The 57,671-nt window shown below is 60.1% G+C and carries 45 protein-coding genes and 1 pseudogene (1 of these 46 running past the window's edge); 19 read left to right on the forward strand and 27 right to left on the reverse strand.

Features of this window, described 5'->3' with window-relative positions:
* Positions 1–238: 238 nt before the first annotated feature.
* The 8 genes from H8S56_RS19535 to H8S56_RS19570 all read right to left on the reverse strand — a co-directional run bounded on the left by H8S56_RS19535 (position 239) and on the right by H8S56_RS19570 (position 9,185).
* The gene (locus H8S56_RS19535) at positions 239–1,615 is read right to left on the reverse strand and encodes an LLM class flavin-dependent oxidoreductase (RefSeq protein ID WP_187519552.1); all 1,377 of its coding nucleotides are present in this window, start codon (positions 1,613–1,615) and stop codon (positions 239–241) included.
* Complete coding sequence (locus H8S56_RS19540) at positions 1,615–2,820, reverse strand: SfnB family sulfur acquisition oxidoreductase (protein WP_187519553.1); 1,206 nt, start codon at positions 2,818–2,820, stop codon at positions 1,615–1,617. Before H8S56_RS19540 ends, H8S56_RS19535 begins: the two co-directional genes overlap by 1 nt.
* Before the next feature lie 25 nt (positions 2,821–2,845).
* Positions 2,846–4,111: an SfnB family sulfur acquisition oxidoreductase gene (locus H8S56_RS19545; RefSeq protein ID WP_187519554.1), complete on the reverse strand. Its 1,266-nt coding sequence runs from the start codon at positions 4,109–4,111 to the stop codon at positions 2,846–2,848.
* Positions 4,112–4,471: 360 nt separating this feature from the next.
* Positions 4,472–5,197 (reverse strand): hypothetical protein, encoded by a 726-nt coding sequence (locus H8S56_RS19550; RefSeq protein WP_187519555.1) that lies wholly within the window; start codon positions 5,195–5,197, stop codon positions 4,472–4,474.
* 573 nt (positions 5,198–5,770) lie between these two features.
* A complete protein-coding gene (gene tcyN / locus H8S56_RS19555) occupies positions 5,771–6,514 on the reverse strand; it encodes an L-cystine ABC transporter ATP-binding protein TcyN (protein WP_024685472.1) in 744 nt (247 codons plus the stop codon).
* Positions 6,515–6,517: 3 nt separating this feature from the next.
* A complete protein-coding gene (gene tcyL, locus H8S56_RS19560) occupies positions 6,518–7,186 on the reverse strand; it encodes a cystine ABC transporter permease (RefSeq protein ID WP_024685471.1) in 669 nt (222 codons plus the stop codon).
* Positions 7,183–7,983 (reverse strand): cystine ABC transporter substrate-binding protein, encoded by an 801-nt coding sequence (tcyJ, locus tag H8S56_RS19565; RefSeq protein WP_024685470.1) that lies wholly within the window; start codon positions 7,981–7,983, stop codon positions 7,183–7,185. The genes tcyL and tcyJ overlap by 4 nt, the downstream gene beginning before the upstream one ends.
* Before the next feature lie 203 nt (positions 7,984–8,186).
* On the reverse strand, positions 8,187–9,185 hold the full coding sequence (locus H8S56_RS19570) for a D-cysteine desulfhydrase (RefSeq protein WP_187519556.1): 999 nt from the start codon (positions 9,183–9,185) through the stop codon (positions 8,187–8,189).
* A gap of 197 nt (positions 9,186–9,382) precedes the next feature.
* On the opposite strand from H8S56_RS19570, the gene epsC reads away from it, so the two are divergent.
* The 4 genes and pseudogenes from epsC (at position 9,383) to mgrA (ending at position 14,425) form a co-directional block, all read left to right on the forward strand.
* Complete coding sequence (gene epsC / locus H8S56_RS19575; protein WP_024685468.1) at positions 9,383–10,339, forward strand: serine O-acetyltransferase EpsC; 957 nt, start codon at positions 9,383–9,385, stop codon at positions 10,337–10,339.
* Positions 10,340–11,018: 679 nt separating this feature from the next.
* Entirely contained in the window at positions 11,019–12,974 is a 1,956-nt protein-coding gene (gene betT / locus H8S56_RS19580; RefSeq protein ID WP_167525047.1) for a choline transporter BetT, read from the forward strand.
* A gap of 144 nt (positions 12,975–13,118) precedes the next feature.
* Positions 13,119–13,361, forward strand: a pseudogene (locus tag H8S56_RS19585) (aliphatic sulfonate ABC transporter substrate-binding protein); the annotation flags it as partial.
* Positions 13,362–13,387: 26 nt separating this feature from the next.
* Entirely contained in the window at positions 13,388–14,425 is a 1,038-nt protein-coding gene (mgrA, locus tag H8S56_RS19590) for an L-glyceraldehyde 3-phosphate reductase (protein WP_187519557.1), read from the forward strand.
* A gap of 208 nt (positions 14,426–14,633) precedes the next feature.
* On the opposite strand, the gene ntrC is transcribed toward mgrA, so the two are convergent.
* The 7 genes from ntrC to glnA all read right to left on the reverse strand — a co-directional run bounded on the left by ntrC (position 14,634) and on the right by glnA (position 21,512).
* A complete protein-coding gene (ntrC, locus tag H8S56_RS19595) occupies positions 14,634–16,070 on the reverse strand; it encodes a nitrogen regulation protein NR(I) (RefSeq protein WP_024686097.1) in 1,437 nt (478 codons plus the stop codon).
* Positions 16,067–17,152 carry a nitrogen regulation protein NR(II) gene (glnL, locus tag H8S56_RS19600; protein ID WP_024686098.1) on the reverse strand — a complete coding sequence of 362 codons (1,086 nt, stop codon included), beginning with the start codon at positions 17,150–17,152 and terminating at the stop codon, positions 16,067–16,069. Before glnL ends, ntrC begins: the two co-directional genes overlap by 4 nt.
* A 460-nt stretch (positions 17,153–17,612) precedes the next feature.
* Positions 17,613–18,239 (reverse strand): DUF4124 domain-containing protein, encoded by a 627-nt coding sequence (locus tag H8S56_RS19605; protein WP_080265988.1) that lies wholly within the window; start codon positions 18,237–18,239, stop codon positions 17,613–17,615.
* Positions 18,236–18,766 carry a DUF4124 domain-containing protein gene (locus H8S56_RS19610; RefSeq protein ID WP_050586116.1) on the reverse strand — a complete coding sequence of 177 codons (531 nt, stop codon included), beginning with the start codon at positions 18,764–18,766 and terminating at the stop codon, positions 18,236–18,238. Before H8S56_RS19610 ends, H8S56_RS19605 begins: the two co-directional genes overlap by 4 nt.
* Positions 18,767–18,835: 69 nt before the next feature.
* Entirely contained in the window at positions 18,836–19,393 is a 558-nt protein-coding gene (locus H8S56_RS19615) for a chorismate mutase (protein WP_024685746.1), read from the reverse strand.
* Positions 19,394–19,501: 108 nt separating this feature from the next.
* Complete coding sequence (locus H8S56_RS19620) at positions 19,502–19,921, reverse strand: cupin domain-containing protein (RefSeq protein ID WP_024685745.1); 420 nt, start codon at positions 19,919–19,921, stop codon at positions 19,502–19,504.
* 184 nt (positions 19,922–20,105) lie between these two features.
* The gene (gene glnA / locus H8S56_RS19625; RefSeq protein WP_024685744.1) at positions 20,106–21,512 is read right to left on the reverse strand and encodes a glutamate--ammonia ligase; all 1,407 of its coding nucleotides are present in this window, start codon (positions 21,510–21,512) and stop codon (positions 20,106–20,108) included.
* Between the two features lie 334 nt (positions 21,513–21,846).
* Here glnA and thiI point away from each other — a divergent pair, with 334 nt between their 5' ends.
* Both thiI and typA read left to right on the forward strand, forming a co-directional pair.
* Positions 21,847–23,301, forward strand: a complete 1,455-nt coding sequence (gene thiI, locus H8S56_RS19630; RefSeq protein ID WP_024685743.1) for a tRNA uracil 4-sulfurtransferase ThiI — start codon at positions 21,847–21,849, stop codon at positions 23,299–23,301.
* Positions 23,302–23,444: 143 nt separating this feature from the next.
* Entirely contained in the window at positions 23,445–25,265 is a 1,821-nt protein-coding gene (gene typA / locus H8S56_RS19635) for a translational GTPase TypA (RefSeq protein ID WP_024685742.1), read from the forward strand.
* A 145-nt stretch (positions 25,266–25,410) separates the two neighbouring features.
* On the opposite strand, the gene H8S56_RS19640 is transcribed toward typA, so the two are convergent.
* Together H8S56_RS19640 and H8S56_RS19645 are read right to left on the reverse strand one after the other, a co-directional pair.
* Positions 25,411–25,866, reverse strand: coding sequence for a YkgJ family cysteine cluster protein (locus H8S56_RS19640; RefSeq protein ID WP_024685741.1), 456 nt, complete (start codon positions 25,864–25,866; stop codon positions 25,411–25,413).
* A 647-nt stretch (positions 25,867–26,513) separates the two neighbouring features.
* Positions 26,514–28,955 carry a penicillin-binding protein 1A gene (locus H8S56_RS19645; protein ID WP_408003837.1) on the reverse strand — a complete coding sequence of 814 codons (2,442 nt, stop codon included), beginning with the start codon at positions 28,953–28,955 and terminating at the stop codon, positions 26,514–26,516.
* A gap of 209 nt (positions 28,956–29,164) precedes the next feature.
* On the opposite strand from H8S56_RS19645, the gene H8S56_RS19650 reads away from it, so the two are divergent.
* From H8S56_RS19650 to hemE, 12 genes are all read left to right on the forward strand, one after another.
* A complete protein-coding gene (locus H8S56_RS19650; protein WP_024689062.1) occupies positions 29,165–30,229 on the forward strand; it encodes a pilus assembly protein PilM in 1,065 nt (354 codons plus the stop codon).
* The gene (locus H8S56_RS19655) at positions 30,229–30,801 is read left to right on the forward strand and encodes a PilN domain-containing protein (protein WP_024689063.1); all 573 of its coding nucleotides are present in this window, start codon (positions 30,229–30,231) and stop codon (positions 30,799–30,801) included. The genes H8S56_RS19650 and H8S56_RS19655 overlap by 1 nt, the downstream gene beginning before the upstream one ends.
* Positions 30,798–31,421: a type 4a pilus biogenesis protein PilO gene (pilO, locus tag H8S56_RS19660; RefSeq protein ID WP_024696158.1), complete on the forward strand. Its 624-nt coding sequence runs from the start codon at positions 30,798–30,800 to the stop codon at positions 31,419–31,421. The genes H8S56_RS19655 and pilO overlap by 4 nt, the downstream gene beginning before the upstream one ends.
* Positions 31,418–31,945, forward strand: coding sequence for a pilus assembly protein PilP (locus H8S56_RS19665; RefSeq protein WP_024689065.1), 528 nt, complete (start codon positions 31,418–31,420; stop codon positions 31,943–31,945). The genes pilO and H8S56_RS19665 overlap by 4 nt, the downstream gene beginning before the upstream one ends.
* A 47-nt stretch (positions 31,946–31,992) precedes the next feature.
* On the forward strand, positions 31,993–34,092 hold the full coding sequence (gene pilQ, locus H8S56_RS19670) for a type IV pilus secretin PilQ (protein ID WP_024689066.1): 2,100 nt from the start codon (positions 31,993–31,995) through the stop codon (positions 34,090–34,092).
* A gap of 4 nt (positions 34,093–34,096) precedes the next feature.
* Entirely contained in the window at positions 34,097–34,615 is a 519-nt protein-coding gene (gene aroK, locus H8S56_RS19675) for a shikimate kinase AroK (RefSeq protein ID WP_004882714.1), read from the forward strand.
* A gap of 126 nt (positions 34,616–34,741) precedes the next feature.
* Positions 34,742–35,845 carry a 3-dehydroquinate synthase gene (gene aroB / locus H8S56_RS19680; RefSeq protein WP_024689067.1) on the forward strand — a complete coding sequence of 368 codons (1,104 nt, stop codon included), beginning with the start codon at positions 34,742–34,744 and terminating at the stop codon, positions 35,843–35,845.
* Between the two features lie 10 nt (positions 35,846–35,855).
* Entirely contained in the window at positions 35,856–37,481 is a 1,626-nt protein-coding gene (locus tag H8S56_RS19685; protein WP_187519559.1) for an SPOR domain-containing protein, read from the forward strand.
* A 359-nt stretch (positions 37,482–37,840) separates the two neighbouring features.
* Positions 37,841–42,286, forward strand: a complete 4,446-nt coding sequence (gltB, locus tag H8S56_RS19690; protein WP_187519560.1) for a glutamate synthase large subunit — start codon at positions 37,841–37,843, stop codon at positions 42,284–42,286.
* A 121-nt stretch (positions 42,287–42,407) separates the two neighbouring features.
* A complete protein-coding gene (locus H8S56_RS19695) occupies positions 42,408–43,826 on the forward strand; it encodes an FAD-dependent oxidoreductase (RefSeq protein ID WP_024689070.1) in 1,419 nt (472 codons plus the stop codon).
* Between the two features lie 365 nt (positions 43,827–44,191).
* Positions 44,192–44,953 (forward strand): S1 family peptidase, encoded by a 762-nt coding sequence (locus H8S56_RS19700; RefSeq protein ID WP_235986824.1) that lies wholly within the window; start codon positions 44,192–44,194, stop codon positions 44,951–44,953.
* A gap of 166 nt (positions 44,954–45,119) precedes the next feature.
* Positions 45,120–46,187 carry a uroporphyrinogen decarboxylase gene (gene hemE / locus H8S56_RS19705; RefSeq protein WP_024689071.1) on the forward strand — a complete coding sequence of 356 codons (1,068 nt, stop codon included), beginning with the start codon at positions 45,120–45,122 and terminating at the stop codon, positions 46,185–46,187.
* A 53-nt stretch (positions 46,188–46,240) separates the two neighbouring features.
* Here hemE and H8S56_RS19710 read toward each other — a convergent pair whose 3' ends face one another.
* A complete protein-coding gene (locus H8S56_RS19710; protein ID WP_214654163.1) occupies positions 46,241–47,467 on the reverse strand; it encodes an MFS transporter in 1,227 nt (408 codons plus the stop codon).
* A 158-nt stretch (positions 47,468–47,625) separates the two neighbouring features.
* On the opposite strand from H8S56_RS19710, the gene H8S56_RS19715 reads away from it, so the two are divergent.
* The gene (locus H8S56_RS19715) at positions 47,626–48,510 is read left to right on the forward strand and encodes a LysR family transcriptional regulator (protein ID WP_187519563.1); all 885 of its coding nucleotides are present in this window, start codon (positions 47,626–47,628) and stop codon (positions 48,508–48,510) included.
* Between the two features lie 338 nt (positions 48,511–48,848).
* On the opposite strand, the gene H8S56_RS19720 is transcribed toward H8S56_RS19715, so the two are convergent.
* The 9 genes in view from H8S56_RS19720 to H8S56_RS19760 are tightly spaced (each overlapping or abutting the next) and all read right to left on the reverse strand, a layout consistent with a single transcriptional unit that may run on beyond the window.
* Positions 48,849–50,075: a beta-ketoacyl-ACP synthase gene (locus H8S56_RS19720; protein WP_187519564.1), complete on the reverse strand. Its 1,227-nt coding sequence runs from the start codon at positions 50,073–50,075 to the stop codon at positions 48,849–48,851.
* Complete coding sequence (gene fabG, locus H8S56_RS19725; RefSeq protein WP_187519565.1) at positions 50,075–50,803, reverse strand: 3-oxoacyl-ACP reductase FabG; 729 nt, start codon at positions 50,801–50,803, stop codon at positions 50,075–50,077. Before fabG ends, H8S56_RS19720 begins: the two co-directional genes overlap by 1 nt.
* Positions 50,800–51,255 (reverse strand): ApeP family dehydratase, encoded by a 456-nt coding sequence (locus H8S56_RS19730; protein WP_024688451.1) that lies wholly within the window; start codon positions 51,253–51,255, stop codon positions 50,800–50,802. Before H8S56_RS19730 ends, fabG begins: the two co-directional genes overlap by 4 nt.
* Complete coding sequence (locus tag H8S56_RS19735; protein ID WP_187519566.1) at positions 51,252–52,448, reverse strand: beta-ketoacyl-[acyl-carrier-protein] synthase family protein; 1,197 nt, start codon at positions 52,446–52,448, stop codon at positions 51,252–51,254. The genes H8S56_RS19730 and H8S56_RS19735 overlap by 4 nt, the downstream gene beginning before the upstream one ends.
* Positions 52,445–52,930 (reverse strand): hypothetical protein, encoded by a 486-nt coding sequence (locus H8S56_RS19740; RefSeq protein ID WP_024688453.1) that lies wholly within the window; start codon positions 52,928–52,930, stop codon positions 52,445–52,447. Before H8S56_RS19740 ends, H8S56_RS19735 begins: the two co-directional genes overlap by 4 nt.
* Entirely contained in the window at positions 52,927–53,661 is a 735-nt protein-coding gene (locus tag H8S56_RS19745; RefSeq protein WP_187519567.1) for a class I SAM-dependent methyltransferase, read from the reverse strand. The genes H8S56_RS19740 and H8S56_RS19745 overlap by 4 nt, the downstream gene beginning before the upstream one ends.
* Positions 53,658–54,905 (reverse strand): NAD(P)/FAD-dependent oxidoreductase, encoded by a 1,248-nt coding sequence (locus H8S56_RS19750; protein WP_187519568.1) that lies wholly within the window; start codon positions 54,903–54,905, stop codon positions 53,658–53,660. The genes H8S56_RS19745 and H8S56_RS19750 overlap by 4 nt, the downstream gene beginning before the upstream one ends.
* Positions 54,892–56,064 (reverse strand): cation:proton antiporter, encoded by a 1,173-nt coding sequence (locus tag H8S56_RS19755; protein ID WP_187519569.1) that lies wholly within the window; start codon positions 56,062–56,064, stop codon positions 54,892–54,894. The genes H8S56_RS19750 and H8S56_RS19755 overlap by 14 nt, the downstream gene beginning before the upstream one ends.
* On the reverse strand, positions 56,061–57,671 hold the 3' portion of the coding sequence (locus H8S56_RS19760; protein WP_187519570.1) for an MMPL family transporter. It continues 738 nt past the right edge of the window; 1,611 of the gene's 2,349 nt are visible here — the last part of the coding sequence; its start codon lies beyond the right edge, outside the window; the stop codon is at positions 56,061–56,063. The genes H8S56_RS19755 and H8S56_RS19760 overlap by 4 nt, the downstream gene beginning before the upstream one ends.

Consider the following 57,671-nt stretch of genomic DNA (forward strand, 5'->3'; position numbering starts at 1 on the left):
TCCCACAGGTTGTGGCTATTCGGTACAACCCATGTTTCTTCCACAGGTTTTAGCTATTCGGTACAACCTGTATTGCTCTCACGGGTTTTGCATTTGTTCGGGCGGATCGTGTGTATTGATCGGCTGGATAAACCCGATTTTTTGTGGGAGGCGGTTTGCCGGCGAGGCGGTTTGCCAAGCGCCACATCAGTGACTGAACCGACCCTGTCGCCGGCAAGCCGCCTCCCACAGGTTGTATCTACTGAGTACAACCTCTGTTCCCCTGCCGATACCCTGCGCCCGCGTGCTGCGGCGGGAGGCGGTCGGTGCCTTGGGGGAACAGTTTCTTGCGCAGGCTGCCGTCTTCGTACGCGGTCTTGTACGACCCTCGGCGTTGCAGCTCGGGGATCACCAGATCGATGAAGTCTTCGTAGCTTTCCGGGGTGACGATGCGGGTCAGGTTGAAGCCGTCCAGGCCGGTTTCGGCGATCCACGATTCCAGCTCGTCGGCGACCTGTTCAGGCGAGCCGATCACCGTGATGTAGCGGCCGCCCAGTGCGTGCTGATCGAGCAGCTTCTGGCGGGTCCAGTCATTATTTTTCAGGTTCCTGGTCGCCGACTGAATCGCGTTGCTCTTCACGTATTGAATGGGCTCATCCAGTTCGTACTGCGCGAAATCAATCCCGGTAGACGCCGCAAAGTGCGCCACACCTGCTTCGGCGCTGGCGTGACGGCGATACTCGGCGTATTTGTCCTGTGCCAGCGCCTGGGTCGCAGCGACGATCACGTTCAGGCCCATGAACACTTTGATGTCGTCAGGGTTGCGCCCGGCCTGCACAGCGCTGGCGCGCACCTTGTCCACCTGCTCGCGGGTCGAGGCCTTGTTCTGTCCGCTGATGAATACGCACTCGGCGTTCTGCCCGGCGAACTGCAAACCGCGCTCAGAACTGCCCGCCTGAAACAGCACCGGCGTGCGCTGTGGCGAGGGCTCACACAAGTGGTAGCCCTCGACCTGATAGAACTCGCCTGCGTGCCGCACTTTGTGAACCTTGCCAGGCTGGGCGTAGATGCGTTGCTCGCGATCATTGATCACCGCATCGTCCTCCCAACTCCCTTCCCAGAGCTTGTAGAGCACCTCCAGGTACTCGTCGGCCTGGTCGTAGCGTCGGTCGTGTTCCACCTGCTCGCTCAGGCCCATGGCCCGGGCTGCGCTGTCCAGGTAACCGGTCACGATGTTCCAGCCGACCCGGCCACGGCTCAGATGATCGAGCGTGGACATGCGTCGGGCGAACAGATAAGGCGCGTCGTACGTCAGGTTGGCGGTCAGGCCGAACCCCAGGTGTTTGGTGACACCTGCCATGGCCGAGACCAGCAGCAGCGGGTCGTTGACCGGCAACTGAATCGCTTCCTTGAGCGTGACGTCCACCGAGTTCTGATAGATGTCGTACACCCCGACGATATCGGCGATGAACAGCCCGTCGAACAGGCCGCGTTCCAGCAGCTTCGCCAGATCGGTCCAGTATTCCAGGCGGTTGAACTGTGTGGACGTATCTCGCGGGTGCGTCCACAGGCCATGGTTGATATGGCCGATGCAGTTCATGTTGAAGGCGTTGAGCAGGATCTTCTTGCGCGCCATCAGATCGTCCCCCGCAAAGGAGGGTGGGTGTCGTTGAGGTAATAGTTGCCGATGGCGTGAAATTTCCAGCGCACCGGATCGTGCAGCGTGTGTACGCGCGCATTGCGCCAGTGGCGATCCAGGCCATGTTCGGCGAGCGTCGATTGACTGCCCGCCAGTTCGAACAGCGTGCTGCCTGCCGCCAGGGAAATCTCGGTGCTGATGGCACGTGCCTCGGCCACGGCGATGGACGCGGCGGCCACGGTGTCGGCGTTGCTGTCAGCCTGAGCGCTATCCAGATACTCGCCAGCGCGTTCCAGCAAGGCCTCGGCGGCGTGCAGGCGAATGCTGAGCCTGCCGAAGCTGTGCAGGGTCAGCGGATCGTCCACGGCCTTTTCGATGCCTGAATCGATCCACGGTCGGGTGCGCGTGCGAACGAAGGTCAGCGCGTCTTCGAAGGCTGCGCGGGCGATGCCGGTGTCGATAGCCGCGTGGAGAATCTGCGCCAACGGGCCGACCGTGGTCGGGCGCTCGAAGGCGCTCTGGAAGGGCACCACGTCCTGTGGGTCTACGTACACGTTGTTGAACACCACCGAGCCGCTGCCCGTAGTGCGCTGGCCGAAACCGCTCCAGTCGTCGATGACTGTCAGGCCCGCGCTGTCGTGCGGCACGAACGCCAGTTGCTGAACCCCGTCGTCGTCGATCACCGAGGTCGGAATGCGCTGCGCATACAGCGCGCCGGTCGCGTAGAACTTGCGCCCGTTGATGCGATAGCCGCTGCCTTCACGCTTGAGGCGTGTGGTGCGGTCGTGTGCTGTTTTGGTGCCCAGTTCGGCCAGTGCATTGCCGAAACGCTGACCCGCCAGCGCTTCGGCATATAGGCGCTTTTGCTGCTGCGGGCTGCCGTTCACGCGCAGCACCTCAAGGGCATAGAAGTGGTTCTGTGGAATCTGCCCCAGGGAGCCATCGGCTTCGGAGATCAGGGCAATGACCTTGGCCAGGGTCACTGAAGATACGCCCGCGCCGCCGAAGGCTTTCGGCACGCTGATGCCCCAGAGCCCGGACTGACTGAACAGCGCCAGTTCGGCATGTGGCAAGCGTCGCTCGCGGTCACGCACGGCGCTTTCGGTCTTGAAGTATTCGGCCAGTTCGCGGGCGACCTGCAGAGCCTGGGCGTCATGGGTGATCAGCGCTGCGTGGTCGCGCGCCTGTGGATTGAAACTCATGAAAGGTGTGCTCCAGTGGTCTGGTTCAGATCCAGGAATGGCGGGCGGGCAGGGTGCCGTTCAAATGCCAGGTGCCGACGGCGTGGTATTTCCAGCGCACCGGATCGTGCAGCGTGTGGACACGTGCGTTGCGCCAGTGACGATCAAGGTTGAATTCGGCCAGCGTCGCTCGGCTGCCTGCCAGCTCGAACAGCTTTTCGCTGGCCTGCAACGAGACTTCGGTGGTCAGCACCTTGGCGCGCGCCACGGCAATGGACGCCAGGGCGGCAGACTGTTCGTCGATGGGCGCGGCGCTGACCTCGTCCAGAATCTGTCCTGCCTTGCGCAACAAGGCCTCAGCCGCGTGCAGTTCGAGTTTGAGCTTGCCGATATCGGCGATCACATACAGATCGTCGCTGGCACGCTCGACCTTGGCGTCGATCCACGGCCTGGAGCGATCCCGGACAAAGGCGATGGCATCGTCGATCGCGCCGCGTGCGATGCCTGCATCGATGGCGGCCTGAATCAGCTGCGATACGGCACCCTGAATGTTGGGCGTCAAAGACAGGCGCCAGTTGGCGACCACGTGCTCGGCCTCGACCGGTACGCTATCGAGCAGTACGGTGCCGCTGGCCGTGGTGCGTTGGCCAAAGCCTGACCAGTCATTGACGATGCGCAGGCCCGGCGTGCCGCGTTTGACGAACGCCATGACCTGGCGGCCTTCGTCGTCCAGTGCCTTGACGGCGACCCAGTGGGCGAAGAGCGCGCCGGTGGAGTAAAACTTCTGGCCGCTGATCGCGAAGTGGTCATCGTTGGCGGTGATTCGGGCTTTAAGGTCCAGGGTGTTTTTGGTGCCGCGCTCAGGCCCGGCATTACCGATGCGCCAGCCGTCCAGCACGCTTTTGAATAGCGCTTTCTTCTGCTGTTCGCTGGCGGTGCCTTGCAGCAAATGAAGGATGCCGAACTGATTCTGCGGGATTTGTCCGAGTGCAGGATCGGCCGCCGAGATGATCCGGAACACCTCGGCAACCGTGACGAACGATACCTGTGGGCCGCCATAAGCCCGCGGGACGGAAATGCTGCCCAGCCCGCTGTGCGTGAACTGTTCGATTTCCTGCCAGGGCAACAAGCGCTCCTGATCACGCCTGGATGCTTGAGCCTTTGCTGCCGCAGCCAGTGCATGGGCGGCAGCAATCGCTTGGGCATCATTGTGCAATACCTTGGCAGGCAACAAGCGGGGGGCAACGTCATGCTCTTGTGGAGCCTGCGCAACCCGTGTGTCATCCACAAGGGGTAGTGTGAAAGTGACCATCGAAACCTCGTAGCAATAGACCGCATGGGGTGCGGCTGAATACATCACGATGTCCGGTGGTCCGGTGTATATACCCTAAGCTTGTATAAAGAATTTTAAAACGTTCATTTTGGAATAAGCATAGATTGGCAATGACGGGTCGTAAAACGCGTGCCTGTCGTTACGCTCATTGGCTTCCACTCCACTCATTTGATGGGCCACGGGTTATAAACCCACGGTAACTTTGCGCGGTACGCTAAAACAATCCGGATTAATTCATGAGGTATTAATTAATTATTGAGTGCCAAAGAACGTTCTGCGCTGCATTCGCCGTTCAGTGGTTTTTGTCGTTATGTCAGTTGTGGGAAAACGGTCGGGTTGTCATGGCGCGATGACGCCCAAGGGCGGAATAGTTAGTTCGCGTGGCGGTGCCCACAGTGAGTTGTTCCCGACTCGGTCGATCACGCAATACGTGACTTCAAGTTGTTGGTCGCCGGCTTCCATGATCAGCGCTGGCGGAACGACCAGGTCGATCGCTTCGCCGATATCTTCCTGGGTCAGAGGCGGCAGGTCCATGCGTAGATCGCCCCAGCGCACGGTAATTTCGTCATGGGCCGCCATGTTCATGTAGGGCTCGATAGCCATTGGCAATCCGCCATCCAGATGCCTTTTGGTCAGGCCGCGACGCAGCACCGACGGTGCCACGTAAAGCGGCGCCAGGCCCTGATTTTCCTCCGCGTTGGGGCTGAGCAGGCGTCCCCCGGGTGGATTGAGTTTTACCCACAGCTTGCGGCACGCCGACGTCACGGGCAGTCCGCCCACTTTCATGACCCTGTAGTAAGTACGCGCCTTGCCGTTCTGTAGAAAGCTTTCAGGTACACGTAGGACGATATCCGTTCCAACGTCAGGCGGGGTTAGAATTTTTGACGCAACGTAACAGCCATCCCAGAACAGTTCGATCAGGTCGCCTTCGTCCATGTCGTCATAGGCAGTGATGTGCACGTTGAGGCTGGACGCTGCCCTGACGCCGACGCCATGCCGGCTGGCCTGCGGTACACAAGGGGCCGAGAGCTTTGCGCAGTCGTTTTTGAAAGAGGTCTGGTTCATGTCGGGTACTCCAGAATAGGGGAGGTTCAAGTAAGAATTCGTCACACGGTGTCATGTTTAATTAAAATAAGACTCAAAACAGGCAGGTGGATAAGTACCGCAAAATTCCAAGGTATGGCAAACATTACAAAGTGTCGAAATTGGAGGCTTGAAAGTTTGTCAGGTACTCAAGTGCCTTGTTTCAGGCGAGCTAATTAGCTTTGCTCGCGTGTGTCAATATACGGCTGCTGTTGAGTCGCTGTTTTCTGAAAAATTAGATGCTTCCTACAAATGATATTCGGAACCGTTTACTTGGCCGGCATCAACTGTCCTACCACAAGAAATCGATAAAGCGATGCTGTGCTCATGCTGAGCAGGTTCAGGCGAACGGGCTTATCGGAAGGCGTATTAATCGGTGCGCAGCGTCGCTATCAATGTGACGGAACGTCGTTTTCACCGTTTTATTATTTAGATCGGTTGGCGAAGTAGAGGACGTGAATCAGCGAATATCCTGATTGATCAATCCTTTTTGAAATGTAAAACAAAAAAAGGCAGCACCCGGAAGGTGCTGCCTTTTGGAAGCAGGTCGTAGGATCAGGCCCTGATTCGTTCCAGAAATTGCCGCGTCCGTTCCTCTTTGGGGTTGGCAAACAGTGCCTTGGCTTCGCCTTGCTCCACGATCACGCCCTTATCGATGAAGATCACGCGATTGGCAACCTCGCGTGCAAAGCTCATCTCATGGGTGACGATGACCATGGTGCGGTTCTCTTCAGCGAGCGCCTTTATGGTGGTCAGCACTTCGCCCACCAGTTCCGGGTCGAGTGCCGAGGTGGGTTCGTCGAACAGAATCACCTGGGGCTCCATGGCCAGCGCTCTGGCAATCGCCACACGCTGTTGCTGGCCACCAGAAAGCCTGCGAGGGTAAGCGTCTTCCTTGCCCGCCAGTCCCACTTTGGCCAACAGCTTTCGACCCAGTGCCAGTGCGCTTTCGCGAGCTACTTTCTTGACCACTACCGGGCCTTCGATGACGTTCTCAAGCGCGGTGCGGTGTGGAAACAGATTGAAGTTCTGAAACACAAACCCGACCTGCTGACGCAACTGGCGGATAAGGCCCTGTTGCTGATTCATGGAGCGAGTGCCGTCGATGGTGATGTCGCCAACCGTGATACTGCCGCTGGTCGGGGTTTCCAGCAGATTCAGGCACCGCAGCAAGGTCGTCTTGCCTGAGCCGCTTGGCCCGATGATGGCCACGACTTCTCCGGCTTCGATACGCAGATCGATGCCCTTGAGCACGGCATTGCCCTTGAATTCCTTGGTGAGTTTTTCAACCACGATCATGCTTCAGGACTCCAGGTCATGCCGGTTGACCCGCGCTTCCAGCTTGTTCTGCAGGTGCGAGAGCGCCGTGGCAAGGATCCAGTAGATCAGTGCGGCGGCCAGGTACATGGTGAAAATTTCAAAGGTACGGGCCGTGATCAACTGCGCCTGACGGAACAGCTCTGGCACCTGAATGGTGGCGGCCAGCGCCGTGTCCTTGACCAGCGAAATGAAGCTGTTGCCCAGTGGCGGCAAGGCCGTGCGGGCCGCTTGCGGCAGGATCGCACGGCGCATGGTCTGCCAGCGGGTCATGCCGATACTGGCAGCGGCTTCCCACTGACCGCGTTCTACCGAACCAATGGCCGCACGCAGGATTTCGCAGGCATAAGCGCCCATGTTCAGCGAAAAGCCGATCAGCGCTGCCGTCAGGGGATCCAGTTCGATGCCCAGTTCCGGCAGGCCGTAATAGATCATGAACAGCTGCACCAGCAGGGGCGTGCCACGGAAAAACGATACGTAGATACGCGCAATCCAGCTCAGTGGCTTGAAGCGCGACAGACGCATCAGTGCCAGACCGAAGCCCAGCAGCAAACCAAAGAACATACCGCCCAGGCTCAGGAAGACCGTGTAGTACGCGCCCTTGAGCAGAAAGGGCGCGGAATCCAGCGCGAGCTTTAGGCTCTCTTCAATCATTTGGTCACGTCAGCCTTGAAGTACTTTTGCGACAGCTTGGCCAGTGTGCCGTCGGCACGCAGGTTGTCGATGGCCTTGTTGATCGCCGCCAGCAGTTCCGGCTCGCCCTTGCGCAGCGCGACGCCCGATTCCTGGCGGGAGAAGGGTTCACCGGTCACTGCCAGGGTGTCTTTGGTCTTGGCGACCAGTTCCAGTGCGGCCAGGCGATCCACCAGAATCGCGTCGATACGGCCGATACGCAGGTCCTGATATTTGGTCGGATCATCGTCGTAAGTCTTGACGATTGCGGTCGGCACATTGGCCTTTAGCCATTGCTCGTAGTTGGTGCCCAGACCCACGCCGACTTTCTTGCCGCTCAGGTCCTGCGCGGTCTTGATGCTGTCTTTGGTCTTTTCCTTGTTGATCAGCGCCTGAATACCGGAAATGGTGTAGGGCTCAGAAAAGTCGTACTTCTTCTTGCGCTCGTCGGAGATGGTGACCTGGTTGATGACGACGTCCAGGCGCTTGGACTCCAGCGACGCGAGAATGCCATCCCATTTGGTCGGCTGAATCTTGGCCTTCACACCCAGCTCTTTGGCCAGCGCTTCGGAGAACTCGACCTCAAAGCCTGTCAGCTTGCCGTTCTCGTCCACGAAACTGAACGGCGGATACGTGCCCTCCAGGCCTACATTCAGGGTGCCGCTGTCCTTGATTTTCTGCAGTTGCTCGCCAGCCATGGCGTGTCCAGCAATACCGGTTCCGAGCATCAGGCTCAGGGCCGAGAAGAGAAACGTGCGACGAATGGCGGAAATGTTCATGCGAGCCTCTTGTTGTGTAAGTGCCGGGTTATTTTCAGACCAGGCGGACGCGACGGGGTGCTGTGAATTCAGCTTTTTTTCAGTGAGTTACGCCGGAAGCTGTGCTGCCGGGCGCCACTATAAGGCCATCCAGTTATGAACAAAAATAACTAAAAAAGCGCGTTGCTTTCTTTTTCGGCATAACCCTAACGCTTGTCATGCCCTCAATGGGCAAACACATCCGGGTAGGCAAACAGCGCGGGTGCGCCGCCGGTGTGCAGGAAGATCAGCGGGCCGTCGTTGAAGCGCTGCCGACCGATACCGTCCAGCAAACCTGCCATCGCCTTGCCGGTGTAGACGGGGTCTAGCAGCAGACCTTCGTGACCCGCCACAAGTTTGATTGCAGAGAGTGTGCCAGCATTTGGTTCGCCATAGCGCGGAGCGAAGTACTCGTCCCACAGTTCGACCTTGAAACGCTGTGGCAGCGGGATTTCCAGCAGCTCGGCCGTGCGTTCTGCCAGGCCTTGAACCTTGGGCAATTGCGCTTCTTCGCTGCGTGAAACGGTCACACCGATGACCGGCAGGTCCGGCAGCTCGCTGGCCAGGGCCAGCGCCAGACCGCTGTGGGTGCCAGCGCTTCCCGAGGCCAGTACGACGGCGGCGAAGTCGATGCCGGTCTGCTTGATCTGCTCGGCTAGTTCCAGCCCTGCGCGTACGTAACCCAGTGCGCCGACCGGGTTTGAGCCGCCGATGGGCACCAGATAAGGTTTCTTGCCGCTACTGCGCAGACGAGCGGCCAGCGCGTGCAGTTGCTCATCGGCGTTATCGAGGTTTTCCACCAGTTCTACTTTGGCGTCGAACAGCTCCAGCAGCAGGCGATTGCCGTTGTGCAGGTAGTTGGCATCGTCGGTGCCGATAGGGTTTTCCAGCAGGGCCACGCAGCCCAGACCCAGACGAGCGGCCAGTGCGGCGGTTTGACGTACGTGATTGGACTGGATCGCGCCCGCCGTGATCAGGGTGTCCGCCCCCTGTGCCAGCGCGTCGGCGGCCAGGTATTCCAGCTTGCGGACCTTGTTGCCGCCCAGCGCCAGGGTCGTGGTGTCATCGCGTTTGACGTAGATGTCGCGGCCTGCCCAGCTCGACAAACGGTCGAGTTTTTCCAGAGCCGTGGGGGCGTTGATCAGGTCCAGGCGGTTGAAGCGGGCCAGCTGATTTTTGATCATGGTGGTAGTAAGCCGTTCAGAGAATGAGCGGACTATAGGCAGACGTTTCCTGCACGGCAACCCATCGGGGTTTATGCTCCACTCAGCCGTTTCGCACAAAAATTGTTATTTTTTCCACTTGAATGTTTGCCGTAGAGTGATATCAGCAGCGACCGGTAGTGTCGGGTCGCCATCGTCAAGACCAAGGAGAGTTCAGCGTGAGCGATATTCCAGAAGCATCCGCCGACGGCCGTTCCAGCCATTGGCAGTTGCAGCGTATCGTCAGCCAGTTGCGCACCGCGCGTGAGGACTGGCGTACGCGCAACCGACGCGTGAGCGGTGAGCATGGCGGTCGTGAGCTGCCGTCGCGTGCGGCCATGGGCGAGATTCTCGAAGCCTTGAGCGGCGCGCTGTTTCCGATGCGTCTCGGGCCGGTTGACCTGCGTGAAGAGAGCGAGGACTTCTACGTCGGCCATACGCTGGACGTGGCGCTCAATGCGCTGCTGGCGCAGGCGCGGCTTGAACTGCGTTACGTGGCCCATCAACAGGGCAAGGCGCTGGCGGGGATCGACGAGCATGCGCTGGTGCTGATTCAGGATTTCGCCACGGCTCTGCCGGGCATTCGTCAGTTGCTCGACACCGACGTGCTGGCGGCTTACCACGGCGACCCGGCGGCGCGCAGTGTCGACGAGGTGCTGTTGTGCTATCCGGGCATTCTGGCGGTGATTCACCATCGACTGGCGCATCACTTGTACCGCGCAGGCTTGCCACTGCTGGCGCGCATCAGTTCCGAGCTGGCGCACTCGGCAACCGGCATCGACATTCACCCCGGCGCGCAGATCGGCCCGAGCTTTTTCATTGATCACGGCACTGGCGTGGTGATCGGTGAGACCGCCATCATCGGTGAGCGGGTGCGGATCTATCAGGCCGTAACCCTGGGCGCCAAGCGCTTCCCCGCCGATGAAGACGGCCAGTTGCAGAAGGGCCATGCGCGGCATCCGATCGTGGAAGACGACGTGGTGATCTACGCCGGTGCGACCATTCTGGGCCGCATCACCATCGGCCAGGGCTCGACCATCGGCGGCAACGTCTGGCTGACCCGCAGCGTCCCGGCTGGCTGCAACCTGACCCAGGCCAACCTGCTGCAGCAACAGGATGACGGGACGCAGAAGTAATCGATGGTGTCGCGCCGATCAGCGTCGCACTGGGGGATCGTGCCCGGCGCTGGTCTATGGCGTCAGCGCCGGCCTTTTCGCGAGCAAGCTCGCTCCCACTTGTCGTACCAAGGAGCGAACACGTGTGACTGAACGGACTTTGGGAGCGGACTTGTCCGCGAAGGGGCCCGTACATTCACTGAAGATGTGGTGCCTGATCCTCTGCCTTCGCGAGCAAGCTCGCTCCCACTTGTTGTACCGAAGAGCGAACATGTGTGACTGAACAGACTGTGGGAGCGGACTTGTCCGCGAAGGGGCCCGTACATTCACTGAAGATGTGGTGCCTGATCCTCTGCCTTCGCGGGCAAGCTCGCTCACTCTTCAGTGTTTTTATGCGAGACAGTCAGCGGAAAAGATGAAGCAGATCCTCACTGTTAATTCATCGCCTCGCACCCGGGAACGATCCCCACGCGCGCACGTCATACCCAAGCCTGAGCAAGCATTCACAGCCCCGCGATTCGTGTTTGCGGGCGTTTTCATGCTTAAATTGAACGTTCATTCAAGTTAAACCGGTGGTTCGCTGCCCGCTCACAACAGGAGGCTAACCCTTGCCGTATGCGTTTTTTGTAGTGGTTTCAATCAGTCCGGAGGCATGCAGCCGATGAGTACTCCGAGTACGCAACCCAGCGGTACGGTCCGCATGAACGCTCCAGTGTTTTACTTCGCTGCGAGCTTTATCCTGATATTCGGCGTCATTGTGATCGCCTTCCCCCAAGCCTCCGGTGCATGGCTGCTGGCGGCACAGAACTGGGCGGCCAACACGGTCGGCTGGTACTACATGCTGGCCATGACGCTGTATCTGCTCTTCGTGGTGGTCACCGCCGTATCTGGCTACGGCAAGATCAAGCTCGGTGCCGACCACGACGAGCCCGAATTCAGCTATCTGTCTTGGGCCGGGATGCTGTTCGCGGCGGGCATCAGTATTACGCTGTTTTTCTTCTGCGTATCAGAACCCCTGACGCACCTTTTGCAACCGCCGCAGGGCGAAGGCGGCACCACCGAGGCGGCGCGGCAGGGCATGCAGTTGCTCTTTCTGCACTGGGGCCTGCATGGCTGGGGCGTGTTTGCCTTTGTCGGCATGGCGCTGGCTTATTTCGCCTATCGCCACAACCTGCCACTGGCGCTGCGTTCGGCGCTGTATCCGCTGATCGGCAAGCGGATCAACGGTCCCATCGGTTATGCGGTGGACGGCTTCGGCATCATCGCGACCATCTTTGGCCTTGGGGCCGACATGGGCTTCGGGGTGCTGCACCTGAATTCGGGTCTGGACTACCTGTTTGGCGTTGCTCATACGCACTGGATTCAGGTCGGCCTGATCACGTTGATGATGGGCGCTGCGATTCTGGTCGCCATCGCGGGCGTGGACAAAGGCGTGCGCGTCATGTCCGACATCAACATGCTGCTGGCCTGTGCGCTGCTGCTGTTCGTGCTGTTCGCCGGTCCCACCCAACACTTGCTCAACACGCTGGTGCAGAACATCGGTGACTACCTGGGCGCGCTGCCGACCAAGAGTTTTGATGTGTACGCCTACGATAAGCCGAGCGACTGGCTGGGCGGCTGGACCGTGTTCTACTGGGCCTGGTGGATTGCCTGGTCGCCGTTCGTGGGGCTGTTCATCGCGCGTATTTCCCGTGGCCGCACCATCCGCGAATTCGTCTTCGGCGTGCTGCTGATCCCGCTGGGCTTCACCCTGGCCTGGATGTCGATCTTCGGCAACAGCGCCATCGATCAGGTACTCAACCACGGCATGACCGCGCTGGGCCAGTCAGCCATCGACGATCCTTCGATGACCCTGTACCTGCTGCTGGAAACCTATCCGTGGAGCCGGACTGTGATTGCCGTGACGGTGTTCATCAGCTTCGTGTTCTTTGTCACCTCTGCTGACTCGGGCACCGTGGTGCTGTCGACACTGTCGGCCAAGGGCGGCAACCCGGACGAAGACGGCCCGAAATGGCTGCGTGTGTTCTGGGGCGTGGCAACAGCGCTGATCACCAGCGGGCTGCTGTTCTCGGGCAGTATCGATGCGTTGAAATCAGCGGTGGTGCTGACTTCGCTGCCGTTCTCGCTGATCCTGCTGTTGATGATGTGGGGGCTGCACAAGGCGTTCTTCATGGAGTCCCAGCGTCAGATCGCGCAGTTGTACTCGCTGGCTCCGGTGTCGGGCTCACGACGTGGCGGCTGGCGTCAGCGCTTGAGCCAGGCCGTGCATTATCCGTCGCGAGATGAGGTGTATCGCTTCCTCGATCAGACCGTACGCCCGGCCATTGAGGATGTGACGGCGGTGTTCATGGAGAAAGGCTTGAACGTGGTCAACGTGCCCGATCCGTCCAACGACTCGGTGACGCTGGAAATCGGCCATGGCGAGGAGCGTCCGTTCATCTACCAGGTGCAGATGAAAGGCTTCTTCACCCCCTCGTTCGCCCGTGGCGGCATGGGTTCCAAACAACTGAACAACCGCCGCTACTACCGCGCCGAGGTTCACTTGAGTGAAGGCAGTCAGGATTACGACCTGGTCGGCTACACCAAGGAACAAGTGATCAACGACGTGCTCGACCAGTACGAGCGGCATATGCAGTTCCTGCATATGGTGCGTTGATCAGGTGGACCTTAATGTGAGGCGCAGCGTCACGGGCTCAATCCCCACGTGCGTGGGGACGATCAGATACGGCAGTCGCCGACTGAATGCTTGGGGGCGCTGAACAAAGCCGGGCTGACCTTCAAGGGTGTCCAGCCGATCTACCTGACGGCTGCCGATCCCCTGAGCCGCTCGCAGCGCGCCGAGAGCATCCAGATTCTGGCGCGCAGCATGGGCTTGTCCGAAGCGGTGATCACTCAGTATCTTGATCATCGCGCTACATCGCCGAGCCTGCCCATCACGCCGGAAATCGTGCGTGCGCAGCAGGCGACCGCTGATCTGTTTTACGACAACCACCTGGTGCCCAAGCGGGTCGATATCCAGCAGGCCGTGTGGAACAGGCCTTGAGTGTCCCCCTGACAAGAGAGGATTCAATGACGTATATCGCTGCCGAACATCGCTACAACGACATGCCTTATCGCCGTACCGGCCGCAGTGGGCTGGTCCTGCCGGCGCTGTCGCTGGGCCTGTGGCACAACTTCGGTGACAGCACACCTATCGACACCCAGCGCGCCATGCTGCGCACGGCGTTCGATCTGGGCATCAACCATTTCGACCTGGCCAACAACTATGGCCCGCCCTATGGCAGCGCCGAGATCAACTTCGGCCGTCTGCTGCGCGAAGACTTCAAGCAGTACCGCGACGAGCTGATCATCTCTAGCAAGGCGGGCTGGGACATGTGGCCGGGGCCTTATGGGCAGGGCGGTGGTTCGCGCAAATACGTGCTGGCCAGCCTCGACCAAAGCCTGCAGCGCATGGGGCTGGATTACGTTGATATTTTCTATTCGCACCGCTTTGACCCGGATACGCCGCTGGAAGAAACCGCCAGCGCACTGGCCGCTGCTGTGCAGCAGGGCAAGGCGCTGTACATCGGCATCTCGTCCTATTCCGGTGCCAAGACCCGGGAAATGGCCGCGCTGCTCAAAGAGTGGAAAGTGCCGTTGCTGATTCACCAGCCGGCCTACAACCTGCTCAATCGCTGGGTCGAGAAAGACCTGCTCGATGCGACGGAAGAGCTGGGCGCGGGTGTGATTGCCTTTACGGCGCTGGCCCAAGGGTTGCTGTCGGACAAGTACCTTAATGGCGTGCCCAAGGATGCGCGGGTCAATCGTCCGGGCGGCGGTTCGTTGCAGGCCTCGCACCTGTCCGAGCAGAACATTGCCCACGTGCGTGCGTTGAATGAAATCGCCCAGCGTCGCGGCCAGAGCCTGGCGCAAATGGCCCTGGCCTGGACACTGCGCGACCCACGCGTGACGTCAGCGCTGATTGGTGCCAGCCGTCCCGAGCAAATCATCGAGAACGTCGGTGCCCTGAAAAACCTGTCGTTCAGTCAAGACGAACTGACCGAGATCGACAGCTTTGCGGTGGAAGGCGGTATCAACCTGTGGGAGAAACCTTCGCTGGCTGAGTGATTTGAGCTGGATCTTTCCCACGCTCTGCACAAATCCCGTTGGGCGAATATAAAGCCCGTGGGACGCGGCTTGCCGGCGATACGTTTTTCAGTCACCCCGTGAGTGACTGGCCTGACGCTATCGCCGGCAAGGTTTGCATTTATCCAGTAAGCCTTGCGTATGACGCCGAGCGTACTGTGTGGGCACGATCGGCGTTCAGACAGGTCGGTCAGCCTTCCTCACCCTCGTCGTCATCCCCACCATCGACCTTCATGCCCAGCTCCTTGATCTTGCGGGTCAAGGTGTTGCGGCCCCAGCCCAGCAGCACGGCGGCGTCGCGGCGGCGGCCGGCGGTGTGCTTGAGGGCGGTTTCGATCATGATGCGTTCGAACGTCGGCACAGCGCTGTCCAGCAGGCTGGACTGACCGCGCGACAGGGCCTGATCTGCCCACTGACGCAGGGCCTGTTCCCAGTTGGTGACCGGCGCGGCGTCCTGCGGCAGGCTGAGCAGTTCAGGCGGCAGGTCGCTGATGTGCACTTCACGACCCGAGGCCATGACCGTGATCCAGCGGCAGGTGTTTTCCAGCTGACGCACGTTGCCCGGCCAGGGCAGGTGCTTGAGGTATTCCTCGGTCTCGGCCTTCAGCAGTTTCGGCTCGACCGCCAGCTCTTGTGCCGCACGGCTCAGGAAGTGGCGGGCCAGGGTCGGGATGTCTTCGCGACGGTCCGACATGCGCGGGATGTGAATGCGGATCACGTTCAGGCGGTGGAACAAGTCCTCACGGAACTTGCCGGCCTGCACGAGGGTTTCCAGATTCTGGTGGGTCGCGGCGATGATGCGCACATCGACCTTGACCGGCGTGTGACCGCCGACCCGATAGAACTCGCCGTCTGCCAGCACTCGCAGCAGACGGGTCTGGGTATCGGCAGGCATGTCGCCGATTTCATCAAGAAACAGCGTACCGCCATCAGCCTGTTCGAAACGACCACGACGCAGGTTGGCTGCGCCGGTAAACGCGCCTTTCTCGTGGCCGAAGAGTTCGGACTCCATCAAGTCCTTGGGGATCGCCGCCATGTTCAGCGCAATGAACGGCGAGGCCGAACGCGGGCTATGGCGATGCAGGGCGTGGGCAACCAGCTCTTTACCGGTGCCTGATTCACCATTGATCAACACGGTGATGTTGGAGTGGCTCAAACGCCCGATGGCGCGAAACACTTCCTGCATCGCGGGCGCTTCGCCGATGATTTCAGGTGTGCGGGTCAGGGTCGGCGCGACATCCAGACCTTGCTGTTCCTGAGCGTGCTGGTTGGCACGCTTGACCAGCGAGACGGCTTCATCGACATCGAACGGCTTGGGCAGGTACTCGAACGCGCCGCCCTGATACGACGCCACGGCGCTGTCCAGGTCCGAATGAGCGGTCATGATGATGACCGGCAGGCGCGGGTGCTGTTCGCGAATGCGCGCCAGCAGGTCCAGGCCGCTGGCACCCGGCATGCGGATGTCGGAAATGATCACGTCCGGTTGCTGACGCGCCAGGCGACTCATCACCCCATCGGCGCTGTCGAAGCTTTGTGTGGTCATGCCTTCCTGCTGCAAGGCCTTTTCCAGTACCCAGCGAATGGAACGATCGTCGTCTACGATCCAGACAGTTTCACTACGGCTCATGTCGAAGCTGCTCCTTGTTCCAGCGGCAGGAAGATCGAAAATGTGGTGTGGCCGGGATGGCTGTCACACTCGATCAGGCCCTGGTGCTGGCTGATGATGTTCTGGGTAATGGCCAGACCAAGCCCTGTGCCATCCGGGCGGCCACTGACCATGGGGTAGAAAATGGTTTCCTGAAGCTCGGCCGGAATGCCCGGACCGTTGTCGATGATTTCGATCTTGCTCACCAGCCTGTGGCGCACGTGGCCGATGGTGAACTGCCGCATGGCGCGGGTGCGCATGGTGATGCGGCCCAGGCGCAATTCGTTCTGGCCGCTGATGGCCTGCATGGCGTTGCGCACGATATTGAGCACGGCCTGAATCATCTGCTCGCGGTCGATCAATACATCCGGAATGCTCGGGTCATAGTCGCGCACCAGTGTGATGCATCCCTGGCTCTCGGCTTCGACCAGGCTGCACACCCGTTCGAGCACTTCATGCACGTTGGTCATGGCCAGCGAAGGCAGTTTGTTGGAGCCCAGCATGCGGTCCACGAGGTTACGCAACCGGTCGGCTTCCTCGATGATGACGTTGGTGTAGTCCTTGAGGCTTTCTTCGGGCAGTTCGCGCGCCAGCAGCTGTGCGGCGCCACGAATCCCGCCCAGCGGATTCTTTATTTCATGGGCCAGGCCACGTACCAGCATCTTGGTGGTTTCCTGCTTGGACAACTGAGCCTCCTCCTTGGTGATGCGCAACAGGCGATCACGAGGGTGGACTTCAAGCAGCAGCAGGGTTTCGCCTTTGCTGAGGATCGGCGTCACGGCGTAGTCGACGGTCAGGGTCTGGCCGGTCAGCGCGGTAAGCATTGCTTCACGTTTGGTAAACGGGTGCGCCTGTTCGACAGCCTGACGAAGGGAACTCAGTGCTTCGGCCGACTCGGTGAACAGTTCGCTGATGAATTGCCCATGGCTGCGCTGCCCGCTGATGGCGAGCAGCATCTCGGCTGCCGGGTTCATGTACTCAAGGCGCAGGTCGGCGTTGAGCAGAATGGTTGCAGTGGTCAGGTTGTCCAGTAACAGTCTGTGCAGCGCGTCGCTGATAGTCATGAATCGTGTTGACCTCTTTTGGCACATGGCAATCGCGCTATGCAGGTGCTTGTCGGCGTAAGCAAAGCCACCATTACGGTGCGTGACGGGGTGCTATGCCTGAGAAGTTGCAAAAACCAAACCAAGGCTCCGAAAAGAAGCGCTTTCTCTGCAAAACAGCTGCTTTTTCCGAAATCGTGCCCGCATACGGCGCTGACTCAGGGGCACTTCTGAACCAAAGTGGGCTGTATTGTTGCGCGGATGCACAACATGCGCACCAAAAAGGTGCTTTGACACAGGCCATCTCTTTTCAAGTACCTGACTGCTGGAAAATGCCGGGGTCTGCCTCTGTGCGGAGGGCGCGGGAGCTTTTGCAGATCGCGTTTTTATATACCGCATGCGCAGGCCTTGCTGCAGGTTCCCGGCAGATCGCCGGCAAGCCGCCTCCCGCGGTGTGTGATGTTCAGTGGCGAGGACGGTTTCAGAAGAACGGCAGAATGCTGCTTTCGGGCTTGGGTTTGTCCTTGAGCGGGCATTCCAGGCGAACGCCGTACTCTTCAGGTTTGCACGGGTTGGTGGCGCGCTTTTGAGCCAGCGTGACGCGCTGCAGGTGAAAGGGCTGGTTGGGCGTCTTTTCCAGAACTCGCCCCATCGTGTCGAAAATCTCGACAGACAGCTGATGGGTGCCTCGGTCGATGTTGCTCAGCGGGAAGACGGGGCTGCGGCCAGGCTGGCCGACAGGTACGCCGTCCAGCAGCAGGCGATAGCTGTGACCGGGTTGCAGAACCGGGTCGCTGCTAACGGTCACGATCAGGTCGCCGCTGGGGCTGCTGATCGTGGCGTCAGGCTCGGGCACCAGCACCCGCAATAACTGATACTGAAAGACCGCAGGCGGTTTGCTCTCTGCAGGCTTGGCTTTAAGCGTTCGGGTCGGCGGGGTGCCAGTCATGTTATTGCTGGGCGGGATGTCGACACGCTTGGCGTTCTTGCGCGGCTGGTCGGTGAACACCCGATTGCCGTTTGCGTCGATGTAGGTGTAGACGTCTGCCAGTGCTGGCAGTGCGAGCAGCAGTGACAGCGTTATCAGCAGCAGGCTGCGCATCTTCATGGCTTGCCGAGGTGGACGCGTTGCACGGTCAGGGTAATGGTCTGGCTTTGCTGAATGATGCGCTCGCCGTCCTTCACCACCACCGCGAAGCTGTGCTCGCCGCGATCAATGTTCATCACCTGAAAACGGGGCAGGTTGGTGGCTTGCCCATACAGGTTGCCGTCCAGCAACAGTTGCAGGCGATGGTTCTGTTGCAGGCGCGGCTGGATTTTCACCCCAATGATGAAAGAGCCGTTGTTGGCACGTAACGCTTCATCGGTGGGCAGGTCGGTCAGCTCCAGCGTGCTGTAGGCATCCTGGGGTTGTGACGGGGCACTGGTCGGTTGCGGCGCGGTGTTCATGATCGGTCTGGCAGGGGCCTGTGTCTCGACGCTGTTGAGTGGCGGTAATTCCACGACCTCGGTCTTGATGCCATTGGGTGGTTGATTGCTGAAGGCCGTGTTGCCATTCGCATCGGTGTACTTATAGATCTGCGCCATCGCAGGCAGGCTGATCAATAGGAACAGGCAAATGAGGCTTTGACGCATGAGGCTCTCGACAGCAAAGGGCAAAGGTCACCAGCATAGAACACTTCGCCCTGTGTCGTGCAGGCGGGCTTACAGTTTCGTGGTGCACAGGTCTGCCGTGGCCAGCACCAGGGCCTGATCGTGAATCGGGTCAACCTGATAGCGCTTGAGCCCGGCATCCAGTAGCAACTGGCAGTTGCCCGACGCGCGAACCGGCTGGAAGCCTGCGTAGGCTTGCAGCAGTTCGGTCTGCAATCGGTCCAGTTTCGGGCGGATGTCGTCGACCAGGCTCTGGCGCGCTGTGTCGGGTGCTCGCCCGGCAGCATGCCACTGGGCAAGCAGTGCGTTCTGCACCGACTTGTTGGCTTCTATCTGGGCGCGGAACAGCCGCTCCACGTCATCCGGGTTCAGCTTGAACTCGACCGCACGCGCCTGGGCGGCACTGATGACCTGTTGCTCGCGAGGCGGATCTTCGACCGCCTTGCCACTGTCCCACTTGCTCAAGGCAACCTGATCGGCAAGGGTCAGGCGCTCACTGATTGCATGGAGCAGCGGCTCCAGAGCGGAAGGTTTCTGCTCAGCCGCGAAAGTGAGCCCGGAGGACATGCAGGTCAGAGTCAGCAATGAAGTGGCCAGGAGCATGCGCATGGTGACGTCCGTCTTGAAGGGGGGCGTAAAGTAAACGACATGTTCCTGGTCACGACCAGCGCTGGAGGGTGAACAAAAGTTCATGCGCCGCCAGCCATCAATTGATTTTCAGGGCTGTTGCGACAGAGGAGCCTGCGGCGTTCCCGCGTAGAACACGATCAGTTCGACTGGCTTTTTGCCGGTCTTGCCACGGTGCGGTATGCCGACCATCTCTGCCAGCGTGTCGCCTTTTTTCAGGACGATCTGTTTGCCGCTGTCCCGGGCCTCTACCGTGAGCTCCCCGGAAACCACATACGCGGCGTTCGGGATGGGGTGGGTGTGCCAGTTCAGGTGGGTTCTGGCAGGTATGTTGATTTTCAGAATCGTCAGTTCGGGCTGGCCCTGAGGATAGGCCGCATAGGGCGTGCCGTCCCAGGAAGCGGTGCTTTTGAGCAGGACTCGGGACTCGACGGCCTGCGCTTTAGGGTTGGCTATGGCATGGCCGGCCAGCAGCAGGCAGGCGGCTGCGACGAAGAGCTTGATATGCATATCGGAATAACCTCGGGGCTGGGATTTTCAGCCTCCAAGAGTGCCATCCGGATTTTTTTGCAGTCGGTAGACGTTTACCGCACGCTCATGAAAGTTTCTGGTAGCCGCAAACGAAAAGACCTCCCGAAGGAGGTCTTTCGTGTTGCGCCATCAACGTCAGCTCATCAACGCTGGCGCGACGGGATTAGCAGCTGTAGTACAGCTCGTATTCCAGTGGGTGTACGAAGGTGCGTACCTTGATTTCTTCTTCGCTTTTCAGCTCGATGTAAGCATCGATGAAGTCGTCGCTGAATACGCCGCCCTTGGTCAGGAACGCGCGGCCCTTGTCCAGCTCTTCCAGGGCTTCTTTCAGGCTGCCGCAAACTTGTGGGATCTCTTTGGCCTCTTCAGGCGGCAGGTCATACAGGTTCTTGTCAGCTGCGTCGCCAGGGTGGATCTTGTTCTGGATGCCGTCCAGGCCAGCCATCAACAGTGCAGCGAACGCCAGGTACGGGTTGGCTGCCGGGTCCGGGAAACGTGCTTCGATACGACGGCCACGTGGGCTGGAGACGTAAGGAATACGGATGGAAGCGGAGCGGTTACGTGCCGAGTAGGCCAGCATGACCGGTGCTTCGAAACCTGGGACCAGACGCTTGTAGGAGTTGGTCGACGGGTTGGTGAAGCCGTTCAGTGCCTTACCGTGCTTGATGATACCGCCGATGAAGAACAGGGCAGTGTCGGACAGGCCGGCATAGCCTTCGCCTGCGAAGGTGTTCTTGCCATCTTTGGCGATGGACATGTGGACGTGCATACCCGAACCGTTGTCGCCATACAGAGGCTTCGGCATGAAGGTAGCGGTACGGCCATAGGCATCGGCAACGTTGTGTACGCAGTATTTCAGGGTCTGAACTTCGTCAGCCTTCTTGACCAGCGTGTTGAACTTCACGCCGATTTCGTTCTGGCCAGCGGTGGCAACTTCGTGGTGGTGAACTTCCACGATCTGGCCCATTTCTTCCAGGGCGTTGCACATTGCGGTACGGATTTCGTGGTCGTGGTCGACCGGTGGAACCGGGAAGTAACCACCCTTGACGCCAGGACGGTGGCCTTTGTTGCCGCCTTCGATGTCGCCGTCGGTCATCCAGGAAGCCTGTTCAGAGAAAATCTTGAACATGGAACCGGAGATGTCGGACTTGAATTTCACTTCGTCGAAGACGAAGAACTCTGGCTCAGGACCTACGAATACGGTGTCACCGATACCGGTGGACTTCAGGTATTCCTCTGCACGGTGAGCGATGGCGCGCGGGTCGCGATCGTAGCCCTGCATGGTCGAAGGTTCGATGATGTCGCAGACCAGGATGATGGTCGGCTCTTCGGTGAACGGGTCCAGAACGGCGGTTTCGTCGTCCGGCAGCAGGATCATGTCGGAGGCTTCGATACCTTTCCAGCCAGCAATGGAGGAACCGTCGAACATTTTGCCGACTTCAAAGAAGTCATCTTCCAGCGCATCGCGCGCAGGCATCGTGACGTGCTGCTGCTTGCCCTTGGTGTCTGTGAAGCGCAGATCAATCCACTTAACGTCATGATCTTTGATGAGTTGAACCGACTTCGACATGGTGTCCTCCGGGTGGCTAGGGACCGCCTTATGGTTTTGGGCCCCTTAAATTTGGGTGATGCCGGCGCGAATACTCTGCCAAGGCAACCTGCCTCACAAGGGAGCAATTTGCATGCCAGTGCCCTGTGTTGGGTTTTTTGCCTCAAACAGGGGCTTTCAGGGCGTGAAAAAAGGTTTATCGCGGAAAATGCGCACCGTTATAGCGCTACGAAATAGTGCGGCGACTCTTTTTGGTGCATTCAAGATTGGCTGTACGATAACTGGTTAAACCTTGAGCAATTTCCGCTATAATCCGCGCCCCCCTTTTTTGGTCGGCACCTCACGCACCGTTTCCATGAAACTAATCGTTAAAGTTTTCCCAGAAATCACCATCAAAAGCCCGCCGGTGCGCAAGAAGTTTATCCGGCAACTGGGCAAGAACATTCGTACCGTGCTCCGGGAACTGGACGCGGACATTGTGGTGGGTGGCGTATGGGACAACCTTGAGGTGGAGACCCGGCTGACCGACCCCAAAGTGCTGCAGGCCATTACCGAGCGCCTGAGCTGCATGCCGGGCATCGCCAACTTCCTGCAGGTGGCCGAGTACCCGCTGGGCGACCTGGATGACATCGTTGCCAAATGCAAAACGCACTACGCCGACTTGCTGCCGGGCAAGATGTTTGCAGTGCGCTGCAGGCGTGCCGGGCGACACGATTTCAGCTCCATGGATGTCGAGAAATACGTCGGCAGTCAGTTGCGTCAGCAGTGCGGTGCGGCCGGAATCGAGCTGAAAAAGCCCGATCTGGTGGTCAGAATGGAAATTCGCGACCAACGGTTGTTTGTCGTGCATGACCAGCATAAAGGCCTTGGCGGCTATCCGCTCGGCGCGCTGGAGCAGACCCTGGTATTGATGTCCGGCGGTTTCGATTCCACCGTTGCGGCCTACCAGATCATGCGCCGCGGGCTTATGGCGCACTTCTGCTTCTTCAATCTGGGCGGTCGTGCCCACGAACTGGGCGTGATGGAAGTCGCTCATTTTATCTGGAAGAAGTACGGCAGCTCCCAGCGCGTGCTGTTTGTGAGCGTGCCTTTCGAGGAAGTTCTCGGAGAAATTCTGCAGAAAGTCGATAACAGTCATATGGGTGTAGTTTTGAAGCGTATGATGTTACGCGCCGCTTCATCCGTGGCGGATCGTCTGGAGATCGATGTGCTGGTAACCGGCGAGGCGATCTCACAGGTGTCCAGCCAGACGTTGCCCAACCTGTCGCTGATCGATTCGGCGACCGACAAGCTGGTGTTGCGGCCACTGGTTGCCAGCCACAAACAGGACATCGTGGACCTGGCGACTGAAATCGGCACTGCCGACTTCGCCCGGCACATGCCTGAGTATTGCGGGGTGATCTCGGTCAACCCCAAGACCAACGCCAAGCGGAATCGCGTTGAGTACGAAGAAAAACAGTTCGACATGGCGATTCTCGAGCAGGCGCTCGAGCGCGCAAAGCTGGTTTCGATCGATCGGGTCATCGACGATCTGAGCCGCAATGTCGATATAGAAGAAGTCAGCCAGGCGCTGGCCGGTCAGGTCGTCATCGACATCCGTCACCCGGATGCCCAGGAAGACCAGCCGCTGCAGGTGCCGGGCATTGAAGTACAAACGCTGCCGTTCTATGCACTGAACAGCCGTTTCAAGGCACTGGATAACACGCGCCAGTACCTGTTGTATTGCGACAAAGGCGTCATGAGTCGCCTGCATGCTCACCATTTGCTCAGTGAGGGGCATGCCAATGTGCGCGTTTATCGACCGAGCTAAGTGCCCGGGGCTGTTTGCCTGTGGCTTGCGTCACCGGCCCCCCGACACCAGTCGCCAAGCCGTAACGGCTTTTGCCGACTAGTAACTGTTAATCGCCGGCGTTAAACCGTCAGCAGACCGAATCCTCTGATCGAGATACACAAGTGATCGAAAATCTACGCAACATCGCCATCATCGCCCACGTTGACCATGGTAAGACCACCCTGGTAGACAAACTCCTGCGTCAATCCGGCACTCTGGAGCGCAACGAGCTCAACGACGAGCGCGTGATGGACTCCAACGACCAGGAAAAAGAGCGTGGTATTACCATTCTCGCGAAAAACACCGCGATCAACTGGAACGGCTACCACATCAACATCGTGGACACCCCGGGCCACGCCGACTTCGGTGGTGAAGTAGAGCGCGTGATGTCGATGGTCGACTCCGTGCTGCTGCTGGTCGACGCTCAGGACGGCCCTATGCCGCAGACCCGTTTCGTGACCAAGAAGGCTTTCGAAGCCGGCCTGCGTCCAATCGTGGTCATCAACAAGGTTGACCGTCCAGGCGCGCGTCCGGACTGGGTTCTGGACCAGATCTTCGACCTGTTCGACAACCTGGGCGCTACCGAAGAGCAACTGGACTTCCAGGTCGTCTACGCCTCGGCCATCAACGGCATCGCAGGTCTGGACCACAACGAAATGGCCGAAGACATGACCCCGCTGTACCAAGCGGTCGTCGATCACGTGCCTGCGCCGAAAGTTGACCGTGACGGTCCTTTCCAGATGCAGATTTCGGCACTGGACTACAACAGCTTCCTGGGCGTGATCGGTGTTGGCCGCATCGCTCGCGGTCGCGTCAAGCCGAACACCCCGGTTGTGGCGATCAGCGCTGACGGCAAGCGTCGCAACGGTCGTATCCTCAAGCTGATGGGTCACCACGGTCTGCACCGCATCGACGTCGAAGAAGCAGCTGCCGGCGACATCGTCTGCATCAGCGGCTTCGAAGAGCTGTTCATCTCCGACACCCTGTGCGACCCGACCGTCGTTGAAGCGATGAAGCCGCTGACCGTTGACGAGCCAACCGTTTCCATGACCTTCCAGGTCAACGACTCGCCATTCTGCGGTAAAGAAGGCAAGTTCGTGACGTCCCGTAACATCAAGGACCGTCTGGACAAGGAGCTGCTGTACAACGTTGCACTGCGCGTTGAAGAAGGCGACTCGGCTGACAAGTTCAAAGTATCCGGCCGTGGTGAGCTGCACCTCTCGGTACTGATCGAAACCATGCGTCGCGAAGGCTTCGAGCTGGCCCTGGGCCGTCCTGAAGTGATCATTCGTGAAGTCGACGGCGTCAAGCAAGAACCGTACGAAAACGTGACCATCGACATCCCTGAAGAATCGCAGGGCAAGGTCATGGAAGAGATGGGTCTGCGTAAAGGCGACCTGAGCAACATGGTGCCGGATGGCAAAGGCCGTGTGCGTCTGGAATACAACATCCCTGCTCGTGGTCTGATCGGTTTCCGTAACCAGTTCCTGACCCTGACCAACGGTGCTGGCATCCTGACCTCGATCTTCGATCGCTACGACACCGTGAAGTCGGGCCACATGTCCGGCCGTCAGAACGGCGTTCTGGTTTCGGTTGAAACCGGCAAGGCTTTGACCTACTCCCTGGAAACCCTGCAGGCGCGTGGCAAGCTGTTCGTTGAACACGGTCAGGAAATCTACAACGGCCAGATCGTTGGTCAGAACAGCCGTGACAACGACCTGGGCGTCAACCCTACCAAGGGCAAGAAGCTCGACAACATGCGTGCTTCGGGTAAAGACGAGACCATCGCTCTGGTTCCACCGGTCAAGTTCACCCTGGAACAGGCTCTGGAATACATCCAGGAAGACGAGCTGTGCGAAGTGACGCCGAAGTCCATCCGTCTTCGCAAGAAGATCCTGGACGAAAGCGAGCGTACCCGCGCTGCCAAGAAAGCCAAGGCTTGATACTTAGCCCTCGCTGAATGAAAACGCCCCCGGTCGAAAGGCCGGGGGCGTTTTTGTTTGTGTGGCTTTTATAAAGGCTTGATCGTGCTGACGTTCATTGCGCGTGCATGCTGCCGGGGCGCTCCGCGCCCCTTCAGCCGATCAATCAGAACTTGGGGACAGGCGCGCTGGTGGCGTTCTTCAGCGAGCCGCTTTCAGGGCGTACGACGGCTTTTGGCTTGTAGGCGCAATAGCCAGGGCGTGGGCCGATCTTGGGATGGTTGCGGCACGTGTCCGGGCGCTTCTCATAGATCGTGCACAGACGGCTCTTGCGATCCAGGTACAGGCAGTCGTTATTGCTCATGCGCTGCAAGGTGAAGATCTCGGACTTCTGGTTGTAGCGCTCGACGATCCCTTCCTTCTGCAACCGCTTGGCGATGTTCTTCGCAGGCTCACCGCGCTCGAAGTCATCGACGATGCCGATGCGGATCAGGTCCTTGATCTTCACTTCGACCGGCAGCGTGCAGCAGCTGGAGACACAGCCTCCACACATGTGGCTGGAGTACTTGGCCCAGGTATCGATGCGATCGAGTTCTGCGGCGGCGATCAAGGTGGGTTTCATTTGAGTTCAGACTTCCGGGTGAATCGGGCGCGCGATCATACCGGGCTCGAAGGTTTTTCAGTAAGTAAAAATTGTCGAGGCGACTGTCGGTCGTGCAGATATGTCTCACGGGTGGCAATCCCGGTGGGAGTGAGCTTGCTCACGAAGAGGCCGGCACATCCGCTGAAACAGGGTCGTTTGAACCATGGCTTTCGCGGACAAGTCCGCTCCCACGGAGTGTGCAGTTCACATCCCGGTGGGAGTGAGCTTGCTCACGAAGAGGCCGGCACATCCGCTGAAGCAGGGGCGTTTGAACGATGGCTTTCGCGGACAAGTCCGCTCCCACGGAGTGATCTGCACCCCAAAAGTTGGACACCCATCTGACTTCTTGGGGGCAGATCAGAGTGAAAACCGGTCCCGTCAGCCAGTGGGAGCGGACTTGTCCGCGAAGGCGTCAGTACATTCAGCCAAAGTGTGGAGCCTGAAACTCAGTCTTCGCGGACAAGTCCGCTCCCACGGAGTGCGCAGTTCACATCCCGGTGGGAGTGAGCCTGCTCACGAAGAGGCCGGTACATCCGCTGAAACAGGGGCGGCTGAACCATGGCTTTCGCGGACAAGTCCGCTCCCGCGGAGTGAGCAGTTCAATGCCCCGTGGGAGGCGGCTTGCCTCAGAACAAGTCGATCGGTGCCGACTCATCCGCTGGCAGCGGGCTGCCCGGCGCGCTGCCGCCGCCCAGTTCGTTGACGCTCGGCGGCGTGTCTTCGCTCTTGAACAGTTCGAAGAACGCATTTGGTGTACTCGGCGTTGCCGCGCGGCCGCTGACCGGGTCGACGCGCAAGCTGAGGATGCCATCCGGCTCTGCCTGCTGATGCGGCGGCTTGTCTTTCAGTGCGGCGCTCATGTAGTCCATCCAGATCGGCAGCGAGACCGTGCCGCCGAACTCGTGACGTCCCAGGCTTTCCGGCTGATCGAAACCGCTCCACACCGTGGTCACGTAATCTGCGTTGTAGCCGGAGAACCACGCATCCTTGGATTCGTTGGTCGTACCGGTCTTGCCTGCAATGTCAGGTCGGTTCATGGACAGTGCGCGACGCCCTGTACCGCGCTTGATCACGTCCTGCAGCATGCTGTTCAGGATGAACGTCGTGCGGCTGTCGACGATTCGCTCGGCCACGGCGGGTGCCTGAGGTTCGGCAGGTGCGTTCGAGGCGTTGGTCGTCAGGTCGGGGCTGTCGTGTACCGCAAAGGTCGACGTATCAGGCGCGGTCTTCACATCATGGGCCGGTACGCTGGGCGGGTTGGCCGCAAACAGGGTCTGGCCGTCGCGGTTCTCGATGGTCTGGATCAGGTAAGGGCTGACCTTGTAGCCGCCGTTGGCAAAGGCGCTCCAGCCCGTGGCGATTTCCATCGGGGTCAGCGTTGCGGTGCCCAGAGCCAGCGACAGGTTGCGCGGCAGGTCCTGCTTGGCGAAGCCGAAGCGGGTGATGTAGTCGATCGTGCTGTCCACGCCCAGTGCCTGCAGCAGGCGGATCGAAACCAGGTTGCGCGACTTGTACAGCGCTTCGCGCAGACGGATGGGGCCGAGGAACGTGTTGGTGTCGTTCTTCGGACGCCAGACCTTGTCCAGGTATTCATCGACGAACACGATAGGCGCGTCGTTCACCAGGCTCGACGCGGTGTAGCCGTTATCGAGTGCAGCACTATAAATGAATGGCTTGAAGCTCGAACCCGGCTGACGCTTGGCCTGCATGGCACGGTTGTAGTTGCTCTGCTCGAACGCGAAGCCGCCGACCAGTGCGCGAATGGCACCATTCTGCGGATCCAGTGACACCAGTGCGCTTTGCGCGACGGGAATTTGACTGAATTTGAGCGAGCCGTCGTCCTGGCGCAGCAGGCGAACCAGATCACCGACCTTGACTACATCGCCTGGCTGCTTCGGATTGGCGCCCAGGCTGTTGGTGTTCAGGTACGGGCGCGCCCACTTCATGGTGCTCCAGTCGACCGTTTCTTCTTTCTCGCCATTGCGCGTCAGCACGCGCAAGCCGGCCTTGTCGACCTGGGTCACGATGGCAGGCTCAAGGCCGTTGATCGTGCGTTGCCTGGTCAGTTCCTGAGCCCAGTTGGCGCGGGTCATGCCGGGGAAGCGGCTTTCCGGGCCGCGGTAGCCGTGGCGCTGATCGTAGTCGATCAGGCCGCGCTGGACGGCCTTGTTGGCGTCTTCCTGCAGGCCGCTTGGAACGGTCGTAGTAACGCGGAAACCCTCGGTGTAGGCGTCGCTGCCGTAACGACCGACCATTTCGGCGCGGGCCATTTCAGCGATATAAGGGGCGTTAACTTCAGGTGTCGGAACGTGATAGCTGGCGTTGAGTGGTTCGCTCAGAGCGGCCTGATAGGCAGTCTGGTCGATCTTGCCCAGACGGTACATGCGGCCCAGGATCCAGTCGCGGCGTTCCTTGGCGCGGGCCGGGTTGGCCAATGGGTTGAAACGTGACGGCGCCTTGGGTAAACCGGCAATCATGGCCATTTGCGCAAGACTTACATCGCGAATCGATTTGCCGTAGTAGACTTGCGCCGCCGCCTCGATGCCATAGGCCCGGTTGCCCAGATAGATCTTGTTCACGTACAGCTCAAGAATCTCGTCCTTGGTGAGTTGGCGCTCGATTTGCAAGGCGAGAAGAATCTCGGTGGTTTTGCGTGAAAAGCTTCTTTCGCTGGTCAGGAAAAAGTTTTTCGCGACCTGCATCGTGATGGTACTGCCGCCTGATTGAATGTGGCCGCTCTTCACCAGTTGTGTGGCGGCGCGCATCAGGCTGCTGGGATCGACGCCGTAGTGATTGGCGAAATTGTCGTCTTCGGCCGATAACAGTGCGTTGATGAAGTTGGGCGGGATCTCGGCGAAGCGAATAGGGGTGCGGCGCATCTCGCCAAACTCGGCGATCAGCTTGCCGTCGCTGCTGTAAACGCGCAGGGGAATTTGCAGTTGGATGCTTCGCAGCGCCTCAACGGATGGCAGAGTGGGACTCAGATAAAGGAACGCGCCACTCAGGCCGAGCAGCAGCGAGCAGAATACCGCGACGAGAGACCACCAGAAAAACTTCAGCAGGCGTATCAAGGCTTTTGGATTTCCAGAAAAAATAATAGGTTAAGCGCAGGCATTTACAAATGAACACGCCTTGAAGCTTTCTCAAACGAAAAAAACGCTGGGCATTATAAGCATTTTTCGTCCCCAAGCGTGATTTGCGCTACTGTCAAGGCTGCCGACAGTGACGTCGACCCGAAATAACTCCGTAAGTGACGGAAACTCATAGGAATCAGGTTGTGTTCGAACTCTTCAGTAAGAAGGCCAACACCCTTCTAGGGATCGATATTAGCTCCACCTCGGTAAAACTCCTTGAATTGAGTCGCTCCGGAAATCGCTACAAAGTCGAGTCTTACGCCGTCGAGCCGCTGCCTGCCAATGCCGTGGTCGAGAAGAACATTGCCGAGCTCGAAGGGGTCGGCCAGGCGCTGTCACGGGTTATCGTGAAGGCCAAGACCAGCGCCAGAATCGTGGCGGTGGCCGTGGCAGGTTCCGCGGTCATCACCAAGACCATCGAGATGGATGCCGGCCTGTCGGACGACGACATGGAGAACCAGCTCAAGCTCGAAGCCGACCAATACATTCCCTATCCGCTGGAAGAAGTCGCCATCGATTTCGAGGTGCAGGGCTATTCGGTGCGCAACCCCGAGCGTGTCGAGGTGCTGCTGGCGGCCTGTCGCAAGGAGAACGTCGAAGTTCGCGAGGCCGCGCTGGCATTGGCCGGGCTGACCGCGCGCGTCGTCGACGTCGAGGCTTATGCGCTGGAACGTTCGTTCGGCCTGCTGGCGACGCAATTGGGCAATGGCCATGACGAGCTGACCGTCGCTGTCGTCGACATCGGCGCGACCATGACCACCCTGAGCGTACTGCACCACGGCCGCATCATTTATACCCGCGAGCAACTGTTTGGCGGGCGACAGCTGACGGATGAGATCCAGCGGCGCTATGGCCTTTCGATGGAAGAAGCCGGCCTTGCGAAAAAGCAGGGCGGCCTGCCTGACGATTACGTCAGCGAGGTGCTGGAACCTTTCAAGGATGCATTGGTGCAACAGGTCTCGCGTTCCCTGCAGTTCTTCTTCGCGGCAGGTCAGTACAACTCTGTGGATCACATCATGCTGGCAGGCGGCACGGCTTCGATTTCAGGGCTTGAACATTTGATTCAGCGTCGTCTTGGCACGCCGACCCAGGTAGCCAACCCGTTTGCTGACATGGCACTGAGTTCCAAGGTCAATGCCGGTGCGCTGGCCAGCGATGCACCAGCCTTGATGATCGCGTGCGGTCTGGCTTTGAGGAGCTTTGACTGATGGCACGGATCAACTTACTGCCCTGGCGTGAAGAATTACGCGAAGAACGAAAGAAGCGTTTCCTGACCGCACTGGTCGGCGTGCTTGTGATCTCTGTCGGGATTCTGTTCCTGATTGATCGTTTCGTCAGCGCAGCCATCGACCAGCAGTTGGCGCGCAATGCCTTTTTGCAGAAAGAGGTTGCGCTGGTCGACACCCGCATCAAGGAGATCGGCGATCTGAAAGCGCGTCGCAAACAGCTGCTGGAGCGTATGAAAATCATCCAGGACCTGCAGGGCAACCGTCCCGTCACAGGTCGGGTGTTCGACCAGCTGGCTCGTACGCTGCCCGATGGCGTGTATTTCTCAGAAGTCAAAATGACCGACAAAATGATCGCCATCACCGGCGCTGCCGAATCCAACAACCGTGTCTCGGACCTCATGCGCAACCTTGAAGCCTCCGACTGGCTGGAGGCACCGAGCCTGACTGAAGTGAAGGCCACTACGGCTGGCGCTGTCGATCAGGCGAACGTCTTTCAGCTGACCGTGCGCCAGACCCAGCCTCAGGCTGCTGCCGAAGGAGCCAGGCCATGAGCATGACCGAATGGCTGGAAGGGCTTCGCAAGGTCGACATCAACGAGCTTGACCTGAGCAACATGGGTTCATGGCCAGCTGCGGTGAAGGCCATTTCAGGCATGCTGGTTGCGGTGTTGATCTTCGCACTGGGCTATTTCCTGTTTATTCAGGACCTGGAAGCCCAACTGACGGGTGCGCAGGCAAGCGAAGCTTCGCTCAAGGAGCAGTTCACCACCAAGGCGTTCCAGGCTGCGAACCTTGAGCCCTACAAGAAACAGATGGAAGAGATGGAAAACACCTTCGGTGCCCTGCTGCGGCAACTGCCCAGCGACACCGAAGTGCCGGGCCTGCTCGAAGACATCACGCGAACCGGGCTGGGAAGCGGCCTGGAGTTCGAGGAAATCAAGCTGTTGCCCGAAGCCGTCCAGCAGTTCTATATCGAATTGCCGATACAGATCACCGTGGTGGGTGGTTATCACGATCTTGCGACCTTCGTCAGCGGCGTGGCCAGCCTGCCGCGGATCGTGACGCTGCATGATTTCGACATCAAACCGGTTGATCCCAAGGTGTCCGGCAAGCTGCGCATGAGCATCCTGGCCAAGACCTACCGCTACAACGATGAAGGGCTGAAGAAATGAGGGTGGCGCGTATGTTGTGCGTCAGTGCGGCCCTGACAGGGCTGGCCGGCTGTGGCGGTGACAAGGATTTTGCCGATCTGAGCGAGTTCGTGGCTCAGGCCCAGGCGCGTCCCAGCGGCACCATCGAGGCGTTGCCCAAGTTTCGGGCGTATGAAGCGTTCACCTATAACGCGGCGAGCCTGCGCAGTCCGTTTCAGCCAGCCATCAAGCTGGATATGCTCAACCGTCAGAAGGGTTCGCGGCTGGTCGCGCCGGATCTGAACCGGGTCAGGCAGTTCCTTGAAGGATTCAATATCGAAGCGTTCGAGATGGTCGGGACCATCGGTAACGAGTCGGGTACGTTCGCCTTGCTGCGCGGAGCCGGAGGGGTTCACCGGGTCAAGGTGGGAGATTACATAGGTCGTAATAACGGCCGGATTGTGTCGGTCAGCGATGCGCAGGTCGATGTGATTGAAATTGTTCCTGATGGAGAGGGGGCCTGGCTTGAAAGGCCGCGCAGTATTTCCCTCAAAGAACGCTCATGAAGTGGGCAAGGCCAAGCATGCAAAGCACCGCACAACGGAAATTGATCATGACCCGGATTCTCTCGATTATCGGCGTGTCGTTATGGATAGCGATGATGTCGCCGGTTCTCCAGGCGGCCAACCTCAAGACCCTGGACGTTGCTGCGCTGCCGGGTGACCGGATCGAGCTCAAGCTTGCATTCGATTCGCCGGTGCCAGCCCCGCGTGGCTACACGACCGAGCAGCCGGCGCGCATTGCGCTGGACCTGCCAGGCGTGACCAGTCAGCTTGCAACCAAAAGCCGTGATCTGGGTGCGGGCAACGCACGCAGCGTGGTCGTGGTTCAGGCACAGGATCGTACGCGGGTCATCATCAACCTGACGTCGCTGTCGCCGTACAGCTCGCGGGTCGAAGGCAATAATCTGTTCGTGGTGATCGGTCAGGGCGCCGCTGCCGCCCAGGCCTCGCAGCCCAGTACCGCCAAGGGCGCTGTCAGGGTTGCAGTACCACCGCCCACGCCAGCTTCTGCGCGGCCTTATGTGCCTGCCGGTGCGCGGGCCATTCGCAACGTCGACTTCCAGCGCGGTGAGCTGGGCGAAGGCAATGTGATCATCGACTTGAGTAACGCCAGCATCGCGCCGGACATTCAGGAGCAGGGCGGCAAGATCCGTGTGGACTTTGCCAAGACCCAGTTGCCCGATCCACTGCGTGTGCGCCTGGACGTCAAGGATTTCGCCACCCCGGTGCAGTTCGTGAGCGCCACCGCCTCGGGCGACAAGGCGAGCATCTCCATCGAGCCGTCCGGTGCGTTCGACTATTCGGCCTTCCAGACCGAAAACAAGCTGACCATCAGTGTGCGTCCATTGACCAATGAGGACGTGGACCGACGTGCCGCCGACAAGCCGGTGTATACCGGCGAAAAGCTGTCACTCAACTTTCAGGACATCGACGTGCGTTCGGTGCTGCAGTTGATCGCCGATTTCACCAACCTCAATCTGGTTGCCAGTGACACGGTTCAGGGCGGCATCACCCTGCGACTGCAGAACGTGCCGTGGGATCAGGCGCTGGACCTGGTGCTCAAGACCAAAGGGCTGGACAAGCGCAAGGTCGGTAGCGTGTTGCTGGTCGCGCCCGCCGACGAGATTGCCGCCCGTGAGCGTCAGGAGCTGGAATCGCTCAAGCAGATTGCCGAGCTGGCACCGCTACGCCGCGAACTGCTGCAGGTCAACTACGCCAAGGCAGGCGACATCGCCAAGCTGTTTCAGTCGGTCACCAGTGCCGAGTCCAAGACCGACGAGCGCGGTTCCATCACCGTGGATGAGCGTACCAACAACATCATTGCCTACCAGACTCAGGACCGTCTGGACGAGTTGCGCCGCATTGTGTCGCAACTCGACATTCCGGTACGTCAGGTCATGATCGAGGCGCGCATCGTCGAGGCCAACGTCGACTATGACAAGCAGATCGGCGTGCGCTGGGGCGGTCGGACCGATCGGTCTCGCAAGTGGAGCATTGGCGGTCTCGATGATAACGGCGATGAAGCAGGCAATACGGGGAACGACCTGACCGCGAATATTCCTTTCGTGGATCTGGGGGCACCCGATGCCACGGCTGGCGTTGGCATCGGCTTTCTGACCAATAACGCACTGCTTGACCTTGAACTCAGTGCGATGGAAAAAACCGGTAACGGCGAAATCGTCTCCCAGCCCAAGGTCGTGACCTCTGACAAGGAAACCGCCAAGATCCTCAAGGGCACGGAGATTCCGTATCAGGAATCCAGCTCGAGCGGTGCCACGACCGTGAGCTTCAAGGAAGCTTCCCTGTCGCTGGAAGTCACCCCGCAGATCACCCCGGACAACCGCATCATCATGGAGGTCAAGGTCACCAAGGATGAGCCCGACTACCTCAATGCCGTGCTGGGTGTGCCGCCGATCAAGAAAAACGAGGTCAACGCCAAGGTGCTGATTTCCGACGGCGAGACGATCGTGATTGGTGGTGTGTTCTCCAATACGCAAAGTAAAGTTGTAGAGAAAGTGCCATTTCTCGGTGATGTGCCGTATCTTGGCCGCCTTTTCAGGCGCGACGTGGTATCAGAGGCAAAATCCGAGCTGTTGGTATTTCTGACACCGCGTATCATGAACAACCAGGCGATTGCTGTGAGTCGTTGATTCTGTGCGAAATTTAATACTTGTGGGGCCGATGGGTGCTGGCAAGAGCACCATCGGCCGTTTGCTTGCCAAAGAGTTGCGACTGCCGTTCAAGGATTCCGACAAGGAAATCGAGCTGCGTACGGGCGCCAATATTCCCTGGATTTTCGACAAGGAAGGCGAGCCGGGCTTTCGCGACCGTGAGCAGGCCATGATTGCCGAACTGTGCGAGGCCGACGGCGTTGTCCTGGCAACGGGCGGCGGTGCAGTCATGCGCAGCGAAAATCGTCAGGCGCTGCATGCAGGCGGGCGCGTGGTGTACCTGCACGCCTCCGTCGAACAGCAAGTGGGTCGTACGGCGCGTGATCGCAATCGTCCGTTGCTGCGCACGGCAGACCCGGCCCGGGTGCTGGGTGAATTGCTGGCGATTCGTGACCCGTTGTATAGGGAGATCGCCGATCTGGTGGTCGAAACCGATGAACGGCCGCCCCGTATGGTGGTTCTGGATATTCTGGCGCGTCTGGCCGAGCTTCCTCCCCGTTAAAGCGCGGCCAAAAATGCGCTATCCTCGGCGACCATTAAAAACAGTGATGGTGCAGGCTCCCGGAGCATGGCTGTCCTGACGCACGCAAGCGTGCAACCGCCCAACCCGTAATCAATGTGGGGACACATGCAGACACTTAAGGTCGAGCTTGGTGAACGTAGCTATCCGATCCATATCGGCGAAGGCCTTCTGGATCGGCTTGAGCTGCTGGCCCCGCACATCGTCGGGCGTCAGGTGGCAATCGTGTCCAACACGACAGTGGCGCCTCTCTATCTGGAGCGACTGACCCGCACGCTGGCGGGTTACAACGTGCTGCCGATCGTGCTGCCCGATGGCGAGGCATTCAAGAACTGGGAAACCCTGCAGACCATTTTCGACGGCCTGCTGACGGCTCGTCATGATCGTCGTACTACCGTGATCGCGCTGGGCGGCGGTGTGATCGGCGACATGGCCGGGTTTGCGGCCGCGTGTTACCAGCGCGGCGTGAACTTCATTCAGATCCCGACCACCCTGTTGTCACAGGTGGATTCGTCGGTGGGGGGCAAGACCGGTATCAACCACCCGCTGGGCAAGAACATGGTGGGCGCGTTCTACCAGCCAGGTGTCGTGCTGATCGACACCACGTCGCTCAATACCCTGCCTGCGCGTGAGCTGTCCGCCGGGCTTGCCGAAGTCATCAAATACGGACTGATCTGCGATGAGCCATTCCTGACCTGGCTCGAAGAGCATGTCGACGCCTTGCGCGGGCTCGATCAGGCTGCGCTGACCACGGCTATCGAGCGCTCCTGCGCGGCCAAGGCGCTGGTGGTGGGGGCCGATGAGCGCGAGTCGGGTATCAGGGCGACCTTGAACCTGGGTCACACATTCGGTCACGCCATCGAGACGCATATGGGCTATGGTGTCTGGCTGCACGGCGAAGCGGTTGCTGCCGGTACGGTCATGGCGCTGGAAATGTCTTCACGCCTGGGCTGGATCAGTACGCAGGAACGCGACCGAGGCATCCGGCTGTTTCAGCGGGCCGGACTGCCCGTGGTGCCACCACAGGACATGACCGAGGCGCATTTCCTCGAGCATATGGCTATCGACAAGAAAGTCATCGACGGACGCCTGCGGCTGGTGCTGCTGCGTCGGATGGGTGAAGCGGTTATCACGGACGATTATCCAAAAGAAGTATTACAGGCCACCCTGGTTGCGGATTACCGCGCCCTGGTGGATCAGCTTAGAGGTTAACGGAATACCCATGACTAGTTTGCACGCCGACGAGGCCTTCCTCGGCCATTACCAGTTGAGTCATGACCCCTTTGCAGCGCGGGTACCTGGCTTCAAATTTTTCCCTGCCCAGCGCAAACCCGTGCTGGGACAGTTGCACCACCTGGCGCGTTACAGCCAGTTGCTGCTGGCAGTCACCGGGCCTCAGGGCAGCGGCAAGACCCTGCTGCGCCAGGCGTTGGTGGCAAGCACCAACAAACAATCGGTTCAGAGCGTGGTCGTTTCCGCACGCGGCGCCAGTGATGCAGCCGGTGTGCTGCAGCAGGTTGCCCAGGCGCTGATTGTTGCCCAGGCCGAAATGCAGCCGATCCTGTCGCAGGTCGTTCAGCTCGGGCTGACCGGTCAGGAAGTGTATTTGCTGGTTGACGATGCGGAACAACTTGGCGATTCGGCGCTCGAAGCGTTGCTGGGGCTTGCTGCGGGTACGCCGGAAGGGCGTCCGCATGTGTTCCTGTTTGGCGAGCCATCGCTGCTCGACCGTCTCGATCAGCTGTGTGCCGACATGCAGGGTGACGTCGAAGGCGAACGCTTTCACGTCATCGAGCTGCAACCTTATACGGAAGAAGAAACCCGGGAATATCTGGCTCAGCGTCTGGAGGGTGCAGGGCAGGGAATCGCATTGTTTACTGCCGACCAGATCACCGATATCCATGAACAGTCCGATGGCTGGCCTGGGGCGATCAACCAGGTGGCCCGCGATTCAATGATCGAGGCGATGATCGCAAGTCGTTCTGCGGTCAAGCGTCCAAGTGTGGGGTTCAACATGCCGAAAAAACACGTATTGGCTCTGGGTGCCGTCGTTATCGTAGCCGTGGCAGCAGCTGTGCTGATCCCGGGTCGTGGCGACAAGACCGGCACACCGGCCAATGCCCCTGCTTCTGCCCAGGCACAACTGCCTCTGGGTCAGGGCACGCCATCTGCTCAGCAGTCGAACAATGGTGGTCCGGCCATCGAGTTCGCGGGCAATTCACAGCCAATGCCGTTGCCGCTGGTCGGTAACTCGCAGCCTGTCATGCGCGGCCCGCTGGCCGAGGCAGCAGGCTCGGGTGATACAGACGAAGACGCAGTGCCGATGGGTTCGCCTGCTCAGCCTGCAACCGTGACCACCACTGCGCCGCCTGCTGGCGTTCCTGCTGGCCAGGCTGCGCCGCAGACGCCGCGTTCGTCCATTCCAGCACCAACACCGGCAGTGCCTGCCGCGCCGGTCGCCAAGCCTGCACCTGCGCCGACTCAGGTGGCCACCGCCAAGCCAGCGCCAGCTGCTGCCGCCAAGCCTGCCGAAAAACCGGCTGCTGCCAAGCCTGCGGCCGGTGGTAACTGGTACAGCGGTCAGGCTCCAGGCCACTACGTGGTGCAGATCCTCGGCACCAGCTCCGAAGCCACCGCTCAGGCCTACGTTGCGGAGCAGGGCGGCGAATACCGTTACTTCAAGAAAACCCTGCAGGGCAAGCCGCTGTATGTGGTGACTTACGGTAATTTTTCTGACCGTGCTGCCGCCCTGGCAGCCATCAAGGTATTGCCAGCCAAGGTTCAGGCTGGTAAACCTTGGCCTCGTACTGTCGCCAGCATCCAACAAGAGCTTGGCGCCACTCGCTGAAGTCGCAGCGGCCCTATCCGGGCCGCTCACCCGGCAAACCTGACTTTACCCGCTTGAGCGCGCCGCCTTTTCGGGGCGCGCCTTGTGGCGTCTGCGTTACAAACGCTCCGCAGTCTCAGTCGCTTCAGTCAGATTCTTCAAGAAATACTTTGACTACCACAGCGACCCGCTTTAAAACTTTCATAATTGCGACATTGATTATCCACCAATCGTCGTTAAATTTGTGAGCCCCAGTATCGCTGTGTACAATGACCTCCGTTTTGCCTGTCCGAAGCTGGCGTACGTTCGGCGTGTCAGGTAATTGGTTGAATTAAAAGGAAATTTGCCTCGCATAGAGGCAGCCTGGTGAGAAAGTGTCTATGAAAGCAGGTCTGTACCAACCAGATGAATTCAAGGATAACTGTGGTTTCGGCCTGATCGCACATATGCAAGGCGAGCCCAGTCATCACCTGTTGCAGACGGCTATCCAAGCCCTGACCTGCATGACCCACCGCGGCGGTATCAACGCCGACGGCAAGACCGGTGACGGTTGTGGTCTGTTGATTCAGAAGCCCGACGGCTTCCTGCGCGCGATGGCCAAGGATCACTTCGGCGTCGATTTGCCCCGCCAATATGCCGTGGGCATGGTGTTCCTCAATCAGGACGACGCCAGGGCCGATGCGGCCCGTGAAAACATGAACCGCGAAATCCTGGCCGAAGGCCTGGATCTGGTGGGCTGGCGTCAGGTGCCGATCGACACCAGCGTGCTGGGCCGTCTCGCGCTTGAGCGCCTGCCGAAGATCGAGCAGGTCTACATCGGCGGTGAAGGCCTGAGCGATCAGGAATTCGCGATCAAGCTGTTCAGCGCCCGCCGTCGCTCGTCGGTTGCCAACGCGGCGGACACCGACCATTACATCTGCAGCTTTTCGCACAAGACCATTATTTATAAAGGTCTGATGATGCCGGCCGACCTCACGGCCTTCTTCCCGGACCTGAGCGACGAGCGCCTGCAAACCGCAATCTGCGTGTTCCACCAGCGCTTCTCGACCAACACCCTGCCGAAATGGCCGCTGGCTCAGCCTTTCCGCTTCCTCGCCCACAACGGCGAGATCAACACCATTACCGGTAACCGCAACTGGGCCCAGGCGCGCCGCACCAAGTTCACCAACGACCTGATGGAACTGGACGAGCTGGGGCCGCTGGTCAACCGTGTCGGTTCCGACTCATCGAGCATGGACAACATGCTGGAGCTGATGGTGACTGGCGGCATCGACCTGTTCCGTGGCGTGCGCATGATCATTCCGCCTGCGTGGCAGAACGTTGAAACCATGGACCCGGACCTGCGGGCGTTCTATGAGTACAACTCCATGCACATGGAGCCGTGGGACGGCCCGGCCGGTGTCGTGATGACCGAAGGTCGCCACGCAGTCTGCCTGCTCGACCGTAACGGCCTGCGCCCGGCGCGCTGGGTCACCACCAAGAACGGTTACATCACCCTGGCTTCGGAAATCGGCGTCTGGGACTACAAGCCTGAAGATGTTATCGCCAAGGGCCGCGTCGGTCCGGGCCAGATTTTCGCGGTCGATACCGAGACCGGCCAGATCCTCGACACCGACGCCATCGACAACCGCCTCAAGTCGCGTCATCCGTACAAGCAGTGGCTGCGCAAGAACGCTTTGCGTATCCAGGCGACCATGGAAGACAACGACCACGGTTCGGCTTTCTATAACAGCGACCAGCTCAAGCAGTACATGAAGATGTACCAGGTCACGTTCGAAGAGCGTGATCAGGTGCTGCGTCCGCTGGGCGAGCAGGGTCAGGAAGCCGTGGGTTCGATGGGTGACGACACGCCGATGGCCGTGCTGTCGCGTCGCGTACGTTCGCCTTACGACTACTTCCGTCAGCAGTTCGCGCAGGTCACCAACCCGCCGATCGACCCGCTGCGCGAAGCCATCGTCATGTCGCTGGAAATCTGCCTCGGTGCCGAGCGCAACATTTTCCAGGAGTCGCCTGAGCACGCTTCGCGCGTGATCCTCAGCTCGCCAGTCATTTCTCCGGCCAAGTGGCGCTCGCTGATGAACCTGGAGCGTCCGGGTTTCGAGCGCTACATTATCGACCTGAACTACGACGAGCAGATGGGCCTTGAAGCCGCTGTGCGCAACGTCGCTGACCAGGCCGAAGAAGCCGTGCGTTCCGGTCATACCCTGATCGTGCTGAGCGATCGCCACATTGCACCGGGTAAGCTGCCGGTCCACGCCTCGCTGGCGGTTGGCGCGGTTCACCACCGCCTGACCGAGCAGGGTCTGCGTTGCGACAGCAACATTCTGGTTGAGACCGCGACCGCCCGTGATCCGCATCACTTCGCGGTGCTGATCGGTTTCGGTGCCTCGGCGGTCTATCCGTTCCTGGCCTACGAAGTGCTGGGCGACCTGATCCGCACGGGCGAAGTGCTGGGCGATCTGTACGAAGTCTTCAAGAACTACCGCAAAGGCATCACCAAGGGCCTGCTCAAGATCCTGTCCAAGATGGGCATCTCGACCGTTGCTTCCTACCGTGGTGCGCAGCTGTTCGAAGCCATCGGCCTGTCTGAGGAAGTCTGCAACACCAGCTTCCGTGGCGTGCCGAGCCGTCTCAAAGGCGCACGTTTCGTCGACCTGGAAGCCGAGCAGAAAGCCCTGGCTGCCGAAGCCTGGAGCCCGCGCAAGCCGATCCAGCAAGGCGGTCTGCTCAAGTTCGTGTTCGGTGGCGAATACCACGCCTACAACCCGGACGTGGTCAGCACTCTGCAAGCAGCTGTACAGCAGGGCGACTACAGCAAATTCAAGGAATACACCTCGCTGGTGGACAAGCGTCCGGTGTCGATGATTCGCGACCTGCTGCAGGTCAAGACCCTCGACCAGCCGCTGAACATCGACGACATCGAGCCGCTGTCCGAGATCCTCAAGCGCTTCGACTCCGCGGGTATCTCGCTGGGCGCACTGTCGCCGGAAGCGCATGAAGCACTGGCCGAGGCCATGAACCGTCTGGGAGCTCGCTCCAACTCCGGTGAGGGCGGCGAAGACCCGGCGCGCTACGGCACCATCCGCAGCTCCAAGATCAAGCAGATCGCGACCGGTCGTTTCGGTGTAACTCCGGAATACCTGGTCAACGCCGACGTGCTGCAGATCAAGGTCGCCCAAGGCGCCAAGCCTGGCGAAGGCGGGCAATTGCCCGGTGGCAAGGTCAACGGTCTGATCGCCAAGCTGCGCTACGCAGTGCCGGGCGTGACCCTGATTTCGCCGCCGCCGCACCATGACATCTATTCCATCGAAGACTTGTCGCAGCTGATTTTCGACCTCAAGCAGGTCAACCCGGCGGCGCTGGTCTCGGTCAAGCTGGTGGCTGAGGCGGGCGTCGGAACGATTGCGGCCGGTGTCGCCAAGGCCTACGCTGACCTGATCACCATTTCCGGCTATGACGGCGGCACCGGTGCTTCTCCGCTGACCTCGATCAAATACGCGGGCGCGCCGTGGGAACTGGGCCTGGCTGAAACGCACCAGACCCTGCGCGGCAACGACCTGCGCGGCAAGGTCCGTGTGCAAACAGACGGCGGCCTGAAAACCGGCCTCGACGTGATCAAGGCGGCAATTCTGGGGGCCGAAAGCTTCGGCTTCGGGACCGCGCCAATGATCGCGCTGGGCTGCAAATACCTGCGTATCTGCCACCTGAACAACTGCGCCACCGGCGTCGCCACCCAGAACGAAAAGCTGCGCAAGGATCACTACATCGGCACCGTCGACATGGTGATCAACTTCTTCACCTACGTGGCTGAAGAGACCCGCGAGTGGCTGGCCAAACTGGGCGTGCGTTCGCTGGAAGAGCTGATCGGCCGTACCGACCTGCTCGAAATGCTGCCGGGCGAAACCGAGAAGCAGCAGCATCTGGACCTGACGCCATTGCTGGGCAGTGACCACATTCCGGCTGACAAGCCTCAGTTCAGTCTTGTGGATCGCAACCCGCCCTTCGACAAAGGGCTGTTGGCCGAGAAGATGGTCGAGCTGGCCAAACCGGCCATCGAAGCCCTCAGTGGCGGCGAGTACGAACTGGATATCTGCAACTGCGACCGTTCCATCGGCGCACGCATCTCCGGCGAAATCGCCCGCCTGCACGGCAATCAGGGCATGAACAAGGCTCCGATCACCTTCCGCTTCAAGGGCACTGCCGGTCAGAGCTTTGGTGTGTGGAACGCCGGCGGCCTGAACATGTACCTGGAAGGCGACGCCAACGACTACGTCGGCAAAGGCATGACCGCTGGCAAGCTGGTGATCGTGCCGCCCAAGGGCAGCCCGTTCAAGACCCACGAAAGTGCAATCATCGGCAATACCTGCCTGTACGGCGCGACCGGCGGCAAGCTGTTCGCGGCGGGCACTGCGGGCGAGCGTTTCGCAGTCCGTAACTCCGGTGCTCACACGGTTGTGGAAGGCACTGGCGACCACTGCTGTGAATACATGACAGGTGGTTTCGTCTGCGTACTCGGCAAGACCGGCTACAACTTCGGTTCCGGCATGACAGGCGGTTTCGCCTACGTGCTTGATCAGGACAACACGTTCGTTGACCGCGTGAACCACGAGCTGGTTGAAATCCAGCGCATCAGCGGCGAGGCGATGGAGGCTTATCGCACTCACCTGCAGAGCGTTCTGGACGAGTATGTCGCGGAAACCGACAGTGAATGGGGTCGCAACCTCGCGGAAAACCTGGACGACTACCTGCGTCGCTTCTGGCTGGTCAAGCCCAAGGCTGCCAACCTGAAGTCGCTGCTCTCCAGCACCCGGGCGAACCCGCAATAAGCGCAACTGCACGCGGCGTGTTTCACGCCGCACGACCACAGCAGTGCGCGAATGCCTGCGAACATGATTTCCTGCAGCTTCAGGGTCATAGCCTGAAGCTGTCGTGTAGAGGTTCTAGAGAATGGCCGAGCGTCTAAGTAACGACTTTCAGTTCATCGATGTCGGGCGTAAAGACCCGAAGAAGAAACTGCTGCGTCAACGCAAGAAAGAGTTCGTGGAAATCTACGAGCCCTTCAAGCCTCAGCAGTCCGCCGATCAGGCGCACCGCTGCCTGGGCTGCGGTAACCCGTATTGCGAATGGAAGTGCCCGGTGCACAACTTCATTCCCAACTGGCTCAAGCTGGTTGCCGAGGGCAACATCCTGGCGGCGGCCGAGCTGTCGCACCAGACCAACACCTTGCCGGAAGTTTGCGGCCGTGTGTGCCCGCAGGACCGTCTGTGCGAGGGTGCCTGCACCCTGAACGACGGCTTTGGTGCCGTGACCATCGGTTCGGTCGAGAAGTACATCACCGACACTGCGTTCGCCATGGGCTGGCGTCCTGACATGTCCAAGGTCGTGCCGACCGGCAAACGCGTGGCAATCATTGGCGCAGGGCCTGCAGGTCTGGGCTGCGCCGATGTGCTGGTGCGTGGCGGCGTAACCCCGGTGGTGTTCGACAAGAACCCGGAAATCGGTGGTCTGCTGACCTTCGGTATCCCCGAGTTCAAGCTCGAAAAAACCGTACTCAGCCATCGTCGTGAAGTGTTCACCGGCATGGGTATCGAGTTCCGTCTCAATACCGAAGTCGGCAAGGACGTCACCATCGACCAGTTGCTCGAAGAATACGATGCCGTGTTCATGGGCATGGGCACCTACACCTACATGAAGGGCGGCTTTGCCGGTGAAGACCTGCCAGGCGTTCATGATGCACTCGATTTCCTGATCGCTAACGTCAATCGCAATCTGGGCTTCGAAAAGTCCCCTGAAGATTTCGTCGACATGAAAGGCAAGCGGGTCGTTGTGCTGGGTGGTGGCGACACGGCGATGGACTGCAACCGTACCTCGATCCGTCAGGGTGCCAAGTCGGTGACCTGCGCCTATCGTCGTGACGAAGAGAACATGCCGGGCTCGCGCAAGGAAGTGAAGAACGCCAAGGAAGAAGGCGTGAAGTTCCTCTACAACCGTCAGCCCATCGCCATCGTCGGCGAAGACAAGGTTGAAGGTGTGAAAGTGGTCGAGACCCGTCTCGGCGAGCCGGATGCCCGTGGCCGTCGCAGCCCCGAGCCGATTCCGGGTTCCGAGGAAATCATCCCGGCCGATGCCGTGGTCATCGCCTTTGGTTTCCGCCCGAGCCCGGCTGCCTGGTTCGAGCCCTTCACCATCAACACCGACAGCCAGGGCCGCGTGATCGCGCCGGAGCAGTCTCAGTACAAGCACCAGACCAGCAACCCGAAAATCTTCGCCGGTGGCGACATGGTTCGCGGGTCCGACCTGGTTGTGACCGCGATCTTCGAAGGCCGCAACGCAGCTGAAGGGATTCTGGATTACCTGGGCGTCTGATTGCTGTCACGCAACGGACAGCTGACCGTGGAAGCTTGCTCGCGAATGCTCTGTTCACACCGCCTCATGCGGCGGATGAACAGGCCTCTTCGTGAGCAAGTCCGCTCTCACAAATTGCCTCTCCATTCACCACGTTAACCTGTGTGTGCCCGGCGTCGTTTCTGCGCTTCATGCCTGAAAGCCCTTTTTTCTGCCTTTTCCCCACTGCTACTGGCAGTTCTGACAGTTTCCGTCACGGACTCATTCCGCTTAACTGAAAATTGGTTCAGTCGAGTCACGACTCGCTGCAAACCGAAACATCGACGTGCACTGCAGGATCGCAGGCGCGTTGTCACAGGGATTCAGTCACGATCAGGGAGTTGATCATGAACAAACTATTGGCTTTGATTTGCCTGGTCGCCGTACTCGGCGGTTGTACGGCCGCCAATTCTCTCAACGCCGGAAAAATCATCGGCGGTGAGCCCGCGCCCAGCGGGCAGTACCCATTCTTTGCTGCGCTGGTCAAGGAAGACGGTTCCCATATCTGCGGCGGTTCGCTCATTGCACCGCAGTGGGTGCTGACAGCAGCGCATTGCCTGATCAATACACAGGCCCACTCGGTGAGTATCGGTCTTGAGCAATACCGGCCTGTGCTCATCGAGAACGAGCGTATTGAGATCGCGGACGTTTTCCTTCATCCCGACTATGACGCCCGTGGTCAATACGACATAGCGCTGATCAAACTCGCCCGTCCCGCGCAAAGCACCCGGTTTCTGAAACTGAACGGTGCTGACACCTCTGTCCCCCTCGATGTTGGCACGCCAGTGACGTTGGTCGGTTTTGGTCGCACGGATGATGGGCGCTTGTCGGATGTGCTTTATCAGGGGCAGGGCCATGTGTTGGGCGAGTTGCTGTGTACCTACGTTCCTCCGGGCTATCCTGACACCAACTTCAACCCGGTCAACAATCTATGTGCGGGCTACAGTCAGGCAGGCGGCGATTCCGGCGGGCCTTTGCTGTATAGGACTGGTGACGACTATATAGAGGTTGGGTTGGTCAGCCGGTCTCTGTTTCAAAGTGCGGGCCAGTACACGCGTGTGTCTTATTTCATCGACTGGATAAACGCGATTATTCAAATGAATAAATAGTGCGCTCGCAATTGTCGTCAGCTTTCATTCTGGACGCCATGAGCGCCGTCTACTGCAACGCTGAAGCATGCGGCAAATCGACCCGATAGATAAAAGGCACGGCTCTTGCCGTGCCTTTTGCTTCGCGCTCTGAGAAAATACCCGCACTTTTATAGCGGATGCCGACATGACTGCCCTGAAGAACGACCGTTTCCTGCGCGCCTTGCTCAAGCAACCCGTAGACGTCACCCCTGTCTGGATGATGCGTCAGGCGGGTCGCTATCTGCCGGAATACCGTGCCAGTCGCGCCAGCGCTGGTGACTTCATGAGCCTGTGCAAGAACCCGCAGTTCGCTTGTGAAGTCACGATGCAGCCTCTGGACCGTTATCCACTCGATGCGGCCATTCTGTTCTCCGACATCCTGACCATCCCGGATGCCATGGGCCTGGGCCTGTATTTTGAAACTGGCGAAGGTCCGCGCTTCAAGAAAACCGTGAGCACGCTGGCTGACATCGAAGCCCTGCCAGTCCCGGATGCGCAAAAGGATCTGGGTTACGTGATGGACGCGGTCAGCACGATTCGCCGCGAACTCAATGGCCGTGTGCCGCTGATCGGTTTTGCCGGCAGCCCTTGGACGCTGGCGACCTACATGGTCGAAGGCGGCTCATCCAAGGATTTCCGTAAATCCAAGGCCATGCTGTACGACAACCCGCAAGCGATGCACCTGTTGCTGGACAAGCTCGCGCAGTCGGTGACCAGCTACCTCAACGGCCAGATTCTGGCCGGTGCGCAGGCGGTGCAGATTTTCGACAGTTGGGGCGGCAGCCTGTCCTCGGCGGCGTATCAGGAGTTTTCCCTGGCTTACATGCGCAAGATCGTCAACGGCCTGATTCGCGAACATGACGGTCGCAAAGTGCCAGTTATTCTGTTCACCAAGGGCGGCGGACTGTGGCTGGAAAGCATCGCTGATGCCGGTGCCGACGCATTGGGTCTGGACTGGACCTGTGACATCGGAGAAGCGCGTCGGCGTGTCGGCAGCAAGGTTTCACTGCAGGGCAACATGGACCCGACCGTGCTCTACGCACGTCCCGAAGCCATTCGCCAGGAAGTGGCGCGTATCCTCGCCAGCTACGGCAGCGGCACAGGCCACGTGTTCAACCTCGGCCACGGCATCACGCCCGAAGTCGACCCGGCAAACGCAGGTGCCTTCATCGAAGCGGTGCATGAGTTGTCGGCGCAGTATCACCAGAACTGAGTCGTCTGTGCGTTGATCGTGCCCACGCCAGCGTGGGCACTGATCGTGATCAGTCAGCCTTTTCCCGCCAAGGGCTGCAATTTCGCCAGCCGCAATGCCACACCCAGTGCCATCAGCAACAATACGCCAATGAACATCCCGATGCCGTTCCAGCCGGCGTAATGCCAGAAAACCCCGCCGCCGGTGCCTGCCACGCTGGAGCCTGCGTAATAGCAGAACAGGTACAGTGACGTCGCCTGGCCTCGGGCGACGGTCGCTCTGCGGCCGACCCAACTGCTGGCCACCGAATGCGCGCCGAAGAAGCCGAAGGTGAAGATCAGCACGCCCGCAATGACGACCGACAATGGCGTGAACAGGGTCAGGCTCAGGCCGAACAGCATCATGACGATCACGGCCCACAGCACGCGACGGCGACTCAGTCGATCCGCCAGTGCGCCGATCTTTGCCGAGCTGTAGATGCCCGACAGGTACACCACGGAAAACACACCCACGACCGCCTGGCTCAGGTTGTAGGGTTCGCTCAGCAGCCGATAGGCGATGTAGTTGAACAGGGTGACGAACGCGCCCATCAGCAGAAAACCGACCAGAAACAGCAACGGCAGGCCCTTGTCGCGAAACTGCACGACAAAGCCGTCCAGCAGGCTGCGAGGGTGCAACGAACGGGGGCGAAAGTGGCGCGACTCCGGCAGGATTCTCCAGAACACTGCCGCCGCGATCAGGGCCAGGCCTCCGACCACCAGCATTGCGGCATGCCAGCTCACGTAATCGATCATCACCCCGACGATCAACCGGCCGCTCATGCCGCCGACGGCGCTGCCCCCGATATACAGCCCCATTGCCAGTCCGAGGTGCGTGGGGTGTATTTCTTCACTGAGGTAGGTCATGGCCACGGCCGCCAGGCCACTGAGCGACAGCCCGACCAGCGCCCGGGTGATGAGCACGCCTTCCCAGCTCGGCATCAGCGCGCTGGCAATGGTGAACAGCGAGGCGCAGAACAGCGCCAGGACCATGACCGACTTGCGCCCAAGCCGGTCGGAGATCGGCCCGGTGATCAGCAGACCGATGGCGAGCATTGCGGTGGCGACCGAGAGAATCAGGCTGCTCTGGGCTGCCGTGATGGAAAACTCCTGAGAGAGCATCGGCATCATCGGCTGTACGCAATACAGCAGCGTAAAGGTCGAAAAACCGCCCGCGAACAAGGCCAGTGCCGTGCGTTTGAACAACGGCGTGTTTTTCTCGATGTAACGGTCTTCCAGCGCGACAGACGCTTCGCTGAGCAGGGTATTTGACGGAGCAGGAGATGGCGCAGTGACAGGGTTCACGGTAAACCTCAGAGCACGGTTCGGGCAGGCATGGAAAAATCATATAGCTGGCTAATGATTCAATCCAATATATTGTTCGACCTGTTTGATAGGTAAAACGACTTGATCGAGGCCGTATGGAACTGCGTCACCTGCGTTATTTCATTGCTGTTGCCGAAGAGCTGCACTTCGGGCGCGCCGCTCAGGTGCTGGGCATTTCCCAGCCGCCTCTGAGTCAGCAGATCCAGGCGCTGGAACAGGAACTGGGCACGCGTCTGTTCGACCGCACCAATCGGCGTGTGGAGTTGAGTGAGTCAGGGCGGCTGTTTCTCGACGAGGCGCGGCTGGTGCTGGCGCAGGTCGACAAGGCCGCTGATGTCGCCAGGCGAGCGCAGTTGGGGCAACTGGGCGAGCTGAAGATCGGGTTCACATCCTCGGCACCCCTGACATCGAACATACCCGAGGCCATTTTCGCGTTCCGCCAGGCTTACCCGCAGGTGCATCTGAACCTGACGGAGATGACCAGCCAGCAGGTCGCAGCGGGCCTCGAGGACAAGACCATCCAGGTCGGCATCATGCGGCCATTGGAATTGCCCGATGCGCTGGACGTGTGCGAGCTATTGAATGAGCCTCTGGTTGCAATCATGCGCGCCGACCACCCGCTGGCGGCGGGAAGTGAAGACGGCATCTTTATGTCAGCACTGGCGGCCGAGCCGTTCGTGTTTTTTCCACGCACCTACGGCAGCGGGATCTATGGCCAGATCCTGAGCCTGGCGCGTGCCGCAGGCTTCAATCCGTTGATCACTCAGGAAGCGGGCGAGCCCATGACCATGATTGGTCTGGTGGCGGCGGGGCTTGGCGTCACCGTATTGCCTGCCCCGTATCGCCGCATGCGCATTGACGGCGTGGTTTATCGCAACCTGCTCGACCCCGGCGCAACCAGCCCGGTCTGGCTGGTCAAGCGCAAGGATGAACAGTCGGCGATGGCCAAGGCGTTTTTCGAGCTGGCGACGAAGGGGTAGGACGCTGCAACAGTGATCACGTACGGCACTGAGCGTTACACGCACGTCCCGCAACCCGCTCAGTTTTTGTGGGAGGCCTGACTACGTCTTCGACGTAGCGCTGTCGCGCAACAAGCAGCGGATATTGATCTGCCCCCAAGCAGTCAGAGGGGTGTCCAGCTTTTGGGGTGCAGATCATCTCGTGGGAGCGGACTTGTCCGCGAATACTGTGTTTCAGTCGCTGAATATTTTTCGGATGTACTCGCCTTTTCGCGGACAAACGGAAGGCCGCCCAGAGCAGGCTCACGCCTGCGGTCGTAAGTATGCACAACGATGAGCACCGCGCACGGTGCCGATCATCAAGCCCAGCGCTTGAAGATCAGCGAGGTGTTGACGCCGCCGAACGCAAAGTTGTTGTTCATTACGTATTCGTTGCTCATTCGCCGTGGTTCGCCAACGATGTAATCCAGATCGCCACACTCGGGGTCGATGTTGTCGAGGTTCAGGGTGTGAACGTACCGATCACTGTTGAGCATCTCGATGCTGAACCACGACTCCAGCGCACCGCACGCGCCGAGGGTGTGACCCAGAAAGCTTTTCTGCGAGCTGAGTGGCATGCGTGAGCCGAACAGGCTGCTGGTGGCCAGGGTTTCAGCGATGTCGCCCTGTTCGGTGGCCGTGCCGTGGCCGTTCACGTAGCCAATGGCCTCGGGCGGCAGACTGGCGTCTTCCAGCGCCAGCTCCATGGCCCGGCGCATGGTGGCCTGCTCAGGTCGCGTACTGTGAGCACCGTCAGCGTTGCTGCCGAAACCCACGATCTCGGCATAGATATGCGCACCGCGCGCCTTGGCGTGTTCAAGCTCTTCAAGCACCAGCATGCCGCCGCCTTCGCCGATCACCAGCCCGTCGCGCCCGGTATCGTACGGACGTGGCGTCGTATGGGGTGCGTCGTTTTTCAGGCTGGTGGCATACAGCGCATCGAACACCATCGCTTCGGTAGGGCACAGCTCTTCCGCGCCCCCGGCCAGCATCAGCGGCAGGCGTCCGAACTTGATCGCCTCGTAGGCGTAGCCGATGCCCTGGCTGCCGCTGGTGCAGGCACTGGACGTCGGGATCAGACGTCCGGTCAGACCGAAGAAAATACTGATATTGGCAGCGGTGGTGTGCGGCATCATTCGCACGTAGGAGTTGGCATTCAGGCCAACGGCCACCGAGTTGATCAGCATGGCGCCAAACGCCTTGATCTCGTCGGTGCTGCCGGTGGACGAACCGCAGGCGGTGCCCATGCGGCCGTCGCGAATGATCGGGTCGTTCAGCAACCCGGCATCGATCAACGCCTGTTCCGAAGCGCCGACGGCAAACCGCGACACACGCCCCATGCTGCGCAGTTGTTTGCGCGTCCAGTGCGCGGGCACGGCGAAGTCGTCGATGGGACCGGCCAGGCGGGTGTTCAGCTCGGTGAACCGGTTCCACTCGTCCATGCGCCGAATACCGCTGCGGCTGGCGCTAAAGTTCGCCTCGACGCTGGCCCAGTCGCTGCCAATCGAGGTGATGCCGGACATGCCGGTGACCACTACGCGCTTCATCAACACAGCCCTCCATTGACGGCCAGCACCTGGCGCGTGATGTAGGCCGCTTCGGCGGACATCAGAAAATTCACTGCGCCTGCCACTTCCTCAGGCGTGCCCATGCGTTGTGCCGGAATCATTTTCATCAATTCATCCACGGGCACGTTCTCGTCGAGCATGGCGGTGTCGATCAGGCCTGGCGCGACGCAGTTGACGGTGATCTTGCGTTTGCCCAGTTCGATGGCCAGCGCCTTGGCTGCACCGATAAGGCCTGCCTTGGAGGCGCTGTAATTGACCTGCCCGCGGTTGCCGATCAGGCCGGAGACCGAGGTGATGCAGACAATTCGACCTGCCGCACGCCGCCGGATCATCGGCATGGTCAGCGGGTGCAGTACGTTGTAGAACCCGTCGAGGTTGGTACGCAGCACCTGATCCCAATCGTCGTCAGTGAGCGCCGGAAACGCGCCGTCACGGGTCAGGCCGGCGTTGAGCACCACGCCGTAATAAGCGCCGTGGGTTTCCACATCCTGCTCAAGAATGGCCTTGCAGGCTGCACGGTCCGACACATCGAATTGCAAGACGCGGGCCTGTCGACCCAGCGCCATGATGTCTGCCTGCACCGCTTCGGCTTCGCTGCGCCCGGTGCGGCAATGCAGGATCAGGTCGTATCCGGCCTGAGCCAGACGCAAAGCGATGGCACGGCCGATGCCGCGGCTCGAGCCGGTGACCAGTACGGATTCAGTCATGCCGGGGCTCCTTCAGCCAGGTAATCAGCAGTATTGGGTGGGCAATATACATTGAGACGGGCAAAGGCCTTGATATCCGGGCCTGTCAGGCTGCATTCAAAGACGCCCATGCCGCTGTCGTCCTGCAGGGAGCGCACGGCATGAATGTGCAGCTCGCTGCCTGCCGGAAAGTGCGCGACGTTGCACTCGAACTTGCGGCTGCCGAGCAGGAAGCCCAGCTTGACCGCTTCGCCCTTGCTGCGCGCCTGGCAGCCAGCATAAGCCGCCACGCTCTGGGCCATCAGCTCCACACCGAGCCAGGCGGGCAGGCTGCCGTCCGCCTCGTTGAACAGTCCATCGGCGCGCACGGTCAGGCGTGTCTGAATCTGCTCTTCATCGAAGGCCAGCACCTGATCGATGAGGATCATGTCGCCTGCGTGAGGGATAAGCTCGTCGAGCGGCCAGGCGATCATGCGGCATCTCCGATAATCAGGCTGATGTTGTTGCCACCGAAGGCAAAGGAATTGCTCATCATGTAGCGAGCGCCGGCAGCGCCAAGGCATGCGCCGGGCTCGGTGAAGTGCAGCGCGGGCAACAGAGGATCGGCTGCGCCGTCCCATAGATGAGGTGGCAAGGCCTGTTCGGTATTCTGCGCGGCCAGGCTCAGCCAGCAGAAAGCGACTTCCAGCGCGCCTGCTGCGCCGAGGGTATGACCGCTCAAGGGTTTGGTCGATGAGCAAGACACGCCGTCCGGGAACACCGCCTGCACGGCGAGGCTTTCCATGGCGTCGTTATGCACGGTCGCGGTGCCGTGAAGGTTCAGGTACGCGATCTGTTCTGGCGTAAGCCCTGCGTTGTTCAACGCTCGCTGCATGGCATCGCGCGCACCGCGCCCGCTGGGTTCCGGGGCGGAAATATGGTGCGCATCGCAACTGGCGCCAGCGCCCAGCAAGGCGATCGAATGCTCGTCGCTGGCTTCGCGGGTCATCAGAAACAGCACAGCAGCTTCGCCGATATTGATCCCGTTGCGGTTGCTGGAAAACGGGTTGCAGCGCTGCGGCGACATGGCTTCGAGCGCTGAAAAACCGTTGAGCGTCAGCTTGCACAGACTGTCCACACCGCCGCACAGCACCGCATCGCACAACCCCATGTCCAGCGCACGTCGGGCACTGAGCAGCGCGCGGGCGCTGGAGGTGCAGGCGGTAGAAATCACGTAGGCCGGGCCGGTCAGTTGCAGCCAGGTGGCCAGAAAGTTCGCTGGCGCGCCGAGTTCCTGCTGCTGGTAGTCGTAGTGTGGCGGAAAGGCATGGTCGCGCAGCCAGATCGCCATGCTACTGCTGGCTTCATCGATACCGGAAGTGCTGGTGCCGATGATCACACCGATGCGTGACGCACCATAGCGGTCGATGGCCCGATGAATATCGTCTTCGATCTGCAGCGTCGCGGCCATCAGCAATTGATTGTTGCGACTGGCTTGCGACTGCATCCCGTCGGGTATCGGCGGCAGCGAGTGCCTGACCGCCCCCACCGGCAGCGCGCGTTCCGGCACCCAGCCGGGCTCGACGACCATCGTGCTGCTGTCGGCGGCGAACAGTTTGCGCGACACCTCTTGCTGACCATTGCCGAGCGCACAGATAAGCCCCAGGGCGTTGAGGTAGGTGGTCATGGAGCGGTCTCGCTGTTCAACGGGGTGACTTTGTAGCTCAGACCTTCCTTGAGGCGGAGGGTAAAGGCATTGGCCGACTGGTACTCGACCAGCCAGCGATCTTCCAGGCGACGCTGCATGCCCTGGCGGTACGCCGTGGGGTAGCGGTCATGCATCTCCAGGTCCGGTGTCATGGCAAACATGAGGGCAGCGAACAGTTCGCGTGCTTCCGGGTTGGGCGGCAGCAGACCGTCGGCCTGCCACTTGCCGTCGATCAGCAGTTGCCGCGCCTGGGGAATGCCCAGCGGGTCCATCATCGACCAGCGCAAACCTGCAGGCTCACGTTGAATGATCAGCATCCAGTCCTGACGCTGATCCGCCTGCCTGCGCTCAATGTGCAACTGCATCGGCAATTGCAGCGTCACAGCGGTAGTGGGCAGCGGTGTCTGGCTGACGCAGCCAGCGAGCAGCAGGAGCAGGGAAAAAAACAGGGTCCGGATCATGGCGTCTCGCTCCGCATCGGTTTGCGGGCGACCACGTTGACCAGGGTTTCCTCACGTTGCCCGAACGGCTTGGGCTTGCGCAGCTTCAGCGCCTCCAGCAGGCCGAAATCTGTCGCACGGCTCCACCACAGGTACGGGTACGAGACATTGCGCGTATCGAACTCGAAACCCTGCTGGCGGATCATGTCCAGGTATTGCGCCGCGCTTTTTTGCACGTGCATCGGGTGGCGAAACAGCCAGCGAATCACCCAGGTGTCGATGTAGGCCTCGGTAGACTCAGCGAACAACAGATAACCACCCGGTTTCAGGACGCGATAGAACTCGACCAGGGCTTGTTCCTGCTCGACCAGATGGTGGAAGGTCTGGTGGCAGAACAACAGATCGACGCTGGCGTCAGGCAGTTGCAGCGCGGCGCAGTCGCTGCCGATCAACTCGATATCAATACCCAGCGCAGCGGCTTCTTCGCCGCTTCGGGTCAGGCTGTCAGGGTCGGCATCGACACCGAGCAGTCTGGAAGGGCTGAACACCTTGCTCAGGTGCTGGAACGATTTGCCCTGGCCGCAGCCCGCATCCAGCAGGACCGGCGCGGCAGGCGGGGGGCTCGTGAACAGGCTGCGCAGATCATCAATGGCAACGCGCAGCACGCGGTATTGCCAGGTCTGACTGCGCAGGAACCACAAACCGAAACGGGTTTCCTCGACGTAGCTTTCGCTCAGAAACGGACGACTCATGAAGCGCCGTCCGTGCAGATTTCGGAGAGCATCCGCAGACGCCGCTTGGGTTCGCTGACAAACGGATTGCGCTCATCCCAGGCGTAACCGGCCAAAATGGCGCTGATCATTCGTCGTATGTCGGGCGTGCCGCCCTTATAGAAAATGACGTTCTGGAAGGTGTCGTCGTACCAGCCTTCAACATAGGCGCGGAACGTATCCACGCCTTTCTTGAGCGGGATGGCAAATTCGGTTTCCCAGTTCACGTACTCTCCTTGCAATTGTCGATTCAGCACGCCCGCGGCCATGCTGGCTGAGCGCATGGCGATGGTCACGCCCGATGAGAACACCGGGTCGAGAAATTCCGCCGCGTTACCCAGCAGCGCAAAGCCTTTGCCGTGCAGGGTCTTGACGTTGGCCGAGTAGCCGCCGATGGTCCGCGCCGGGGTATCCCAGACCGCGTTTTTCAGTACATCGGCCAACTGCGGCGTCTGCGCAACGAAGGCACGCAGGCAGGCGTCCAGGTCATCCGGCTTGCCCTCGAAACGCTCGACCGATGCCACCACACCCAATGAGCAGCGGCCCTGACTGAACGGGATGGTCCAGAACCACACATCGCTGAATTCGGGATGGATGCTGACGAGGATCTTCTGCCGGTCGAAAGGCGGGCTCTGAATATGGTCTTCGATGTGGGTAAACACCGCCTTGCGCATCGGAAACCCGGACGGTGCTTCCAGGTCCAGCAAACGCGGCAGCACACGGCCATAGCCGCTGGCGTCCAGCACGAACGTGGCTTGCATGCTGTATTCGCTGCCGTCTTCACGCCGGACGCGCAGCAGCGGTTGCGGGCCGTCGAAATCGGCGCTGATGATTTCCTGCTCATAGCGGATCTCGACGCCTTGCAGCGCGGCCTGATCGGCCAGCAATTGGTCGAACTGGGCACGCTGCACCTGAAACGTGGTCGGCTTGCCGTTGCTGAACGTGTCGCCAAAATCGAAATCGCTGTACTGCTCGCCTCGCGCAAACGCCGCGCCGTTTTTCTGCTGGAACCCGGCGGCCTGCACGGCTTCGAGCATGCCGGCCTCCTCGACGAAGTCCAGGCAATGGCAGAGCAGGCTTTCGCCGATGGAGAAGCGGGGAAACAATTGCCGCTCCACGATCAGCACATCGTGACCCTGGCGTTTGAGCAGCGCGGCAGCGATCGAACCGGCCGGACCGGCACCGATGACGACGACCTGGCGAATTTCCTTGTCAGTGATGGGCACAGGTGTTCCTTTTCGGTGGGTCGATTGAAAGGGGCGCGTGCGAGGGCGCACGCCCCATCCCGGTCAGTGCAGGCATGAGTGTCGCAATCAGGCCCATCAGCATCAAGGCGAAGTACAGGGCCGGGCTGATGAGTTGTTGTTGCAGCAGCAGATTAAGGAAAACGATTTCGCTCAGGCCACGAATGTTCAGCAGGACGCTTTCACGCCAGCGGCTGGCACCTGCGAAAGAGGGCGTAGCCCAGCGCAGCCCGATCCAGTTACCGAGTAGCTTGCTGGCGATGGGCAGTACGATCAGCGCAACCAGTGGCAGCCAGCCCATTGCACCCAGCGCGCTGTGCACATCGATCTGCACGATGCCAAAGGTCAGCAACAGCGGGATGGCCAGCCGGTTTTGAATGAACCGCAAGGTGGCCGCATTCAACGGCGGCACCCACTGCTGACCCAGTTGTGACATGCACAGCAGATAGCCGATGCCGAACACCAGCGCGTTGAGCCGGTAATGCTCGGCCACCATTAACAGGGCGAAAAACGTCAGGCTGTAGAACAGCGGCTGGCGCAGGCGCAGAAGACGAAACAGCAACGGCACGCAGGCACCCAGCAACGGCAACAACAGGCTGCTCAGGTGCAGGCTGCCTTGGGCGAGGGCGAACAGGCTCCAGCAGGTCAGGTCGATGAGAATGGCTGTCTGCACCAGACGGCGCGTGGCGGCGGGCGGGTAATCGATATGGTGCAGGTACAGGTACAGCACAGGAATGGCGGTGATGGCGAACACCAGTCCCACGGCCAGCGAGCTGATCCACGCCTGCTCAGGCAGCAGCCAGACGGCGCAGGCGACACCCGACAGAAACGGAACGAAGAAGCTCGGCAGGGCAATTTTCAGGCTCTGTCGGTCCAGCTTCACGTCGATCACTTCGCTGAGAATTTGCCCCAGCACCACCGCAAAGGCCAGGCCGTAGAGACTCTTGAGCCAGACCGGCGAAACCAGCTGTGCGCCGTTCAATTGCCAGTGCGACTCGATCCACAGCAGCATCAGCAACGGCAGGCCGAAGGTGGCCAGCAGTAACTGGCTGACAATGGGAATCAGCCCCACCCGCTGACCGGCCCAGGTGGCCAGCGCGAACAGCCCCAGCGCCATGAACCAGAACATCACGACCATCATGGGTGTGGCTCCGATGTCCCGGCAGGCGGATGAGCCGCCCGACGCGGGCTGGCCCAAGGCGCGAGCATGAAGCTGAACGCCAGCCCCAGACTGACCGACAGACCGAAATTGCTGATCGCAGGTGTACCGGAAATCGCCAGCAGCCCGAACGACAGCCAGGTGGTGACCGCCGCCAGCAGTGTGCCGAGCAAGCTGACGGCCGCACCCCCTACTTGCTCATGCATCAGAATGGCGTAATCGACGCTGATTGCTGTTACCAATAGCAGGCCGAACAGGCTGAACAGGGTCAACGGCTGACCCAGCCAGCCCAGGCTCGCTAGGCTGCACAACGCGGCCAATAGCGGCAGGACGACGATGTGCAGCGCACCGTTGAGGCCGAACGGCACGACCAGTAACAGCACGATCAATACGCACGACGCCAGTTTCAGCTCGGCGGCGCTGATTTGGGTGCTGGCGAACACCTCATTGAGTTCACCCAGCCGGTCTACCAGTTGCACGCCTTCCAGCCCGGTCGCCTGCACACGCAACAACGCCGTGCTGTTCAAACCGCGCAGGCTGACCATGCTCGCCACGCCTTCGTCGTTCGGTCCCAGCCAGAGCGTGCGCCAGGGTTCGGCGAGCGGCCCTTGCAGCGCCTGGTCGATGGATTGCGTGGGCAGCGCCTGCAACTGAGCGAGTTCGGTTTTCAGGGCGCTGGCCGGAACGCCGAGTTGCACCAGCGGTTGCCAGTGCTCGGGCAGCTTCGCCAGGGCCGCGCGGGTCGCTTGCTGCTCGGCAGGCGAATCCAGCAACTGGTTGATCGCCATGTAGCCTTGCAGCTTGTCCATGCTCACCAGTTGATCAAGGCGTTGGGTGAGCGCCGTCTGACGATCCAGCAACTGTTGCTCGTCCTTGCCGCGCACCAGAAAGAACTGGCTAGTGGGCTGATAACCGGTGATGCGCGCAATGGCTTGAGCTTCATCAGTCAGCGACTGTGGTGCCGCGACCCATTGGCGAATATCGTTTTTGGTGGTCAGGTGCCACAGACCGCCGCCGCAGAAGGCCAGCAGCAACACCAGCAAAATCGGTGTATTGACGCGTTGCAGCAGCGCGGCGCGGCAATCGAGCATCTGCTGGGCCAGTCTGAGCGGCCATTGCGCGGGGTGAATCTCGATCTTGCTCAGCAACGCCGGCAGCAGGCACACGGCCGTCAGATAAGCGCCGATGAGTCCGGCGGCCGAGAACACGGCAATTTGTGTCAGGGCCGGGAAGGGCGTCCAGGCCAGCGCCAGGTAGCCGATGCAACTGGTGATCAGGCTCAGGCTCAGCCCCGGCAAGGTCAGGCGCAGGGCTGGCCAGCTGCGCCAGGGTTTCAGGCTCCAGCTTTTGGACAGGTAATGCAGCGGGTAATCGACGGCGACGCCGATCAGGCTCGAACCCAGCACCAGTGTCATGACGTGCATGCTGCCAAACACGGCCACACAGGCAACGGCACCGAACAGCATGCCGATGATGACGGGCACGAACGCCAGCAGCACGCCCCAGCGCCGGAACGCCAGCAACAGCAGCAACAGGATGCCGACAGTTGCGCCGCCGCCGACCCAGGTGATTTCCCGGCTGGCCTGCTT

It is taken from the genome of Pseudomonas triticifolii (assembly GCF_014358015.1).
GTDB lineage: Bacteria > Pseudomonadota > Gammaproteobacteria > Pseudomonadales > Pseudomonadaceae > Aquipseudomonas > Aquipseudomonas triticifolii.

Coding starts and splice junctions, on each gene's coding strand:
- H8S56_RS19535 (WP_187519552.1), bottom strand. CDS start 1,615: ATGGCGCGCAAGAAGATCCTGCTCAACGCCTTCAACATGAACTGCATC.
- H8S56_RS19540 (WP_187519553.1), bottom strand. CDS start 2,820: ATGAGTTTCAATCCACAGGCGCGCGACCACGCAGCGCTGATCACCCAT.
- H8S56_RS19545 (WP_187519554.1), bottom strand. CDS start 4,111: ATGGTCACTTTCACACTACCCCTTGTGGATGACACACGGGTTGCGCAG.
- H8S56_RS19550 (WP_187519555.1), bottom strand. CDS start 5,197: ATGAACCAGACCTCTTTCAAAAACGACTGCGCAAAGCTCTCGGCCCCT.
- tcyN (WP_024685472.1), bottom strand. CDS start 6,514: ATGATCGTGGTTGAAAAACTCACCAAGGAATTCAAGGGCAATGCCGTG.
- tcyL (WP_024685471.1), bottom strand. CDS start 7,186: ATGATTGAAGAGAGCCTAAAGCTCGCGCTGGATTCCGCGCCCTTTCTG.
- tcyJ (WP_024685470.1), bottom strand. CDS start 7,983: ATGAACATTTCCGCCATTCGTCGCACGTTTCTCTTCTCGGCCCTGAGC.
- H8S56_RS19570 (WP_187519556.1), bottom strand. CDS start 9,185: ATGATCAAAAATCAGCTGGCCCGCTTCAACCGCCTGGACCTGATCAAC.
- betT (WP_167525047.1), top strand. CDS start 11,019: ATGAACGCTCCAGTGTTTTACTTCGCTGCGAGCTTTATCCTGATATTC.
- mgrA (WP_187519557.1), top strand. CDS start 13,388: ATGACGTATATCGCTGCCGAACATCGCTACAACGACATGCCTTATCGC.
- ntrC (WP_024686097.1), bottom strand. CDS start 16,070: ATGAGCCGTAGTGAAACTGTCTGGATCGTAGACGACGATCGTTCCATT.
- glnL (WP_024686098.1), bottom strand. CDS start 17,152: ATGACTATCAGCGACGCGCTGCACAGACTGTTACTGGACAACCTGACC.
- H8S56_RS19605 (WP_080265988.1), bottom strand. CDS start 18,239: ATGAAGATGCGCAGCCTGCTGCTGATAACGCTGTCACTGCTGCTCGCA.
- H8S56_RS19610 (WP_050586116.1), bottom strand. CDS start 18,766: ATGCGTCAAAGCCTCATTTGCCTGTTCCTATTGATCAGCCTGCCTGCG.
- H8S56_RS19615 (WP_024685746.1), bottom strand. CDS start 19,393: ATGCGCATGCTCCTGGCCACTTCATTGCTGACTCTGACCTGCATGTCC.
- H8S56_RS19620 (WP_024685745.1), bottom strand. CDS start 19,921: ATGCATATCAAGCTCTTCGTCGCAGCCGCCTGCCTGCTGCTGGCCGGC.
- glnA (WP_024685744.1), bottom strand. CDS start 21,512: ATGTCGAAGTCGGTTCAACTCATCAAAGATCATGACGTTAAGTGGATT.
- thiI (WP_024685743.1), top strand. CDS start 21,847: ATGAAACTAATCGTTAAAGTTTTCCCAGAAATCACCATCAAAAGCCCG.
- H8S56_RS19640 (WP_024685741.1), bottom strand. CDS start 25,866: ATGAAACCCACCTTGATCGCCGCCGCAGAACTCGATCGCATCGATACC.
- H8S56_RS19655 (WP_024689063.1), top strand. CDS start 30,229: ATGGCACGGATCAACTTACTGCCCTGGCGTGAAGAATTACGCGAAGAA.
- pilO (WP_024696158.1), top strand. CDS start 30,798: ATGAGCATGACCGAATGGCTGGAAGGGCTTCGCAAGGTCGACATCAAC.
- H8S56_RS19665 (WP_024689065.1), top strand. CDS start 31,418: ATGAGGGTGGCGCGTATGTTGTGCGTCAGTGCGGCCCTGACAGGGCTG.
- pilQ (WP_024689066.1), top strand. CDS start 31,993: ATGACCCGGATTCTCTCGATTATCGGCGTGTCGTTATGGATAGCGATG.
- aroB (WP_024689067.1), top strand. CDS start 34,742: ATGCAGACACTTAAGGTCGAGCTTGGTGAACGTAGCTATCCGATCCAT.
- H8S56_RS19685 (WP_187519559.1), top strand. CDS start 35,856: ATGACTAGTTTGCACGCCGACGAGGCCTTCCTCGGCCATTACCAGTTG.
- gltB (WP_187519560.1), top strand. CDS start 37,841: ATGAAAGCAGGTCTGTACCAACCAGATGAATTCAAGGATAACTGTGGT.
- H8S56_RS19695 (WP_024689070.1), top strand. CDS start 42,408: ATGGCCGAGCGTCTAAGTAACGACTTTCAGTTCATCGATGTCGGGCGT.
- H8S56_RS19700 (WP_235986824.1), top strand. CDS start 44,192: ATGAACAAACTATTGGCTTTGATTTGCCTGGTCGCCGTACTCGGCGGT.
- hemE (WP_024689071.1), top strand. CDS start 45,120: ATGACTGCCCTGAAGAACGACCGTTTCCTGCGCGCCTTGCTCAAGCAA.
- H8S56_RS19715 (WP_187519563.1), top strand. CDS start 47,626: ATGGAACTGCGTCACCTGCGTTATTTCATTGCTGTTGCCGAAGAGCTG.
- H8S56_RS19720 (WP_187519564.1), bottom strand. CDS start 50,075: ATGAAGCGCGTAGTGGTCACCGGCATGTCCGGCATCACCTCGATTGGC.
- fabG (WP_187519565.1), bottom strand. CDS start 50,803: ATGACTGAATCCGTACTGGTCACCGGCTCGAGCCGCGGCATCGGCCGT.
- H8S56_RS19730 (WP_024688451.1), bottom strand. CDS start 51,255: ATGATCGCCTGGCCGCTCGACGAGCTTATCCCTCACGCAGGCGACATG.
- H8S56_RS19735 (WP_187519566.1), bottom strand. CDS start 52,448: ATGACCACCTACCTCAACGCCCTGGGGCTTATCTGTGCGCTCGGCAAT.
- H8S56_RS19740 (WP_024688453.1), bottom strand. CDS start 52,930: ATGATCCGGACCCTGTTTTTTTCCCTGCTCCTGCTGCTCGCTGGCTGC.
- H8S56_RS19745 (WP_187519567.1), bottom strand. CDS start 53,661: ATGAGTCGTCCGTTTCTGAGCGAAAGCTACGTCGAGGAAACCCGTTTC.
- H8S56_RS19755 (WP_187519569.1), bottom strand. CDS start 56,064: ATGATGGTCGTGATGTTCTGGTTCATGGCGCTGGGGCTGTTCGCGCTG.